This window comes from Aeromonas mytilicola subsp. aquatica, assembly GCF_044336385.1.
Lineage (GTDB): Bacteria > Pseudomonadota > Gammaproteobacteria > Enterobacterales > Aeromonadaceae > Aeromonas > Aeromonas rivipollensis.
On sequence record NZ_CP172298.1, the window covers coordinates 2,566,731 to 2,624,401 of the forward strand.

The following is a 57,671-nucleotide window of genomic DNA, read 5'->3' on the forward strand; positions in this document are numbered from 1 at the left end:
ACGACTGGAGTAACGGAGCAGTAGTGACCTCGATATGGAAATCGCACCTGTTTCGAAAATGGGCTAACTTTAGTCGGGAGAATATTGCTCTCCAAATGATTAGCTAACTGCTGGCACCAGATATCAAGTTGCTGTTGCGTCAACCCTAACCCTGTCAACGCCTGCTCCCATACCATACTCCTTGCTACTAGCTGTAATACCAGGTTAGTACTGACCCCTTGATATCGAAACGAAGTGCTGTACAGCTTGGCCAGGTTTATATCGGAACTATCGTGGGCCCACCCCATTTTCATGGGTAAACCCGCGCTGGTGATGACACCAGGGAAAAGTGGTGGTGAATCAATTATGAGCCGTTGACCACTGACCCGAGCATCAGGATATTTCAGATTGTGAGTATGTAACCAGCGAACCGTCTTCAGGCAATTCGCCATGTGGCTCTCGTCGCCCAAAAGCAGTCTGGCATGACTTTCGTCACAGAGGCTTTCAACCCTATCCCGTTTGAGCGTCAGATTCAGCAGCACAACCAATGCCACCCCTTCGAGCCCATCAACATCCATATCCGCGGAATAGGGAGCAAAATGGCGTCTTAACTGCCTATCACGCTCGCCATGATCCACGATGCCCAATAGCTTTTGGAGATGCATTATCGTCACCGTGCAGGCAGATAGGTTGAAGTATCATCGTGATGGGACTGCATACGTGCCAGACGTAACTCGATCACATGCCGTAAGTGAAACACTCCCCGATGAGGCGATACCGGATTTCGGCTAGTCGGTTTGAACGCCAACGGCAAAAATCCGTCATGGTGTAATCGACGCACCTGCTCAACAGATGTAGATAACAATACCGCGGTGTCTAACAATGAAAGCAGGATATCGCCTACGTTTGTGATTCTGCTTTTAGGGTGGTGTTTGACCAAGTCAGTCAAAAACCCAATCAAGCTTCGTAAAATGAAATTTTGCTCCGTATTGCGCATAGGAATCTGACGGCAATCAGCCAGCACGCTTCCGAATACATTCACAAAATCCGTATGATTCAGCGGCTTGGTCTGCCTCAAGAGCGCGTCATCCACCATCTGCTGTAACTCCTGCCAGAAAGCGTCAGGCCATGCCGCAAAGTACCCAATAGCCTTTTCTAGCCCCCTATCGCTACACAATGGCCCATGATCACTGAGGAAGCGTTTCTGGTACCAAAGCAGTACGCCAAAACGTGCACTAAGGGACTCTGCGGCTAACAGCGGATTTGACGATTCGAAAGCACAGCCATAGGCCAATGCCGACAATTGTATTTCATCGGGAAGAGCCGGAACCGTTGATGCGGTACGTAGATCAAAGCCGCACAGGCAATGGTCGATTGACTCGCTGGTCATGTAATCCAGAAACACACCACAGGCCGGGCACTTATCAATTAGTCTCCCGCCATGACGATGGCACGCTATGTAGGGTTTAAAATGCCAACATTGGCGTACATACACTGACTCGAGTAGACAGGCTGGGCAACAAGGGATCTGTCGGGTACGGATAAAACGGAACGGGATTTCGATGCCCGCCCGGTGCACAGCCTTTTGATCATGACCAAAGCTGATGGCTGAGTGCGTGAGCGCCAAATGGAACAACCCAAATGGAGGCCCATCCGTCAATCTATCAGCCAGCTGCAAGGCTCTGACCCGCAAACCACTGGAGCGACTCGCATGGAAGATGTTGAGCCTGGATAGCTCGAGCGGAAAAGCACCTGCTGCTGCATGATCTGTTGTGTAAAGCCAGTTCTTTATTGAGCCACTGAAGATGCTATAGCGCTCAAACCCGTTCTCTTGGGACAAGCGTAAAACAAAGCTCTCCAACGACTCATCAACGAACGGTTCAGGTCGAACAAGAAGATGCATTTAGCCCCCAAAAAACTAAATATTACTTAGTTTTAAGGTTTAGCATAGATCCACTGAATTGCCATCGGAGCAGGTACATTTTTAGATCAGCTGGACACTCTGGCTCTGATGCGACATTCAGTCAACTCGACCAAAGCGCTCAGGATCTACAGGCTCATAATCATCAGCAAACATATTGATTTGCCGATGGGGCTGGCGCAAGTTAGCAAGGGCTTCAAAGAAGCAGCTCTCGCAGAGTTCCACTTGATATCTCTCCTCATCATGCCGGGAACCCTATCCCCAGTTGGTAGATAAAGTGGCATAGTTCATCTGCTCAGCCATCATCGAGCTATCTCCACAGACATCGCAGCGCACATCTACAACTTGCTCTGTTGGAACCACTGCTTTCACCTGCATGTGCGCGTGTTATATCCATAGAATCGATTGATGGGCGGAGACATGCCCTAAAACGATGAGGACGAGTCACTCCGCAGAATCTCGTGATTCCGCATGTTTGGGGATGGACAGCTGCTGAAGCAACTCTCGTTGTTTCTCTTCAGAAAGCTTTGCCATCATGCAGATCAGTTCCGCAAGCAGTTCATTATCACAGTAGAAGTAGGCCACCGGATAACCCAACTCCTGAGCAATGCGTTGCATGGTCTGGTAGTCAGGGGCATGCTTCCCTTTCTCGTACTGGTTCATCCTAGCGCTAGCTGTACTCTGTTCCATACCTAATCGCATCCCCAACTGCTGTTGAGTCAGACCCGTAGCCTTTCTTGCGGCTTTGAGTCTGATGGGTAATGGGTTTGTCATGGGGGTCTCTGCTAGCTGAAGGTCAGGTAGCTAAGATTTTCTTAGTCTTATACGAATAAGTGTACTAAGCAATACTTAGTTTTAGCATTCCAGGAAGAAAAAATCACGTTATCGCTTTTTTAATAACTGGCTGATGGGGAGCTTGTCGGTAAATTGTAGAGGGATCAGCACCTCATCTTTTCCCGTAGCATCGATCTCATAGCGCGAATATTGCTTCACCTCGCTCGCCAGAATTTTGTCGATGGGTTGTAGAAAAGGGTTAACCTGGTCGGGATAAAACAGCGCAAAAGCAACGGCGATATGTTCATGCTGAAGCGTTTCGGAATGAGCGGCCAGCGCCTGTTTAACCGATTCATTGAGCAGGTTCTTAAGTTCACGAACTCTGCCCTTACAAGAAGAAAATAGCGCGAAAATCGTATGTTTGGCTTCTAGCTTGGGTTGTGTTGAAAAGGGCATCCTTTTGGCCAGCCCCATGACAAATCGGACAAAACTCTCAGTATCATCCGAGAGTTTGAAGTATGGAATAGTTCTTCTCACCATTAGCCTCGATGCCCACTGCGGCTCTTCGGCTATTTTTTCAGCCCATGGCATACCAACTAGCACAATCGGTATTTTGGCGGTTTCACTGATATATTTGAGCCGATTGGCAATCTGATTGCGTTTCTCACGAGTCTTGTTTTCCATTAATTCCTGAAATTCATCGATAATGATCAACTCGGTTTCACATCGTTTCAGGCACTTAATGAGAGCATCGGTCAGGCTTTCAGCGGAACTTCTGTGCAAACGGTATTCACTCCCCCATTGACCCAAGTCCTTGAGTAATTCAACCATGGTTGATTCGAGTGTCGGCTTACTCGGGATCCGGCTGACCAATATCGATTTTCGAACAAAGCCATGGTTACTTTGCTCTGGATACTGAGCCATATAATGGCGTATAAGGGAAGACTTTCCGGAGCCGGTATCACCGGTCAACAACATGCAAATTGGTTCACCATGAAACTGCTTGTCATAACGAAGGCGGTCGAAATCATCTTTAATGGTGCGAATCAGCGGCGTCTCGACATAGCAGTCGATAAAGGATTTGAGGTTATCGATATCCGTGCTGGATAGCTCCATCAGTAGGGCTCCAGATTAGAGGTGAAACTGTCCCAATCGTCTTCATGATTTGTAATGGGTGAATCATTTATTACTAATTCATCTTGTTGTTGAACATAAGGAAAAGCATTCGAGTAAGAGGTCTCTACAGACTGACTGCCCAAACCTTGGAATTTAGCTATTCTATTAAGAGCCTTGATTTTGTTGCGACTTGCATTTCTCACATAATCAAATTCTTGTTCGATCCGCTCATTTAAATACAGCCTAACTTTTGCCAAACCAATAACATCAATTTTACCTCCAATATAATCATGATGTACTTTGATACTAATTAGGTGAGATTCAAGGCTTAACCCCTGTGTTTCGCCAGTCGGATCAACACAAGGTACTCGAATTAACTTTCCGACATCATCAATCAAGACATAAACATATGATATATCTTGAGGGTTAAGTTTAACAAGAACCTTACGCCTACCTTTAGTTTTTGCTGGATAATGCATTCGATGAAAAGCCAACTCATTTGAGTCATACCTAAGGTGATTTTTATAAACACCTCCTTTTCTGTGAGTGGTCCAGAAGCTCATTCCTAATTTGATGTTAAATTCTTCAAGGTCCTCTCCAAGGATTTGTGGCGGCGGGAGTTTATTACAGCCATGCTCCCAAGATAGAATTGGTATATAGCGTTGCCTGCTGTCTGCATCTTGATGGTAAATGTCAACTATCCAATAATGAAACAACTTTAAAAATACTGAGAATCGCATTCCCGCCTCTTTATACGAATCATAGTCACCTTTATCGAATATGTTAGAAAAAGTTTTCCCCGGGATAGAAGAGAGAAAATCACTGTTTAGTATCCCAAAAAATCTTTCAATTAGTGGTTTCAACCATGGCTTTCGCACAGGATTGTATTGAATATTAATGTTGGCGTCTTTGCATGCATGTTCGAGGCTAACACTCCAAAACTCCACCCCGTTATCAACAACTAAAGTATGTGGCTTGCCGCAACATGGCCATTCATGTTGTATGCCAGGATATTTATTTGAAATATAATCTTTTGGGTGAATTGTATTAAGCAATGCGTTCCGAACTGACTCATAGCTCGGTTGTCTAAAATTAATATTGAATCCTACAATGCAATGACTGTATGCATCGAGTAGCGCAGTTATACTTGGACGGCCAATTGGGACCAGTAATTCATCGTGTAAAAGTACAATATCCAGTGTTGTGTGATCAACTTGAACGCGCTCCATTACATATAACGGTGGAAGATATGCTCCATATGAATTGAATTCAACATCAGATTTATATTTTCCATCTCTTGCACTCACGTACTTGTAAATATCGGATTGCAGCACTCTCTTGCAAAATGACTTGTATGATAGCAGTTTAATCTGTGATGATACATCATTGGAGAAATTCACTACGCTAACTTTGTTTTTGTAATTTTTATATGCTTTCGAAATGGTAGGCTTTTTCTTGTCAAGAAAGCTAGATATGGCCTCTTTAACGAAAACTTCATCTCTACTATCAAGGCGCTTCGAACGATTTCCCTTTCCTTTTTCTTTAGGAATTAGAGCTATTAACTTTCTTCCTTGTAGACAGTATCGTTGCCGCCAATGAACAATTGTACGCCAATTTGGCAAAGGTCTTTCCAATTGCTTAGATGCATCGTCCATCAATGCATTCATGTTGTTTTGTGTCCAACCTGCAGAAAGGTGATGCTCGAACCACTCGATATACGACAATCGTCGTAAGGCTTCTTTGCGGAGATCACTTGAATTGCTTTCAAATACAACATCGAAAGCAATCGGTAAAGGTACAGCTTCGCCTTCATAAGGCATTTCGAGTTGAGAAAACTCATCCTCAAATGGAGCATCATCAAGATTAATTTTCTGAGCACACATTATTCTGTCCACACAATTGTATTAGCGCCAAAGGCCTGTGAGGTCAGATCACTTTTGATGAGTCCCATGGCGATAAGCGTCAATATTGATGCGAAAACAGCTCCATGCGTAGCCTTGCTAGAATCACATAAACTGGATAATTGAATTCGACCATATTCACGAACCGCTCTAAGAAGCATCGTATGAAGGGGAGTGAAACTCTGAAAACCGGAATAGCGATGCAATAGCTTTAGATTTCCCAGTATCGGGTTAATCCGGATCTGCCTTTCTGTTATGAGTTTTAATGGCGAAGAAAGTACAAGGGCTTTTTGCTGCTTGAAAGGAAAGCGATTAAGAAAATCAGGGTCTGAGACTTTATCGCATGGCTTGACCTCAATAAAGCCAGCATTGCCGTGATGATCTACGACGCGAAAATCCGGGGTATAAGGGCATGCACGCCCTTCAAATTCGTAATAGTAGCCTAACGGTTGCGTTTCGAATTCTTTGACAGTCGAGGAGTATTCAAGATGAAAACAGGTATCGAACTCTAAGGATGACTCCACCGTGAAGACGGTGTTCATCTTAGCGCTAACGAACTTGAAGAGGTTTTTGACGCGGGAGTGCTTAAGATGCCGACGGTACATAACACACCAACTTGTCGTTGCTTTTCTACAAGGTGTAGGCTATGTCAGCTTATGGTGCAAATTTTGTCAGCTTATGGGTTAAATTTGTCAGCTTATGGGTTAAACGACAACAGAATTGCAGAAACAGGTGGTGGCCCCACCAGCTTGCTTATTCCACTATAAGACCGAACCTAGCACCTTCAACATGAATATTAAACATCGCAACACACTGAAAATCAATGATATTTTTAATTATCTCACTGAAACTAAAATAATTAAAAACTAATTGTTTGTATCACCTTGTGTATCAGTTAAGGGGCTGGAAAATGCCCAACCCCCCTCCGCATCTAATTATCACCATCACTTTGGGAAAGTACTGAGCCAGCAAGCGACTTTGTCGTGTCACTGTACTTGTCACTTAGCAACACCTTTGCAGCGACACTTTCCATCTCCAGACTGGTCTGCTTGCCTGTGCTTGACTGAGCAAGAACAGACCCTGCCAACTCCTTCTGTATTTGGGATGCGTTAGGATCTCTCAGAATCTTTGCAGCTTCCGATGCAAGCTCTGATGACGTTTGCTTCTTATTAGCCATACTTAAATCCTCAAAAATGCCTGATTAATCACTACATATTGTGCAAATTAATCGCACAACACACAATATATAGATCAAGGATGCGAATGGCAAACGTTTTACTATGCAGTTTAATTTTTAGGGGAAAATCCAACCAACTTGCCCTCTAGCCCTTACCAGATGCGGCTTGAGCCAGATTTTGATAATTACTGTATAAAAACACAGTGTTAGACAAAATCAGCTTTTCACCCTTTTACAAGTTTCACACGTTACAAAATCACCCCCTCATAGAGCTGATCTAAAAAATAGTTGAAAGAATCACGAATAATTTAGTGTAATCTTATGCAAGAGCCAATGTTGTTGCGAATGACAACAATATGTCTGTTGTTTTGGTAAGAGATAACGAGAGAAGAAAGGAAAGCTGCTTGGATGGTAGTGGCTCACTAGGACACTAACGGTATCTGGTGTCACACTACAACCAACAAACACCAATAGATACAGATAGTTGAAGACGATTCAGTGGCACACAGCATTCAACAACCATATTGAACAATGCAGACCGCCCTAGCTAACCCCACAAAAGCGCCCTGTTCTACTCGTATGTGAATAACTCGCCATGCTGTGGATAAACCGCCATTGATGCATAAATAGCGCCTGATATTACGCATTTTGTTTGTACATTAAGAAAGCGGAGGATTTGAGTGCTTGATCGATTTCTTGTTTCAACAAGACGAATTGATATTCGTGTTTCTGATGGGAATTGATAGTGAGGAATTATTAAAATCTTTTTTGGAGGGGGTTGGGGGAACAACACTAGCCTATGAGCATTATTTATCAAGACTTGAGCCATTTTGGTTACTAATACTTAAATACAATTAAATAACATTTAATGTCGCTTAATAAAAGACTAAGGCCACTGCTATAGTGGCCTTAGGGTTAATTACATGAAGCTAAGAGATTTACTTTTCGCAATAACATTAGCGTTATATGCCTGCAATTCAGGTATAAGTGACATAATAAGTGTGTTTTTGGGGAAATCTTTATTAAATTTGTGAAGGTTTAGATTGAAAACTGGTTTGTATTCTGAATTATAGATTATCTTTGATGATAGCTGCAATTGAATTTCATTCATATATGCTACTGTTTCTACATTAAGCTTTTTACTGTCATCATTGACTGTTTTATTTTTATCCTCAACAATCTCCTTGATTCTATCTTTAACTAAACCCACAATTTCTTCTGTTGAGCCTTCTACCTCAAATATGTTATCCCCACCTGATATAACAGCAAACCTGACTAATGTACTTTCTGCGTTAACCTGTCCGAGCCTTACAAATCCATCTGTAGTACCAACTACATTGGTGTTTTGTATCAATGAATATATATCCTTAGCGCTAAAGATTATTGATGAAATTACAATACATCCACCTATAAAATGACTTGAACGCATAACTCCCCCGTTTGAATGGTATCAACGTCATCTTACCAAATAGGATATCCTCGTCAATAAAAAGAAAAAGACCACCCCATTTCTGAGGTAGCCTTTAATATTTATTTAATGCGGTATCTTAGCTGGCCTCTTGTTAACTTCAAGAGCTTACAGAAGGCCGATAGGTTAATGAAATCTTTCCACACATTTTCATTTGTGGTTTTGGTGATAGTCTGCCATTGACCATCAACCATTTGCTCTACAGTAATTCTAATATTCATATAGGACACCTTGAGTTATTGTTATTATTGTGTGATCTAAAGCAGCCATCACTAAAATTTAATGTTCAAATAGAAAATCGAGGAAGCATCTAATTAATAATAATAATGGACAGATAAGGAAGCCCATATTCATTTCAAATATTAAAAACAAAATACCGCCAATGACCATGGAAAATCCGATAATCAAAAAGATCCAAGCAATGGGATCAAATGATTTCAGGAAGACCCTTTATTAGGCTGAGTTAGTAGACTTAACTACAATGTTGGGTAGATGGTTTACTGCAATAACTCCCATCTCCCCCACTACCTCATAGTTAGCCCACTTGGGGTCTTTTAGCTGATATTGGAAGTAACGTTGACCACCTTTCATGGCCATATCGCCGTGACGGGAAGCTGGGCCACCAAAATGCTTAAAGACTCCAGCGCCTTTCTTCATCTTAGGGAAGAAATAAGCATCATTAGAACTAATACCGTGAAGGGGATCAGTGCTCATGATGAAGAGAATACCGTTATAATCAAAGTATTGGACACCTGGCAGAATCTCATAGAAGTTATGGATGATATTCTCAGGTTCATAAGGCTTAACGAATGTGAATGCTTCACGAACTTTAGCATTTGATTTAACGGCCTTGAAGTATTGAGAACCACAGACACAAACAATCTTGTCCATCATCCGCACCTTGTCACCAAGTGCAGTTTTGATTTTAATATGAACATCATCCGTCGCGCCGTCAACATCGGTAGCAGCACTAGACCATTCAATATTTTGTGTTTGTTGATTCAGGCCAAATTCAACTTGTAGATCAATAACTGGTTCTTGAGTATATGGGGCATTCTGAATTCCACGGAATAGAGCATCAGCAAAATATTTCTCGATGGTATCCTCAAAAGATTCACGATGATTTACGAGATAATCAACAATGCAATCTTCCGCAATCATCGAGCGGTTTTCACCTGCAACCCGCTTACCTTGAAAGTCTGCTGGACTTACAGTATCCAACATAGTGAAATGTGGAACCTCAAATTGGTGCAAGCTAGCTTTGCTCTTTGAGCTGGATTTAAATTCAGAACCATATCGAGCAACAGAATCGAGACTAGATTGTTTGTTGGTTAGAAGGTAATCGAAGTTCACGCGACTTTGATCTACAGCCTCAAAATCAAACATCCCAAGACTATTCAGAAGGCGATTATAAACTGGTGCTTTTTCGAAGATATCAGAGAAATCAGAGACAATAAAATTGTTCACATCAGACATTTATTTTATTCCTTATTGTTATTATTATTTAGATTATACAAGGCGAACGAATTCATTTTGTGCCAGAAGTTCGAGGGCTTTAGTAATCCCTGCGGCTGATGCGCCGGTAATTTCGCTAGAAATCAGGTTCACTAGCTTATCAAACACGACCACATATTTAGACCCAGCTTTTACGGGGTCTGCTACAACAACACAGGCGGTTGAGGTGCCAGTAACTTTAGTCATAGTTGCGGGGTCGATTGCGTCGCCGCTGGTAAGGTCTACAGGAAGGCCCGCTGAGAAATTAAGAGTCTTAACGGCCCATACATCATCGACTGAATATTGCAGCACATCATGACGGCTGCGGGATTGAGTACCAAGTTTCATATTATTCCTTATTTATTATAATCAATTAGTGATTGGATGAAATTGTGTTCACCCGAGTCTCTGGCAAACATATAAAGATCGAGAAGAACGTGAGGGTCTGTAAGGGCTTTACAGAACTCATCAAACTCCGTGGCTACCTCTTCTGATTTCACCAGGTCAACAAGCCCAACATTGTTTGTAGATTTCAGCATCAAACTATTATGACGGTTATTAGCTGATGGATTGTCAGAGGAACAGATAGCAAGGTGCGGGGATTTTTTGGTCTCTTCTGCTTTCTTTTCAACATTAGTGGTAGGCTTAGGAGTACCATATTTATTTTCGATTGCCTCTTGGGCGATCTCATAGATTGATTTATTCATATTTAAACCCTATTAAATTTAAAATTGTATGTGTGTTAAACCCTTACAGGGAAAGGATTTAACCAGATATAATCTAATTAAATTGTTTATTTTTGATTAAAATATTAAAAATAAACCAGAAATGGTTGTTGTGAGATAAAACAAAGGGGCAGCTTGCTGAAGGCTGCCCCTATGGATCATTCTCATTTTGATTTCGGAGATCTTTGAGAATTGTAGGCCCTCCCCCTACTTGCGCGGTTCATTGCTGGAGACAATTACTAGGCGGTAAATATGAACGTCTTGAAACTCATCAATTCTTGTTTGCCTTGCTGAAGGGCATTTAAACAATAATAAAAGGAATTTCTTTAAATACTCTTTTATTTAAAAGCATTTAAAGAAATAGGCATGAAAAATCAACAAACCATGCCTTATTATTAAGAAGTAAAAGAGGAGTGCAATGAAACCAAAGCAAAAAACAAGAGGACTAAAGTAAGAATCTTGTCGTCGAGGGGAAATAAATTAAACTTGTTTTTTCTTAACTCTTCATATTGTTATATTATAACACATTTTGACTAAAAAATCAATAGGCACAGCCATATTTTGATTAAGAATATATCAAAAGAGATATTATTTAATATATGTTTTAATATCCGCTGGCAATCATATTAATTTGTTTGGTTTCGTAATTATCGATCTTGAAATCTACCAGATCGCTGAAGCCTTTGTGGTTAACCTGGGCATCTACACTTAACGAGAGTGTCCCTGCAAAATTAGATGCTATGGGTTGGGGATTAACGTTCCAGCGTTGAACTAAGTTTTCATTGAATGTAGGCACTTCAAATCCTAGGTTGAATTTCCTGCGCATTTCCCCCTCTGCGAGGCGGCCTGCCTCTTGACCATCGTACCCACTATTTAACCAGTGTCTTTCCCTTTCAACATAGTATTGACCTTTAGCATCTGGTGACGAACTAACAAGATCTGGGAACATAGCCTTTAGTTTAGTTGCAACAGTTTTTATAATGAAAGCGAGGTCTTGAAGTCCAGATTTAAAATCATTAAACCATGACCTAATATCTTCGGCGGTCAATGACTTAAGCCATGCAGTTAAATCTTTCAGAGCACCATCAGCAAGTTCACCTGTAACCTTGTAAAGATTCCCGAAGACTTCACCAATTTGTTTGGCATTGTTCTCTAAGAACATCCCCCAACGATTAAGCAGTCTTGATGTATAAGCCATTGCCTCTTTAAATCCACTACTTTCAAAGATACGATAGATAGCAATGCTCAACTGATTTGAAGCACGTGAATCATTTGCCATTGAGCTACTTTTATAGAGACTGGACATATTTGCATACTTTGATTCATTAGCACTTAAAAACTTGAACCAAGTTTCTTTTAATGAATATTTGCCATTTGTCAAACCCCCAAGGAAATCCTTCTGAGAGACTTTCATTGTTTCTTTGACGTATTGCAACAAATCAGCCCGTAGTTGCGGAGCCCAGGCGAATGCTTCCTTGAACGAATCCAGAGTGCCTTGGTCAAGGGCTTGTGTTAATTGTTGCTGGAACCCTTCCGCCCTCTCCCCACCAATGCCATAGGATTGCATGGCATTCTGTGTTTGCTGGAATCGTTTGATTGCATCATCAACGCTGACACCAAGGGGCCGCATCAGGGCCACAAACTCGACTAAGTTATTGCCCAGTTGCAACAGTGGCGACCCGTTCTTGTCTGCCATTGTTCTAATCGTATTGGATAGCTCACCAGCACGGTCCCCAAAGGTATTTTGAAGTTGAATTAAGAGTGCCTCGAACTGCTGGCCCTGATCTTTCACCTTGTTGTAACCCTGATGCGCTGCATATCCTGCGGCACCGACAATTCCTACACCTGTTGCAGCTAGGCCAACACCAGTCGAAGCCACTCCACGAATACCAGATCCCACACGACCCGTGATGGATGAGATCTTATTGTGTTTAGAGGCTTGTTGATTCAGGTTTCGATATAGCTTCGTGAGTTGCCCAATTTGAGCACTTCTTTCCTTGAAGCTCGTATTGCCCTTTAGAAAATCAGAATTGATGCGCTGTAGCTGTGCCCTAATATCCTTGTTGTTGTTTAGAGTATCTTTGAATCTAATGTTGTCGGCTCTAAGGGTCTGCTTTCGCATTCGCTGTTGCCGGATCTCAGCTCGGGTTGTCGCTTTAATCGATTGCCCTTGCCCTTTCGCGACCCGCTTACCTGCTTGCATGGCCTTATCATACTGCGAAGTAACCTTTCCCCACATGCCCGCCATTCTTTTAATGCGCTGTACTGATTTTTTATAATTTGACTCGTGAATTTTGAAATCAATAATATTTGTGATTTTTGAAATTACAATTTCTGATGCCATTATCCCTCTTAAAATTTTATCGTATGAAGTTCATTTATTACAATCTGTGATTGACCTAGTAGGCTTGCATTACCGCACAACAACCGGAACATAGACGATCTCAACCACAACTTCCGTTCCTTGTAATCGGTCAGAGCCATAAAATGGCTATATATTCTGTCATATATTTCGTCTCTATTTGTGAATCTCATAGATTTCTGAAACCAAGAATGGCAAAGCTGAACCATACTAGTGAATTCAGGGCTCTCCATTTCTAGTTGTCGCATGGTCTTCTTTTCTGTAATCATAAGTTAATCCTGCAGGGCTAGAGTTGATGTGTTTATTTGTGAATGATAAACCTTGATAAAATGGCCCTAATTTGATTTGCAAGGAATGAGCAATAGGGTAGCCTACCTCTTGCCTCAACTATTGAAATTTGATGCGTTTTAGGGCCTTAATTACGTGATTTTAATTTATATTAAATAGCTTGCCAGTCTTACGACTTCTGCGATCTTGAAGATTCACACACTGAGGGACAAAAAAGCAGTATTCTGGAGAATAAACTTTAAGAAGATTGGCTTCGTGATCTTTGTCTAATTGGTAGAGACTATAGTGCTCTGAATTGGGGGCATTATCCCACCACCAAGCAAGGAAGGTGCCGAAGCTGTGCCACTCTTCGCAAACTGAACAATTATATCTTTCTTTATGCTTGTCATAATATGCACGGGACAACATATTCCGCCAAGTGCGGAAGGCGGGGTGATATACGTGCTCCCCTTCTATAATTATCTCTGTTGGAAATTCTACATCTAGAATTCCTTTCCCGAAGAATTTTTTATGTATCCGGTTCTTGAATGTGTACTTTTGTTTCGTACCGATCTTTGTTTCGAAAATGTAGGCTTGATGTTTCGAAGGGAGATTTTTAAAATATTCTAAAGTTAGTTCTTTCCGATAGTTCATTATTCCTCTATTATTGATTCTAGTTGGTTTAATATTTAAATTAATGGTTATTCAAAGACTAACTTTCTGCATTCAGTTGCCATCTCTGCCATGTTGTTCTGATCAAACATCGTTGCAAGTGTCAAAATGAAATGATCACGTTGCTTTTGTGCATAGATCACATCATCAAGGAATTCCAAGATCTCATATTTATCATCTTGTTTGATTTCACTATGACTAATCATGCCGCCAAGATGTGTTAGTTGCTCAGTTGTAATGCTCATTGTTTTTTGTTCCTCTTTTTTGAGTTGTTGATTTTATTTGATTTATTATTTAAGAAATACCAAACACGTTTTGATCTTGAACTCATATTCACCACCTCATTAGTTTTAATTGTTTACGATTCCAACTGATAAGCATCAGCACCAATACCAAACGTTCGCCTTCATTGTTATTCACAGAGCCTCCCCAAATCAGAATGGTATGCAGTTGTCACAGTCGTGATTCCTGCAATCCCAACCACCAGAATTATCCCTGTAGCATTGTGAGCAGCGGCGGCCATCATCATGCTTGCTGTGGTGTTTAGGTGCGGATCGTTTGTTGCTTTGATGCTCTTCAAAAAGCTTATCGTGTGATATTCCACAACTATCTAAAAAGTCATCAAAAGGATCGAAAATCTGTTGCTGTTGTTTTGGTGGTTTTATCTTTGGTTGCCCTGGTGCTTTAGGCTCTAGCTTCGCTTCAACCGGCTCTGATGCCTTTGATGTTATGTTGTCAGTCTTAGGAGTAATATTTTTAATGGTATTGAGATTGTTTGGCCTCTTTGTCTGTTCACGTTGAGGGCCGTTGGCTTGGGCTTCTTCAATTGTGTAAGCGTGATATAAATTGCTTTCGCCTTTGCGGTTGGTTACTTTTAGCAACCCCATTGCTTCAAGGTCTTTACTGTAGTTCTTCACAGACCCAACACTGATACCCAAATCATCCGCTAAGGTTTGGTGGGCTTTCCAACACTGATTGCCTTGGATCCTAAATGTAATTATATGATTGTAAAAATATTTAAGAGCGGGTGTGAAGGTAACACCATTCACATGCTTTGTTTTTTCTACGCTAGTTAGTTGCTGTGAGAAGGTTGGTTCATTATTGTTGTTGTTCGCTTTGGTCATTATGTCTCCATTCGATTGGACTTGAATTTTGTTGCTCTGATGCTTCTTTGATGGACTTACGGATAAAACCAGCGATTGATAGATCGCCACGATTTCGATCAATAAATTCAATCATTTTTTGATTTAATGTGATTGTGACATTCATTATGTCATTCCCCTTTAGTTTCATATTGGAATTGTTTTTTCGGTCTCATTGCTTCAAGTGCTACACACGCTTGATCCCAGAGTTCGAACCCCTCAGGGGTACGGCTTGTGGCTCTTTCTTGTCTGGCACGTTGAATCGCCCTAGCCAATGTGTATTTTTTCAGATATGCGGTGATAATGTGATGAACAGATCGATACATAAAGCCCCTTTGTTATTTTTTGTATAAATAAAAATCTGCCGTTCTGATTACTCAGAAAGCATAATGTTTAATATTTTGGAGGTGGTCGGTTAGACCAGAGAATAAAGCAAGAATTTAATTTAATATTTCACTTTATAATATATAGTATATCACAAAAAACTTAAAAAATCAAGAGTCTCCTTAAAAAATAAGCTACTGAGGATAGCATAAGTAAATATTAAACATCAAATTAAGTCATATTAGACAATATAATCCACAAGATCCCAGCCACCCTGTGGGTATGTATAGGCCGCACGCTAACCATTCAAAATTGGTGCGATTTATGGTGGTTATATTGGAGTTTTTAGACAACAAACAACACATGTAACACAACACACAATATCTATATTTGTTTCTCTGTTTTTCATAAGTCTTAATGAAATGAACACGAAGATATTATTTTATCTGAGTTATATTGTTCATTGAATTCTAGACTTCCACAACAACACAGTTTATTTTGTGTTGGCAGTGCTAACCAAGACAAGAAGCGTTAGCGGATTGGCTTTGGTTTATGTTCTTGTATACATAAATAAATTAGACATAACACTATATATAAATATTTCGTGTTTGTCTTTAAACCACAACAAGGAATGAACATTAGTGAATGTATTGTTAGTGGTTATTATTTAGTTGTCTATATAAATAGATAACAACCAATAACACTCCATTTCATTCTGTGTTTTGGTTTAAGGGCGACCACAAGCGTAGCGGTTGGCGACATTGGATGTTGAGCATAAGCGACAACAGATAATGGTGAGCCCATAAGATTTAGTAACTTGATTTATTATTGGATATATTATTGATATAGTTGTAGCTAAACGCTTGTCTATCCCCTAGCTATACGTTTAGCTAGGTAGTTAGCTAAGCGCTTGTCTAGGTTCAAAGGCGACCCTTCAAGATCGCCATTAATCGTTAAATATGAACTTTCACAGTTAGTCTAGTTTACACATAGCTATTGAATTTCCATTGCTGTAAGGCGAATATATTTTTAGTTTCCATTCGCCATTAAAATAAATTCCATTTTGCTTAGCTAGTTCGACTGTACCGGCACACAATTTTCTGGCTTCAGAACTAGACATATCCAGCGTAGCTTTTACCGTGCTTTCTCCACCATCGACTTCACACTCTTGGCTCAATACTCCTGTACTATCCAAGGCTGCACAGAGATTAAATGCAGAATCAACAGTGTCCGCATTGACTGACAATGCAGCCAATCCAAAAACAAAAAAAAACTACCTTTTTAATCATATTACCCGCCTTCCATGTGAATTTAATATAATTAAAACCTGCCAAACAAGTACTGCAATAAAATTATTCTGAAGTGTATATTATTTTTCTGTTTGATTGATTGCTATCTAAATAATAATCAATCCTTAATACATCAGGTGCTTGTATCTTTATCGCCTTATGGTAGGCATCAACCGTTGACCCAAATGTACCTGGAATGCCGAAGCTTCTATGACTCTGTGAGATCACAGATGGGTTAGGCCTGACCCAACCCATTGCGTCAAAAATGCTGTCATAAATATCAGTATTATCTATATACCAATAGGGTTCAGTGATATGTTTATTAGGTTCTTCACCGTTATAATGTATTGTGATTGTTACTTGTGACATAACGCTCCCTAAACTTCTATTTCAAAATAAGGAGTTACAATGTATAAGCCCTTGATGCTCCGCTCCATCATGTAATTTTTATTTTTTTCAATTTCTACATTTATAAATGCAGATTGCAGTCTAGACATTATATCATCTTTATAAAGATCTAAATTATTGATGAATGATGACTTGAGAGCGAATTTATAATTATCAGATTTAAAATAACAGCAGTCAGTGTTTGTGTTGGTAACATCAAAACTTTCTTTGAATTTGTCTGTTAAAAATGCTTCTACCACTTCAATATCTTGAATCGACATAACCACCTCTTTAGTTGTGTACTCCCCTCTGCTCAGCATTAAACAGAAGGAGCCCCGAAGGACTCCAGTAGATTATTAGAGAGAAAAACGATTGTCAAAGTCCGGGGTAAATATATTTTTTATCTGTATAAACAAAGAGTTAGATTAAATGTTTTTAATACTTATAAAAATTATTCCCTGTCTGTATTTATGTACTTTGCACATTTCTTTTTAGGCTTGTGTGTTCTGGTGATGATATCGCCGCGCGCATTCTCATAAGTACATATCGTTTGATTGTTGATAACCTCTTGTTTTATAAGCTTGTATTGAGAGTATGCAGAACCATAGACCAATGACGATATCGTGAGAGATAACATGATTAGAATTTGTGATTTCATAGTGCTACCTCCAAAGCCTCTTTGAGCTTGTCCAAGGGGACATCCCCACCATAGCGATCAAAGGTTATAGATTGGTTGGTGTGCCCCAAGATCGCCGCTGCATATTGCAAGGGAATGCCCGCAGCCTTGAGCAACGAGCCTACCGTGTGGCGTAAGGAATGGAAGTCCTTTTCAACTGGTCTGTTGCGGCTGAACCACTGCCCGAACAGATGGGAATAGCAGTGATTGCGATAGGGTAGCTCTTTGAACAATCTGCCCCCTCGCCTGCTGGCTACAAAGTCCAGGAATCCACCGTCTAACAACTTGCTATGAATGGGGACAAGCCGTTGGCTTGCTTCTGTCTTGAGACTCTGGTCATCACGTGTCGCCCTGATATTGAAGCACCAGACCCCGTTAACCTTTTGGATATCGTCGCTGTAGAGCTGACAGGCTTCATTGGAGCGCAAGCCATGGTATCGCCCTATCAGGGCAATCCACATGCGCCATGGCTCCTGTGCCTTGGTCCACATATCAAACTGCTTAAGCTCTGCATCTGTGTAGCCAGAACGGGCGTTAACCTCTTTGACTCTCTTGAGCTTCAAGCCCTTGAATATGTCTGTGGTCTGTTCGGTGTGATCAGCCAGCCAACTAAACAACAAACTCAATTTCTGAATGTACTTGTTTATCGTGGTCGGAGACTTGCCGGAACCCAACAACCATGTTTTGAACACGACAGCATCGGCCTTGGTGTAATCAGACAGAACCCGATCACCAATGTGGTTAACAAATGTGCTGATGTAGTTTTGTTGGTTTGCAGTCTCTTTGGGTGCCCAACTCAACTGCTTTTCAACAATGTAAGACTTTGACCAATCAGACAGCTTGCGGCTCTGTTGTGGATCTTTAGAGGCAGCCGGTTTTGCAGGTTGTTCCTCAAGTATCGGCAATGCCGAGTGAATATTGTTTACCCACTCAGTGGCACCGGCCTGGGCTTCTTGGTCAAGTTGGATTTGATTGTGTTCGGAAGGTATAGGGGGCTCGGCCCCAACGGGGCTAGGGATGTGTCCATGAGCTACAGGCGTAGCGATATCGGGCGCAACAGAACGAGCCTCAAGGCTCATAGTGCTGTTGTGCTCACTGGTATCAAGGCCAGTATCAAAATGAATTTGAAGTGCTAAGAGCTGGGCTTTCGCCTTGTCTCTTGTTTTGAGGGATTTGCGGAGGGTCTGACGACGACCATTACACATGGTCACTCGTTGGTAGTAATAAATCCCGTTTCTATTCAGTAAGTACATGGCACCCCCTATGAGGATTGTGTGCCAGTTTGTGTGACAGTGATACACAAACAGCTTGCCTTCAACAAGCTAAGTTACTGATCTTAAACATGAATTGCAGAAACAGGTGGTGGCCCCACCAGCCACATCCCGGCACTCGAGTCCCCCGCCTTGGCTGCTACCTTCCGGTCCTGACCAGGTTGACGAGTTATCAATGCGAGAGGACCAATGGGACCACCGGCGAGGAGAATAGGCAAACTGGCCTGCCAATGCAATGGCTTTCTGCCAGGAGACGAACCGTTCGCCTTATTTTTCAACAATCTGCCGAATGGATCAGCTAAACAGCATGAATTTGGCCCCCACCACCAGCATCAGCAGGGCGAACGCCTGCTTGAGCCGCTTGGGAGAGAGGCGATGGGCCAGCTTGGCGCCGACGCGGGCAAACTGGGTGCTGGTGAGCACTATACCAAGCAGGGCCGGCAGATAGATGTAGCCGACACTCCACTCGGGCAGATCGGCGTGACCCCAGCCTGCATAGAGGTAGCTCAGGCTGCCCGCCAGGGCGATGGGCATGCTACAGGCGGCGGAGGCCGCCACGGCGTTGCGCATGGGCACCGAGTTCCAGCTGAGGTAAGGCACCGTCATGGAGCCACCCCCTATGCCAAACAGCGCCGAGAGCCAGCCGATGACGGTGCCCGCGATGCCGGTGCCGACCGGCCCTGGCATCTGGCGTTCCGCCTTGGGCTTGAGGTTCAGCCCCATCTGCAGGGCCATGGTCCAGGCGAAGCAGCCGATGATGATGTTGAGGGTGCTGGCGCTGAGCTGGCTGGCGGTCAGGCCACCGAGCCAGGCGCCGATGAACATGCCCGCCCCCAGGCGTCGGATCATCACCCAGTCGACGGCCCCCGCCTCCTGATGTGCCCGCAGGGAACTGAAGCCGGTGAAGATCATGGTTGGCAGGGAGGTACCAAGCGCGAGGTGGGTAATGATCTCCGGGGCCACCCCCTGGGCATGAAAGCTGAGTACCAGCACAGGCACTATGATGAGCCCGCCGCCGATCCCGAACAGTCCCGCCAGCATGCCCGCGAAGGCCCCCAACACCAGATAACCCACAAACAGCATAAAAATTCCTTATATAGCTAAATGGCGGTCAAGTTGACCGCCATTGCCCATAAAAAAAGAGATGGCGTCATGCCATCTCTTTATTGTGCCGATTAATGCAGGGGAATGGTACCGTCCATCACCTTGTAGAAGGCCAGCACGGCGCAACCGAGCAGGGCCGCCGTCATCCCGCGCTCCAGCCGGTTGAGGCTGCGCAGGCCATGGTGCTGGCGCGCCTTCCAGTAGATGAAGATGCCGGGGCTGTAGAGCAGCGCCACCAGCAGCAGGTACTCCACCCCGGCGGCATAGACCAGCCAGCAGCCGTAGACGGTGGCCACCAGGGCCAGCAGCAGATCACGCTTGCGCTGATGGGGCTGGTGCTCGTAGGTGGTGCCTTGCAGCGCCAGCTTGAGGCCATAGGCGCCGGAGAAGACGTAAGGCACCAGGGCCGCCGAGGTGGCGATGTTGACCAACGCCAGATAGGTGCTGCTCTGGAAGTAGATGATGATGAGGAAGGCTTGCACCAGACAGGTGGAGCACCAGAGCGACACCTGGGGCGAGCCGTTCTTGTTCTCCTTGGCAAACCAGGCCGGGAAGACCCCTGTCTTGCCCGCTATGTAGGGTACTTCCGCCGCCAGCACAGTCCAGCTCAGCAGGGCCCCCATCACCGAGATCACCAGGCCTATGTTGATGAGCCAGGCGCCCCAGGGGCCAACCACGGCTTCCAGTATCATGGCGGTGGAGGGATTCTTGAGGGCCGCCAGCTGCGGCTGGTTCATGACGCCGAGGGAGAACAGGGTCACCATGACGTAGAGCGCCAGGGCGCCGAGCAGCGCCAGCACGGTGGCACGGCCCACGTCCTTGCGATGACGGGCACGGGCGGAGACCACCACGGCCCCCTCTATGCCGATGAAGACCCAGAGCGTCACCTTCATGGTGGACTTGACCTGATCCATCACCGAACCCAGCTCGGTGTTGCCCTGCCCCCAGATGTCCAGGGTGAAGGTCTCCATGTTGAAGGCGAGCAGGACGGCGACGCAGAAGACGATGAGGGGCACCATCTTGGCGATGGTAGTGACTATGTTCACCAGAGCCGCCACCTGGATGCCGCGCAGCACCAGGGCGTGCACCGACCAGATAAGGAGGGAGGCGAGGGTGATGGCGACCGGGGTGTTGCCGTCGCCGAAGATGACATTGTCCGGCGTGTCGAAGAAGTAGCTCAGGGCGCTGAACACCACTATGGCGTAGGAGACGTTGGCCAGCAGCTGGCAGAGCCAGTAGCCCCAGGCGGCGTTGAAGCCGACGAAATCACCGAAACCGGCCTTGGCGTAACTGAAGATGCCCCCATCGAGATCCGGGCGACGCATGGAGAGGTTCTGGTAGACCAGGGCGAGGCAGATCATGCCGATCCCGGTGATGGCCCAGCCCAGGGCGACGGCCCCGGCGCTGGCGTGCGCTGCGATGTTTTGTGGCAGACTGAAGACCCCGGCACCGACCATGGAGCCGATCACCAGCGAAATGAGGGCGCCGAGCCCTAGTTTCTTGTCCATCTCAAACCTGTTTTATTAAGCGGCGGCTGAGCATCCGTATTCATACAGCGCGCGACATGGGAGGGGCGATAAATCCGTACCCCGTGAAAAAGGCGGCAACTATATTGCATGACTATTCCGACCGCAATCCTTCGCAGTGCCAATCATGCACCGCCTTGACCGCGCGCAATTCTACAGCACTCACTCACCCGGCCTGTGAGCTGGTTCAAATTCAGAAAGACCCGTTGATCTTTCACGTTTTTCCATGATGTCAGCCCTGTTTTTCGAAGAAGCCCTGCATGCCCATGCAGCGGGCCTCCCTGGGCGTCAGGCAGGTCTTTGGGTATAAACGGCCATAAAAATGCCCCTGTGCCAGTGGCAAGGGGCATGGGCGGATCGCCGCCGGGGTTAGAGTCGCAGACCACCGTCGAGGTCTATGATACGCCCGGACAGGTAGTCGTTGGCGAGGATGAATTGCACCGTCTGGGCCAGTTGCTCCCCCTGCCCCAGGGCGCCGACCGGAATGGCCTGCTGCATCCGGGCCATGGCCTCCGGCTTCATGGCCGCCGTCATGTCGGTGGCAAAGACACCGGGGGCTATGCCCATCACCCGGATGCCGTGGCGGGCCAGCTCCCGCCCCCAGGTCACCACCAGGGAGGCGACCCCCGCCTTGCTGGCGGCATAGTTGCTCTGGCCTATATTGCCGGCACGGGCGATGGAGGAGATGTTGATGATGACGCCCCCCTGCCCCCCTTTCGCCATCAGCGCCGCCCCCTCGCGGCCGCAGAGGAAGGTGCCGGTGAGGTTGACGTCGATGACGGCCTGCCACTGGGCCAGGCTCATCTTCTCCACCAGCGCCCCCTCTTTGACCTTGATGAGCATGCCGTCCCGCAATATGCCGGCGCAGTTGACCAGCCCATGCAAGGCACCGAGCTGCTCCTCCATGGCGGCAAAGGTCGCCTCCACCTCGGGCTCGTCCGCCACGTTGCAGACGAACAGGGCGCAGCGACCATCCCGGCTGCGCACCTCGGCCTCGGTCACCTCCAGATCGGCGCGGTTGACGTCGACCAGGGCCAATATGGCCCCCTGACTGGCCAGACGCAGGGCGATGGCGCGACCGAGCCCCCGTCCCGCCCCCGTGATGGCGATGACTTTATCTGTGATATCCATAAATGCTCCTTTTTGCCTGGACCCGGATGACGGGAAAGAATGAATGGCAGGCTCCCGCATCACATCGCGCCGGGCTCGTCCTGGGGTTTATCCAGATAGAGTTCGAGAATGCTGGAAAAATCCCGTGCGCCCTGCCCGTTCGCAGCGTGCAAGTTGAAGAGAGTGGTGAGAGGCCAGCGTTCTCACTTCTCACCCTGAGCTTTGCCGAGATACAACGCCAGGATACTGGAGAAATCCTTGCTCTCCTGACCCTGGCTTGCGTGCAGGTTAAAGAGGTTGCGGGCCAGCGCCCCCATGGGCACGGCGCTGTGGGCGTGCTCGGCCAGCGCCATGGCGAGCCCCAAGTCTTTGACCATCAGCCGGGTCATAAAGCCCCCCTCATAGTTGCGGGATGCGGGGGCATTCTCCATCACCCCGGGCCAGGGGTTGTAGCGCTCCAGGCTCCAGTTGTTGCCCGAGCTCTTGCCCATGATGATGGAGAGCACGCCCGGATCCAGCCCCTCCTTGACCCCGAGCACCAGGGCTTCTGCGGTGCCCGCCATGTGGATGGCGAGCAGCATGTTGTTGCACATCTTGGCGATCTGCCCCGCCCCGAGCGCCCCGGCATGGAACAGGTTCTGCCCCATGCTGGCCAGGATGGGTTTGGCCGCCTCGAAATCGGCGCTCTCGCCACCGACGATAAAGGTGAGGGTGCCCGCCGCGGCGCCAGCCACCCCGCCGGAGACGGGGGCATCGAGAAAACGAATGCCCCGCGTCTTCGCCGCAGCCCCCACAGCGCGGGCCGAGGCCACGTCTATGGTGGAGCAGTCGATCACCAGGGCCCCTGCCGGCAAGGCCCCCAGCAGATCCTGGCCGCCCCCCTCCGACAGCCAGAGCCCGCGCACATGATCCCCGGCCGGCAACATGCTGATGGCCAGATCGCAGCAGGTGACCGCCTCCCGGGCATCCCCGGCGACGATACAACCGGCCTTGATGGCCCGCTCCAGGCTCTCGGGCACCAGATCAAAGACCTGCACTGCATGGCCCGCCCTGGCAAGGTTCGCGGCCATGGGCCCTCCCATGTTGCCGAGCCCGATAAATCCAATCCTTGTCATTCTTTGCTCCTTGCTCCGTTCGTTATCCGGCAGCTCGGCCGGCGCGCCCTTGGCAGCGCTAGGCCAGGGGGTTGGTCCCCTCGGGCCAGCGATAGAAATCCTCAAGCCAGTCAACGCCGTGCCGGGGCGGCTGCCAGCGGGGTGATTTGTCCTTGTCGATGAGCAGGGCCCGCACCCCTTCCACGAAATCCCCCTTGAGCACGCAGTTGACCGAGAGCGCCAGCTCGTCGGCAAACACCTCGGCCAGTGACTGGCGGCGCGCCGTCCAGTACTGGCGCCAGAGGATGGCGCGGCTGATGGGGCTGCCGGTACGGCAGGTGTCGCGGGCCCGGGCCAGGTCGGGTGCGTCCAGCTCGGCCCTGTCCAACCTGTCCAGCACCCCTTGCAGGGTGCGTCCGGCCAGCAAGGCATGGATCCTGGCCTGATGGGGCAGGATCACCGGGGCCGGCAACTGCTCGCCAGCCTCGGCGTGCAGCCCGCCCAGCAGCCTATCTATCTGCTCGCGTGGATCGCCCTGGTCGGCCCAGTCGAGGGCGGCGAGCCGCGCCGGCAGCTCGGCCCGCTCACGGCTCGCCATGGCGTGATCCGCGAGCCCCAGCCCCAGGGCGTCCGCCCCGTTGAAGCGGGCACCTGTGAGGCCAAGCCAGAGCCCGAGTCGCCCGGGCATACGGCTCAAGAACCAGCTGGCCCCCACGTCCGGGTAGAGGCCGATCGTCACCTCCGGCATGGCGAACAGGCTCTTCTCGGTCACCACCCTAAAATCGGCGCCGGCAAAGAGGCCGATACCGCCCCCCATGCAGATGCCGTCCGCCACGCAGACGAGCGGCTTGCTGTAGCTGTGGATATGGTGATCCAGCCGGTATTCCTGCTCAAAAAAGTCGCGGGCATAGGCAAAGAGTACCTGCTCGCTCTCCTCCTGCTGGCGGTAATAGAAGGAGCGAATGTCGCCACCGGCGCAGAATGCCTTTTCTCCGGCCCCCTGCAACAGCACGCAGACCACGGCCGGGTCCTGCTCCCACGCCGTGAGCGCCCCTTGCAGGCGCTGGATCATCGGCAGGCTCAGGGCGTTGAGGGAGGCGGGGCTGTCCAGGGTCAGGATGCCGATGAAGTGCCCGTCCGCCGTGGGATGGGTTGCCAGGCGCACGGGTTCAGTCATGGGACTCTCCCGCACTCTTGTCATAACGCCAGCGCGGGGCACGCTTCTCGAGGAAGGCCGCCACCCCCTCGCGCTGGTTGGCATCGTCAAACAGGGCGAGGAACAGGCTGCGCTCCAGGGGCAGGGCCGCATCCCTGTGGCCGCTGCGCCCCTGATTGATGAGCTGCTTGCAGGCGCGCAGGGCACTGGGGCTCTGGCGCTCCACCCGCTGGGCCATCTGCTGCGCCGCCGTCCAGGCGTGCCCTTCGGTCACCACCTCCTCCACCAGCCCCATCTCGTAGGCCAGGGTGGCGCTCACCTTCTCGCCGCAGAGGATCATCCGCTTGGCCCAGCCCGGCCCCACCAGCTCGGTGAGCCGCTGGGTGCCGCCGGCGCAGGGCAGCAAGCCCACCGAGGCCTCAGGCAACCCCAGCAGCGCCTGCTGCTCGGCGATGCGAATGTCACAGGCCAGCGCCACCTCCAATCCGCCCCCCATGGCAAAGCCATTGATGGCGGCTATGCTCACCCCGTGGAAGCGGGCCAGCGCCTCGAAGGCGCGGCCAAAGGCCTCTGCCACTTCGCGGGCGTGCTCCACATTGCCGTCGGCAAACATCTTGAGATCGGCGCCGGCGCAGAAGAACTTGTCCCCCGCCCCGCGGATCACCAGGGCCACCACGTCGGGGCGGCTGTCGAGCTCCACCATCATCTGCAAGAAGGCCTGCAGGCTGGCCAGAGTCCAGGTGTTGGCAGGCGGGTGGTCGAGCGTGATGTAGGCCACGTGACCGTGATATTCGAGCCTGATCCTTGTCATTGCACTGTCCTTGTCATTAAACCTGCCGCCATGATGACAGGGTTGAATGGAGCCGAAATTCGGCTGGCTCACAAAGCCTGACGACGGCGCGGCGCCTGTCAGCCATCCCCCGGCAGAAGTAGGAAAACGGGCAGCCACCGCCCTCTACTCCAGCGACAAACCGGGATCCCCCAGCAGGCGGCGGGCGATGATGAGCCGCATCACTTCGTTGGTGCCTTCCAGAATGCGGTGCACCCTGGTGTCGCGCAGGTAGCGCTCCAGCGGGTACTCGCGGATATAACCATAGCCACCAAAGAGTTGCAGGGCCTCATCGCAGACGCGATAACCCACGTCTGTGGCAAAACGCTTGGCCATGGCGCACCAGGCGCTCTTGTCCGGGCTGCCGCTGTCGAGCTTGGCGGCGGCCTGGCGCACCAGCAGGCGGGCGGCGGCGAGTTCGGTGGCCATGTCGGCGAGGCGGAACTGGACGCTCTGGAATTCGCTGATCGGGTGTCCAAATTGCTGGCGCTGCTGCACATGGGCCAGGGCGTCATCCAGCGCCTGCTGGGCTGTTCCCAGCGAGCAGCTGGCGATGTTGATGCGCCCCCCATCGAGCGCCTGCATGGCAAACCTGAACCCTTCACCCTCCTCCCCCAGCCGGTAGCGGGCGGGAATGCGCACGGCGCTGAAATTCACCTCCCGGGTCGGCTGGCTGTTCCAGCCCATCTTCTCCTCCGCCTTGCCGTAGCTCACACCCGGCGTATCGGCGGGCACCATAAAGGCAGATATCCCCTTGGCCCCCTCGCCCCCGGTGCGGGCCATCACCACCAGCACCTGAGTGCTGCCCGCCCCCGAGATGAAGACCTTGCTGCCGTCGATAAGATAGGTCTCGCCATCCCGTACCGCACGGGTCTTGAGGGCGGCGGCGTCCGATCCCGCCCCCGCCTCGGTGAGGCAGTAAGAGCCCAGCAGCTCGCCGCTGGCCAGCCTCGGCACCCACTCTGCCGCCACCTCGGCCGGCAGCCAGCTACCCAGCATCCAGCTCACCATGTTGTGGATGGTCAGGTAGGCCGTGGTGGAGGTGCAGCCCATGGCCAGGCGCTCGAAGATGAGGCTGGCGTCGAGCCGGCTCAAGCCCAGGCCGTCATATTGCTCCGGGGTGTAGAGGCCGCATAACCCCATCGCCGCCGCCTGCTTGATGGTGGGGATGGGGAATTCGTGCTCCCTGTCCCAGCGCGCGGCGTGGGGCTTGAGCGCCAGATCGGCGAAGGCACCGGCCGAGTCGACACAGGCCCGTTGGGATTCGGTCAGGGTAAAATCCATCTTGTTCGCTTCCTCGTTATCTCGATTGCTTGTCGCAGATCCACCGTTCACCACAGGGGGATAGCCATGGTGGGCGTCGGCGGGAGTGCCGTCGACCCATCAGCCATTGCTCACCGCAGGTGGATGGTCATGTTGGGGCCGGTCGGTATGTCCTCGTCGAACCAGCGCTCGGTCACCGTCTTGGTCTCGGTGTAGAAACGCACCGCCTGCTTGCCATAGGCGTGCAGATCCCCGTAGAAGGAGCCACGCCAGCCGGTGAAGGAGAAGAAGGGCAGCGGCACCGGAATCGGCACGTTGATCCCCACCTGACCCACCGCCACCTCATGGCGGAACTTGCGGGCCGCGGCGCCGCAACCGGTGAAGATGGAGGTGCCGTTGCCATAGGGGTTGTCGTTGATGAGGGCGAGCGCCTCGTCCAGGCTCTCCACCTCCAGGCAGGCGAGCACGGGGCCAAAGATCTCCTCCTTATAGATGCGCATCTCGGGCGTCACGCCGCGAAACAGGGTCGGCCCCACCCAGTTGCCCACCGGGTAACCGGGCACGTCGCAAAAACGCCCGTCCAGCAGACACTGGGCCCCCTCGGCCATGCCTGCTTCAATCAGCCCCTCGACTCGTACCTTGGCTTCAGGGCTGATAAGGGGGCCATAGGCGGCCTCTGAATCGTGCCAGACACCCGGCTTGACCCTGGCAAACTCGGCGGCGAGATCCGGGATCCAGTCGCGGGCGCTGCCCACGAAGACCGCCACGCTGATGGCCATGCAGCGCTGACCGGCGGCGCCCACCCCGGCCCCCACCAAGTTGCTCAGCACCTGCGCCTTGTTGGCATCCGGCATGATCACCATGTGATTTTTGGCACCGACGAAGCACTGGGCGCGCTTGAGGTGGTCGGTGGCGGTGCGATAGACATGAGCCCCGACCCGGGCAGAACCCACGAAGCTCACCGCCTTCACGTCCGGGTGGGCGAGCAGCGCATCCACCTGCTCGGCGCCGCCGTGCACCACGCTGAGGATGCCCGCTGGCGCCCCCGCCTCGGTGAACAGCTCGGCCAGCCGCATGGGGGTAAGCGGATCCTGCTCGGAAGGTTTCAGCACGAAGCCGTTGCCGCAGGCCACCGCCAGGGGGAACATCCAGAGCGGTATCATGGCCGGGAAGTTGAACGGCGTGATGCCGACGCAGACCCCCAGCGGCTGCACCCAGGAGTGGCCATCCACCCGGCGCGCCACGTTGCCCATGGTCTCCCCCAGAGTCTGACTGGCGACGCCGCAGGCCTGCTCCACCACCTCGATGCCGCGCCACACATCTCCCCTGGCGTCCGCCAGATTCTTGCCCGTCTCCTGGGCCAGCAGGGTCGCCAGCTCGTCGTGATGGGCTTTGAGCAGATGCTGGTAGTTGAACATGACCCGGGCCCGCTCGGGGGCCGGCACCTCCCGCCACATCAGGTAGGCGTCGTGAGCGCGGCGCACCGCAAGCTCCACCTCGGCCGGGGTGGCTCTCGGCACCCGCGCCAGCAGGCTCTGATCCGCCGGGTTGGTCACCTCGATCCACTGCTCGCTCGCGGAAGGGTACGCCTCGCCGCCAATATAGAGCGGCAGATCCCCGTACTGGGTGTGGTGTTGGCTCATGCCGCACTCTCCTTGGCTGCCCGGTGGCTGGCACTGTGCCAGAGTCCTTCAGGCAGACCGGCAGACCGGATGCACTCGCTGATCATCTTGCTCACTCCTTGCGTTTGCCCGCTCGGGGCTATGCCCCTTGCAGTCGGCACTCAACGAATTTACCTTAGACTAACAACTCATTTACGCTTACGCTAACGTAAACTTAAATCACGAATGGACTGACCAGTTTTCCCTCCGTTTCGGAGGCGCGAGACTGGTGAGCACCAGAGACCAAGGAGAGCAAGGATGCATGCCCTGATGGATGAAACCCTCCGCGCCCTGACCGAGCAGGTCGAGGCCTTCTGCCAGAAAATGATCGCCCCGCGCGCCGCCGAGATTGACCAGAGCAACGCCTTCCCGCGCGACCTCTGGCCAAAGATGGGTGAGCTCGGGCTGCACGGCATCACTGTGGCGGAAGAGTATGAGGGGGTGGATCTGGGTTATCTGGCCCATGTGCTGGTGATGGAGCAGGTGAGCCGTGCCAGCGCCTCGGTCGGCCTCTCCTACGGCGCCCACTCCAACCTCTGCATCAACCAGATCCACCGCCACGGCACCCCTGATCAGAAGGCGCGCTATCTGCCCGATCTGGTCAGCGGAAAACACGTGGGGGCACTGGCCATGAGCGAACCGGGGGCCGGCTCCGACGTGGTCAGCATGCGGCTCACCGCGGTGCGCGAAGGGGATCACTATGTGCTGAACGGCAACAAGATGTGGATCACCAATGGTCCGGACGCGGACACCTTCGTCATCTATGCCAAGACGGATGCCAATGCCGGGGCCAAGGGGATCTCCGCCTTTATCGTCGAGGCGGGCACCCCGGGTTTCACCACGGCCCAGAAGCTCGACAAGCTCGGCATGCGCGGCTCCAGCACCTGCGAGCTGGTGTTCGACAACTGCCCCGTGCCGGCAGAGAACCTGCTCGGCGCCCTGCACGGCGGGGCCCGGGTACTGATGAGCGGGCTGGATTACGAGCGGGTGGTGCTGGCCGCCGGCCCCCTTGGCATCATGCAGGCCTGCATGGACGTGGTGCTCCCCTATGTGCGTGAACGCAAGCAGTTCGGCCAGGCCATAGGGGATTTCCAGCTGGTGCAGGGCAAGCTCGCCGACATGTATACCCGGCTCGCCAGCAGTCGCGCCCTGGTCTATTCGGTGGCGAGCGATTGCGATCTGGGCCATACCAGCCGCAAGGATTGCGCCGCCGCCATCCTCTTTGCCGCCGAGAATGCCACCCAGATGGCGCTGGATGCCATCCAGTTGCTCGGCGGTAATGGCTATATCAACGAATACCCCACAGGCCGCCTGCTGCGGGACGCCAAGCTCTACGAGATTGGCGCCGGCACCTCGGAAATTCGCCGCTGGCTCATCGGCCGTGAGCTGATGGGAGATAACGCATGATGCTTCTCCCTTTGTCACCTGCCATCGGCAACAACAACCAGATGGGAGAGAACCCATGAGCCAGATCCACTCCCGCCTGGATACCACGAGCGCCGACTTTGCCGCCAATCGGGAGGCCATGCAGGCCCTGGTGGCCGATCTCAACGCCCGTCTCGCCGAGATAGCCCAGGGCGGCGGGGCGGCCAACAACGCCCGCCATCAGGGCCGTGGCAAGCTGCTGCCCCGCGAGCGCATCAATCAGTTGCTGGACTCGGGCTCCCCCTTCCTCGAGCTCTCGGCCCTGGCTGCCTGGCAGGTCTATGAGGAACCCGTGCCCGCCGCCGGCATCATCACCGGGCTCGGCCAGATTGCGGGCCGGCTCTGCCTGCTGGTGGTGAACGACGCCACCGTCAAGGGGGGCACCTACTACCCGCTCACGGTGAAAAAGCACCTGCGGGCCCAAGCCATCGCCGAGCGGCTGCGCCTCCCCTGCCTCTATCTGGTGGATTCCGGCGGTGCCTTCCTCCCCATGCAGGACGAGGTGTTCCCCGACCGGGAGCATTTTGGCCGCATCTTCTACAACCAGGCCCGCATGTCGGCCCAGAATATCCCCCAGCTCGCCGTGGTGATGGGGCTGTGCACAGCCGGGGGCGCCTATGTGCCCGCCATGGCGGATGAGTCCATCATGGTCAGGGAACAGGCCACCATCTTCCTGGCGGGCCCGCCCCTGGTCAAAGCCGCCACCGGCGAGGAGATCAGCGCCGAGGCCCTGGGGGGGGCCCTGGTGCACTGCGCCCACTCCGGGGTGGCCGACCACCTGGCCGAGGACGATGCCCATGCCCTGGCCATAGCACGCACTCTGGTTGGCAATCTTGGGGATCCCACCTCGCAATCGAGAGATTTTCCGGTGTTGGGCTTCGCAAGCTCAGCACCAAGCTACGATGAGCCCCTCTACCCCATAGAGGAGCTCTACGGCCTGGTGGGCACCAGCCTCAAGCGCCCCTATGACGCCCGGGAGCTCATCGCCCGCCTGGTGGATGGCTCTGTGTTCGACGAATTCAAGGCCCTGTTCGGCACCACACTCGTCACCGGGTTCTCCCGCATCCAGGGCATGCCGGTGGGGATACTCGCCAACAACGGCGTGCTCCACAGCGACAGCGCCCAGAAAGGCGCCCACTTCATCCAGCTGTGCAACAGGCGCGCCATTCCCCTGCTGTTTTTGCAAAACATCACCGGCTTTATGGTGGGAAGACAGGCCGAGCGGGAGGGGATCGCCAAACACGGCGCCAAGCTGGTCACCGCCGTCGCCTGCAGCCGGGTGCCCAAAATAACCCTGCTCGTCGGGGGCAGCTTTGGCGCCGGCAACTACGGCATGTGCGGCCGCGCCTATGAGCCCGATTTTCTGTTCAGCTGGCCCAACAGTCGCATCTCCGTCATGGGGGGCGAGCAAGCTGCCAACGTGCTGGTGCAGGTGCGCCGGGACAAGCTGGCGGCCGACGGCAAGACCCTGGGGGAGCAGGAGGCGGACGCCATCCGCGCCCCCGTCATCGCGCAATATGAACGCCAGGGGCACCCCTACTACGCCAGCGCAAGGCTCTGGGATGACGGCGTCATCGATCCCGCCCAGAGCCGCACCGTGCTGGCCCTGGCGCTGGCCGCCTGCCAGGGGGCCAAGCCCGGGCCCGAGCAATACGGCATCTTCAGGATGTAAGGAGTTCGACATGTCCGATCCACTGTGCAATGACCCCCTGGCTGGCTGTCGGCTTGAGCGCCACGGTCCGCTGGTTGAGCTGGTGCTGGCGCGCCCCGCCCGCCACAACGCCCTCGATGCCGATCTGATGCAGGAGCTGCTCGATTGCCTGGATGATCTGGCCCATCGCCACGGCCAGCCACTGGCCGAACGCCCCCATGTCCTGCTGCTGCGGGCAGAGGGCAGGCATTTTTGCGCCGGTGCCGATCTCAACTGGATGCGCAATCAGCTCCATAGCGACTTCGATCCCAGCTCGTTTGAAAAAAACCGGGAGGATGCCCGGGTGCTGGCCAGGCTGATGCAAGCCCTGGACGAGCTGCCCTTCCCCACCGTGGCCCTGGTGCAGGGGGCGGCCTATGGCGGAGCACTCGGCCTGCTCTGTGCCTGTGACATAGTGCTGGCCAGCGACGACGCCCGCTTCTGCCTCTCAGAAGTGAGCCTGGGGCTGGTGCCTGCGGTGATCAGCCCCTATGTGGTGCGCACCATGGGGATGCGCCAGGCCCGCCGCTACATGCTGAGCGCCGAGCCCTTCGATGCCATCACCGCCTGCCGCCTCAACGTGGCACACCGGCTCTGTGCGCCGGAGAAGCTGCTCTCTGAGGGGCGGGCTTTAGGCATGCGTCTGTGCCGCAACGGCCCCCAGGCGATGAAGGAGACCAAGCGGCTGCTGGCCGCCATCGAGCACCAGCCCGGTCATCAACACGAAGAGATAACCGTCGAGACCATAGCCCGGGTGCGGGTCGGACTCGAAGCCCAGGAGGGGATGCAGGCCTTCTTCGACAAGCGCCCCCCCAACTGGCGCCCCCGTTTCAAGGATGAGACATGACTCAATACCGGCCCATCAAGCGCCCTCTTGTTGCCAACCACGGCGAGGATAACCGGGGGACGGATCAACGCCTTGCCCCCCTCGATCTCTTCATGAACGAGTGTGCCTTTATTCACCAGGAGCAGACATGACAGATCAGGCTCCCATCAAGCGCCTGCTGATCGCCAATAGGGGCGAGATAGCCGTGCGCATCATCCGGACCGCCCGCCGCCTCGGCATTCACACCATAGCCCTCTACTCGGACGCCGACGCCCGCGCCATGCATGTGCGGGAAGCGGACGAGGCCTGGCACCTGGGGCCTGCCCCCGCGCGGGAGAGCTACCTCGATGCCGCCAAGGTGCTGACAATTGCCCGCGAGGCCGGGGCCGATGCCGTGCACCCCGGCTACGGTTTTCTGTCGGAGAACAGCGACTTTGCCAGCGCCTGTGCACAACAGGGACTGCGCTTTATCGGCCCGAGCGGCGCCGCCATCCTCGCCATGGGGGACAAATCCGGCGCCAAGGCGTTGATGCAGGCGGCCGGCGTTCCCGTGCTGCCCGGCTATCACGGCGCGGATCAGACGCCGGCCCTGTTGCGTGATCAGGCGCACCAGGTCGGCTTCCCCCTCCTTATCAAGGCCGCCAGCGGCGGCGGCGGCAAGGGAATGCGCCGGGTCGAGCAGATAGACGAGTTTGACGCAGCCCTGGCGGCGGTGAAACGGGAAGCCCTGGCCGCCTTCGGGGATGACAACGTGCTGCTTGAGCGCTATCTCGCCCGCGCCCGTCACGTGGAGGTGCAGGTCTTCGCCGATACCCTCGGCAACGCCATCTACCTGGGGGACAGGGACTGCTCCTTGCAGCGCCGCCACCAGAAGGTAATCGAAGAGGCCCCCGCCCCCAACATAGCCCCGGCGCTTCGCCGCGCCATGGGCGAGGCCGCCGTGGCCGCCGCCAGGGCCATCGACTATGTGGGGGCCGGTACCATCGAATTTCTGCTGTGCGGGGAGGCGTTCTTCTTCATGGAGATGAACACCCGGCTGCAGGTGGAGCACCCTGTCACCGAGGCCGTCACCGGCCAGGATCTGGTGGCCTGGCAGCTGGCAGTCGCCGAGGGCAAGCCGCTGCCGCTCACCCAGGAGGAAGTGGTGCTGCGCGGCCATGCCGTGGAGGCGCGCCTCTACGCCGAGGACGTAGGCGCAGGCTTCTTGCCCGCCAGCGGCCCCATCCACTGGCTGCACTGGCCACAGGGGGTGCGCATCGACACCGGGGTCGCCGCCGGCGATGAGGTGAGCCCCTATTACGATCCCATGATCGCCAAGCTGGTCGCCCACGGCCAGAGCCGCGCCGAGGCCTTTGCCAGGCTGGCCGATGCCCTGGCGGCCCTGAGTCTCGGCCCCCTGGTGCACAACGGCCCGCTGCTGCTGCGCCTGTGTGAGGATCCGGACGTGCTGGCCATGGCGCACCACACCCAGTGGCCCATTCCCACCGAACCCTTGGGCACCCCGGACCTCGCCTGGCCGTTGGCCACCCTCTGGCTCGCCAGTCGCACCGGTCCCTCCCCCTGGCAGCAAGCCCCCGGTTTTCGGCTGGGCGAGAGCCGCAGCCTGACGGCGGCGGTGCGGATCGGCGAGGAGGCCCGGGTGCTGACCCTGGCCGAGCGCGCCGGTCGGCTCACCTGGCAGGGGGAAACCTACCCCTACGAGCTGGGCACTGATCATATCCGCCTGCAGCGGGCGGGCCGCTGGGTGCGCTGCCCCGTCACCCCGGCGGCAGAGGCCGCCTTAGTGCTGCAACTGGATGGCAGGCGCATTCCCTTCGCCGCCGATGATCAACGCCATAGGCCACATCATGATCACGAAACAGCCCAGGGCGCCCTGGCCCCCATGCACGGCATTGTGGTGGCGCTGCTGGTCGAGGTCGGGCAATCCGTCAGCAAGGGGCAACCCCTGCTGGTGCTGGAGGCGATGAAGATGGAACATGTCTTGAAAGCAGACAAGGAGGGGGTGATCACCGCCCTCTGCTGCCGCCAGGGGGAGCAGGTGAGTCAGGGTGCCGTCCTGGTGCACTTTGCCGACCCGAGCGCAGAGAAGGCTCAGGGAGGTGCAGCATGAGCCAGGAGCATGGCACGCCCGTCGACAGGGTCAGTCTGGTGGAGGTGGGACCGCGGGATGGGCTGCAGAACGAACCCCGCCTGTTGTCGCTGGCGCAGCGGCTTCTGCTTATCAACCGCCTCGCCGAGAGCGGCCTGCAACGGATCGAGGTGGGGGCCTTCGTCTCCCCGAAGCGAGTGCCGCAGATGGCAGACTCCGCCGAACTTTTTGAGGCCCTGCCCCGCAAGGGAGCGACCCGTTACGGCGCCCTGGTGCCCAATTTGCAAGGTCTGCAGGCCGCGATCCAGGCCAGGGTCGACGAGATTGGCCTCTTCACCGCCTGCTCAGACGGCTTCACCCGCGCCAATATCGGCATCGGCGTCGAAGAGTCACTGATCCGCTTCGCCCCGCTGGTGGCGGAAGCGCGCCGCCTCGGCATCAAGGTGCGGGGATACCTTTCCACCGTCATCGCCTGCCCCTATGACGGTCCGACCCGCCCGAAACGGGTCGCCGCCCTGGCCGAGCGGCTGCTGGATCTCGGCTGTCACGAGATCTCCCTTGGCGACACCATAGGGATAGGCACCCCGGGCACTGTGGTGCCCATGCTAGATGCTGTGCTGCACGAAGTCCCGGCCGGCCGGCTCGCGGTGCACTTTCACGATACCTATGGCCAGGGGCTCGCCAACCTGCTGCCGGCGCTCGAGCGCGGCATCCGCACCATAGACTGCTCTGTGGCGGGGCTGGGTGGCTGCCCCTATGCCCCCGGCGCCTCCGGCAACGTCGCCTCGGAAGAGGTGGTTTACCTGCTGCACGGCCTTGGCATGAGCACAGGAGTGAACCTCGACAAGCTGGCCGCCACCGGCCAGTGGGTGAGCGAGCAGCTCGGCCGCCCCAACGGCTCCCGGGTCGGGCAGGCGCTCCATGCCAGGGCCAGACAGCAGCAGCCAGGACTCGATGAGATAGCACAAGGAGAGTGCCATGCCCCCTGAAAACGCCCCCGCCTGGAAGAGCGGCAGCATGTCGTCATGTCAGGAGGTAACCCCATGCAGGATCAGGCCATGAGAGCCGGCAGCTTCTGCGGCAAGGAGAGAACCTACAGCATCTCCGAGCTGGCTCAGGAGTTCGACATCACCCCGCGCACCATCCGCTACTACGAGGACGAGGGGCTGATCACCCCGGCCCGGGAGGGGCAGACCCGCATCTACAGCCACAAGGACAGGATCCGCCTGAAATTGACCCTGCGTGGCAAGCGGCTCGGCTTCAGCCTGGCGGAGATCCGCGAGCTGTTCGACATGTATGACACCGACCGCTCGAGCCGGATGCAGCTGCACTCCATGATCCAGCTCATAGAGGCGCGGCGCCACTCCCTGCGCCAGCAGCTCGAAGATATCCAGATGGTGATGGCCGAGCTGGATGCCGCCGAGCAGCGCTGCATCCATTCCCTGAGCGGCTTGAAGACAGACGCGGATTGACGGGTTCTGGGGGCCGCTCGCCCCGAAGTATGTCATGGCACAGATGGGGCCAGGGGGCTGGCAGGCGACCCTGGCCCTGACAAGGCTCGTCTGCTTCAAGGCCTGATTCACCGGGCACCGCTGACCTGCCCGCAGCCCATCCGAGTGGGTGTGAAAGGCTGCCGCCTGCTCAATCTCCCATCCATCCCGAACAAAAAGGCAGGGCCCCACCCTGGTGCGGGAGGCCTAGCCTTGCTCAATAATTCGGCTAACCCGGACAGAGCAAGGCGCAGCCCGAGAGCCATACCATGATCGAACGGCGATTAATTGCTACCATGTGCGCATCAAATGGAGACCATCATGCTCAAGCCTCTGCCCGCTCGCCTGTTGCGTTACGCCCTCTATCTCTGCGCCGGTCTGCTCATCTGCGTCACCATCTTGCTCTGGCAGGCCCCCAACCTCATCCAGCGCCACCTGCCGGGCTGGCTCGCCACCCATTATGGTCTGCAGCTCACCCTGGGGAAGATAGAGGTCGGGCTGCGTTCCCCCTCCCTCACCCTGGGGCCCAGCGCCCTGCTCGATGAGCAGCAACATCCCCTGGTGTCGTTCGACGGGTTGCGGCTCATACCCAGACTAAAGGAGAGCTGGCGCCAGAGGGCCCTGGTGCTGGAGGAGCTGACCCTGACCGCCCCCAGGGTGGATCTGGTGCGCCTGGCGGACAACAAGGGAGAGGTTAGTTTCAACCTGACCGAGGCACTCGCCCCCCTGCTCTCGCCAGTGCAAGACCAGACGCCACCGACTGCCACCGAGCCCGTCGTGATAAGCATCGGCAAGCTGGCCCTGGTCCAGGGGCAATTTCACTACCGGGATAGCCGCAAGCAGCGCAGCCCGGGCTGGGTACCGCCCCTGACGCTCGGCAAGATCGCCCTGCAACTGCCCGATTTTTCCAGCGCGCCGACGGCCCTCAACCCCTATCGGCTGAGTGCGACCCTCAATGAGAAGAGCCCCCTCAAGGCCGACGGTGAATTCAACATCATGACGGGGGCCGGCAAGGGGCAGCTCAGCCTCGGCAAGCTGTCCCTCGCCCCCTTGGCCCCGCTTTGGGCCCCCTATGTCAAGGCCACACTGGCCAAGGGAGAGGCCAGCGCCGAGCTGGCGTACCGGCTCACGTCAGGCAAGCAGGGGCTGGCATGGCAGATCTCCAAGGGCAGGCTGACCCTGGCCAACTGGCAGCTCAATAGAAACAAGGGAAGCGAATTCGCCCGCTTCAACCAGCTGGCCCTGACCGGGATCCGGGTCGATGGCAACAAGCAGTCCCTCGAGGTTGGGGCCCTCACCCTCAAGGCACCCGCCGTCACCGCCGTGCTCGATGAGAAGCAGCAACTGGACCTGGCCGCGCTGCTGATCTCGCCGCCCAGCACCAAAGCGGCGGCCAAACAGCCGAAAGCGAGCAAGCCTTGGCGCTGGCAGCTCAAGCAGGCCCGCATCAGCCAGGGGGCGCTCAAGCTGACCGAGTTCAGCAGCGGCAAGCCCCTGCTGCGGGATCTCTCGGGGTTGGAGCTCACTCTGGGGCCCCTCGGCAGCCAACCCGGCCAGAGCAGCCCTCTCACCCTGAAGGGCACCCTGCATCCCCAGGCGACTGTGGCCTTTGATGGCACCCTGGACCTCAGCCCCTTAGCCCTGAACGGCACCCTCAAGCAACAGGGCCTGCCGCTCACCCTGGCCCAGCCCTATCTGCAGGATCTGCTGCGCATCAGCGTGCGGGATGGCCAGCTTGCCAGCCACACCAAACTGGCCCTGACCACGGATGACAAGGGGGTCTTCAGCAAGCTGGACGTCAGCGGTGGGCTCGACATCGAGGGGCTCGACGTGCTGGATCGGGCCGACAACCAGCGACTGCTGCAGATAGACAAGCTGCAACTGAGCGGCCTGCACTATGACGGCATCAGCCAGCAGCTGAAGATAGCCGACATACTGCTGAACAAACCCTTCGCCCGCATCGAGATAAGCGAAACTGGGGTCACCAACGTCCAGCAGTTGCTGCTGCCGCAACCGGCCAGCAAGCAGAGCGCCCCCGCACCGCACATCCTCATCGACCAGGTCCGCACCACCCAGGGCAACCTGCGATTTGCCGATCGCAGCCTGAGCCCGGAATTCGTGGTAGACATCGCCTCCCTCGCGGGCCAGAGCCGCCACATCACCAATATTCCGGGGCAGCGCTCCGAGCTCGACTTCAACGGCAAGGTGGACAGATATGCCCCCGTCACCATAAGGGGCGGCGCCAACCTGCTGATCGCCGATCCCGTGCTCGACGTCGCCGTGGCCTTCAACAATCTGGAGCTCACCACCTTCACCCCCTACTCCAGCACCTATGCCGGCTACGCCATCGACAAGGGGCAGCTCTCCATGAAGCTCAACTACAAGCTGCAGGGCAACCGGCTGGAGGGGGACAACGACATCACCATCAAGAAGCTGCAGCTCGGCGAGAAGGTCAAGAGCGAGCAGGCCAAGGATCTGCCTCTGGGTCTTGCCATCGCCCTGCTGAGCGACGCCAGCGGCGTCATCAAGATGAACCTCAAGGTGAAGGGCAACCTGGATCAGCCGGATTTCAGCCTGGGCAACATCTTCTGGGACGTGCTCGGCAACACCCTCGGCAAGGCCATCACCTCCCCCTTCTCCCTGCTGGCCTCCCTGACCGGCGGCACCAAGGATCTCGATGAGCTCCCCTTCCTGCCAGGCGATCCCACCCTCACCCCGACCCAGCAGAGCAAGCTGACCACCCTGGCCCAGGCACTGAAAGACAGACCCAGGCTCAGCATGAACATCCGCGGCAAGGTCAACTTCAACCAGGAGCGCCCCCTATTGCAGCGCCAGAAGCTGGAGCGGGTGCTGGCCAAGATCACCGGCAGCCCGGTGGATCTCGCCCTGCTGGAGCAGGACCCCGCCCTGCAGAGTGCCCTGGCCGAGGCCTATGAGGCCAAGTTCAGCGAAAACCTCGGCACCCTGGCCGATCGCCTGACGCTCCCGGCGCAGAGCCCGGCTCTGCGCGCCCAGGCAGTGATCCTGTTGCGGGACCAGCAGCTGATCACCGCCAAGTCCCTGCGCAACCTCGCCATGCGCCGAGCCCAGAACACCAAGGAGTATCTGGTGGATACCCAGGGCATCACGCCGGATCGCCTGTTTGTGCTCGACAGCCAGGTCAAGGAGACCGACAAGGAAGCCAAGGTGGTCCTCACCCTGGATAATTGAGCCGCTGTGATGGCCCGGCGAAGGGGGATCTTCCCCCTTCTGGCTCGCCCTCTCTGATCACCGCTTAGCTCTTATCTTTACCATCCACTCGCCCTTAGCCTTGCGCCATTCCTCCCCAGTGAAGAGGCTGACAAGCCGGCACCTGTCCACCCCATGGGAAGATGGGCAAACCCTGCGCACCACACCGGCCTCCTCCCTGGCGGTGGGCAGACAGCCTCTGTGTGCCCGCGCCCTCCCCTCAAGCTGATGGCGAGAAATACGCGGACCTTCCTTCTTGTCCCGCGCCTCCTGAAGGAGATTTGTCGGCTTCGCTGGCCGGATCCCTGTGTCGGGACCAGCAGCGCCACACTCTCCTCTATCCAGCCTCTGTCCGGTCCCAAGTACGCCCCTGCCTGGCGTAGGGACCAGTAACGCAACTCCGGCCTCAACCCTGCCCCAGGGACGTATTTCCTGCGAAACAGGGCGCTGGCAACAGCATGCAGCGGAAGGCTCGGGGTCATCAAAGGGGGTTGAACAACCATTGTCTGATGGCATATGAGATGAATTTTCCACCCGGGCATCCCTTGCTCAAGGGCGAGGCGGTACCCACAACCCGGTCATAGCAGCAGAGGTGTATTTTGTTGCCCGCTTTCATTTCGGGAGCCAAGCACACAAAAAAGCAACATTGAAAACGTTATCCATTCACCTGTCGTCTACCTGAATGGCACGAATGGTTGGTCACTTAAAATTTCGTGTCATTTTTTTACCATTTAGCCCCCTCACCCCCTTGCTCGGGACCAAGAGCCTGCCTAAAATCGCGCGTCTTTTATCAACCCCCACCTCTATTTTTTGGAGAACGCCACGTGAGCGAAAAATTGGCCAACCCTGCCCCTCTGGGTCTGATGGGTTTCGGTATGACCACCATTCTGCTGAACATCCATAACGCAGGTTTCTTCCCCATCAGCGCCATGATCCTGGCCATGGGCCTGTGCTATGGCGGTCTGGCCCAGATCATCGCCGGTATCATGGAGTTCAAGCGTGGCAACACCTTCGGTGTCACCGCCTTCATCTCCTACGGCACCTTCTGGTGGAGCCTGGTGTTCCTGCTGGTGATGCCGACCATGGGTCTGGCCGAAGCCACTCCCCACGCCTACATGGGCTGGTACCTGCTGATGTGGGGCATGTTCACCCTCTTCATGCTGGTTGGCACCGTCAACTTCCCGCGCGTGAAGCAGTTCGTGTTCGCCTCCCTGACAGTGCTGTTCTTCCTGCTGGCCGCCCGTGATTTCACCGGCAGCACCCTGATCGGCACCATCGCCGGTTTCGAAGGCATCATCTGCGGCGCCAGCGCCATCTACCTGGCCATGGCCACCGTGATCAACGAGCAGTTCGGCCGCACTGTGCTGCCGATTGGCGATCACAAGAAAGCCGCCGCCGTGTCGCTCAAGGCTGCCGCATAATCTGCCGCGCCCTGGCGCTCGCGCCCATACAAAAGGCACCCTCGGGTGCCTTTTGTTTTTCTGTCGCCGGGACGCCGGTCAGCTGTGCTCTTCGGCATCCCCCGCCAGCAATCGGGTGGCAGGGAAGCGGGCGGCAGGCTGCTGACCATAGAAGCGGGCGAGCTGCTCGTAGACGGCGGGATAGACGGTCCGCAGGCGCAGGGGCTCGGTGAAGAAGCTCTCGCTGCACACCGCGAAAAACTCGGCGGGGTGGGTGGCGGCATAGGGATCTATCTGCGTCACCTCTCCCCTGGCCAGCTCTGCATTCATCTCATCGAACGCGCTCTGCAGCGCCTGGGTCCATTGCCGCTGATCCATGCCGCTCGGGAGCGGTGGCCCCCCGTCGGCATCCCCCCCCAGCATGTCGAGCTTGTGCGCCAGCTCGTGGATCACCAGGTTGAAGCCATCCCAGTCCCCATCCTGCTGCAACTCGCTCCAGGCCAGCACCAGGGGCCCCTGAGGCCAGGATTCGCCGGCGTTCTCCTCCTCCCACTCGCTCACCAGCCCGAACTCGTCCTGCACCTCCTGACGGCGGGTAACGGGCTCGGGGATGATGATCACCTCGTGAAAGCCGCGATACCACTCCAACCCCAGATGCAGTATGGGCAGCACCGCCTGCAGGGCCAGCACTCCCTGCTGACGGGGGCTGAGCTCGACCCCGAGCTGGGTCAGCGTCTTGCGGGAGAGGAAGTGGCGGGCCAGTTCAATCAGCTGCTGCTCTTCATCGCGGGAAAAGCCCTGCAAGATGGGCACGGCCGCCAGGGCCTGCTGCCACTCCAGCGCCTGCGGGGCATGACGCTCCCCGGGGGATGCAAGACCGAATACCGCTTTCAACCTGGACCAGAACACACAGACTCCTCATGCCACATCAGAATAATTTCACGAACCGTTTCGGCCGCTCGCCATACCCTTGCGCCAAGTAGAAGCGGTGAGCACCCTCGCGCTTTAGGCTGCTGGAGAGCTCCAGCTGACTGCAACCCGAGGCCAGCGCCCGCGCCTCGGCCTCCGCCAGCAGCTGGGCGCCAATGCCGCCGCTCCTTGCACCTTCATCGATAACCAGCGCCGAGATCAGGCCCCAGGCTGGTGCAAGGTGCATGGGTTGCAGCCGATGCCAGATCAGCACCCCCACCATGTCCCCATGACGCTCTGCCACCAGCACCTCCCGAGCGGGATCCGGCTCGGCCAGCCGCTCGTCCACCTCCTCACCCGGGGTGGGATAACCCAGCTGTGCGAACAGCGCCGACAACAGGGCGCCATCCCCCCGCTCGGCGAGACGAATGGTGCAGTTATCTTCTCTCATTGTCACTCCTGGCCTCCTATTTGCACTATGCCCTGCGGGCCCCTGGATCTGGAAAAGATGCACCTGATGGGTAAGTTCCGAATCTTGTCCAGTTCCACGCACCATTTGTTAATGTCAATTCACAAATTAACAAAGTGACAACACTTTTCACTAGGAAGGGCCGATACAAACCGATATGTTAAATCCCGCGGACTAACCAGTCGAAAGTCCCGCACAATACTGAGTGGCCCCCTTGGTCACCGCATATTTCAATGTTAAGGGAGCGAGGCATAGACCTCGCCAAGACAGCGCAACAAAGGAGTTGTTGTACATGAATGAGATCGTCAATGCCATCAATGGCGTGATTTGGAGCCCAGCGCTCATCTATCTGTGTCTGGGGGTGGGCCTCTACTTCTCCCTGCGCAGCCGTTTCCTGCAACTGCGCCACATGAAAGAGATGGTGCGCCTGATGTTTGATGGCAAGAGCACGGATGCGGGTGTCTCCTCCTTCCAGGCGCTGGCCATGACCCTGGCCGGTCGGGTCGGTACCGGCAACATCGCCGGCGTCGCCACCGCCATCACCTTCGGGGGCCCGGGCGCCCTGTTCTGGATGTGGATGGTCGCCTTCCTCGGCGCCAGCTCCGCCTTCGTGGAGTCCACTCTGGGTCAGGTCTACAAGGAGAAGATCAACGGTGAATACCGCGGCGGCCCGGCCTTCTACATCGAGAAAGGGCTCGGCATGAAGTGGTACGCCTGGACCTTCGCCATCGCCACCATCTTCGCCTGCGGCGTGTTGCTGCCAGGGGTGCAAGCGAATTCCATCGGCTCCAGCCTGCAGACCGCCTTTGACATCGATCCGAACGTCACCGCCGCCGGTCTGGCGCTGCTGCTCGGCTTCATCATCTTCGGCGGCGTCAAACGCATCGCCAGCTTCGCCAGTACTGTGGTGCCCTTCATGGCGCTGGGTTACATCATCGTCGCCTGCGTCATCATCGCCCTCAACATCGGCCAGCTGCCAGGCGTCATCCTGCTGATCTGGAAGAGCGCCTTCGGGATGGAAGCCGGTTTCGGTGCCATCCTGGGTCTGGCCATCATGTGGGGCGTCAAACGCGGCGTCTACTCCAACGAAGCGGCTCAGGGCACAGGCCCGCACGCCTCCTCCGCCGCCGCCGTGAGCCACCCGGCCAAACAGGGCCTGGTGCAGGCGTTCTCCGTCTACATCGACACCCTGTTCGTCTGCTCAGCCACCGGCTTTATGCTGCTGATCACCGGCCTGTACAACGTACAGGGACCGGACGGCGCGGCCATCTATACCGGCATCGCCGGCATCGCGGCCGGCCCCGGCTATGTGCAGACCGCCATGGAGAGCATGATGCCCGGCTTTGGCAACTACTTCGTCGCCATCGCCCTGTTCTTCTTCGCGTTCACCACCATAGTGGCCTACTACTACATCGCCGAAACCAACATCGCCTTTATCAACCGCAAGATCAACCGCCCCTGGCTCACCTTCCTGCTGAAGCTGGCTCTGATGGCCTCCACCGTCTACGGCACCGTCAAGACCGCCGATCTGGCCTGGGGTCTGGGTGACATCGGGGTCGGCCTGATGGCCTGGCTCAACATCGGTGCCATACTGCTGCTGCAAAAGCCCGCCTTCGCCTGCCTGAAGGACTATGAGGCCCAGAAGGCCCTGGGGCTGGATCCCGTGTTCCACCCGGAGAAACTCGGCATCAAGAACGCCGACTACTGGACGGGTCGCCGCTCCGAGCAAAACCTGGAGCAAGAGCAATCCGGTCATCCGTTCGAGCCGGACCGCCAGTCCACCTGAACCATTGACCCATAAACAGATAAAAAAATGGCAGCTTAGGCTGCCATTTTTATTTGTGCTCTCTTGAGAGTGAGCGCCGGTTCAGAGCGCGTTGCGGCGGGGTCCGAACGGCAGCCGCCAGCGAAACAGGCTGTTGAGGGTCGCCCGCCACTGGTTGGGGCGCCCCAAGATCTGCTTTTGCAGCCGGGTCTCTTCCTTCAGCATCACCTCATCGCTGCGGGCCCAGGCCTGATGGTAGAGCTGCTTGATCCCCGCCAGCGCATCCGGCGACTTGGTGATCAGGGTCCTGGCGAACTCCCGCGCCGCGTCGAGGGGATCCTCGCAGACCCGGCTCACCAGCCCGAGCGCCCTGGCCTCCAGGGCATCCAGCTCGCGGCCGCTCATGGCCAGCTCCATGGCGGTGTCCACCCCCATCAGATTGCGCAGGGTGACGCTGCCACTCATGTCGGGGATGATGCCCCACTTGATCTCCATCACCGAGAAGCGGCAATCCGGGGTGCTGAAACGAAAATCGGCCCCGAGCGCTATCTGCAGGCCGCCGCCGAAACAGACCCCCTGGGTCACGGCGATCACCGGCACCGGCAACTGGTGCCAACCATAGGCGACCCGCTGGGCCAGGTTGGTCGCCTCATCCGCCTCACGTCTCAATATGTCCAGGGCAGCCACCGGCTGCCTCAGCATGGATTTCACATCCAGCCCGGCGCAGAACGCCCGCCCCTCGCCGTGCAGGATCACAGCCCGCAGCCCCTTGTGGCGCGCAAGCTGGTTCAGCGTCTCGTCGATGGCGCCGAACATGGCCCTGTCCAGCGCATTGAGCTTGTCCCCCCGGGTCAGCATCACCTCGGCGATGCCGTCCCGGATCTCGCACCTGATCCTTGGCTTGTCCATTTCCTTCCTCTTCCTTGTGCCGACACTGGTCATACCACAACGTTACCAGAGTGTTATCGGCAGGTACAGGGAGGCCAGCCCGGCTCTGCGACTAAAGTCGGCTGGCCCCGCCCTGGCCCCTTTGCCAGACTGGCCCCATGCCCACAGGCCGAGAATTGTCATGTCACTTCTGTTCGATTTTTCCCGCCCCCCCTTTGACTGCCTGGGTGAAGCGGCCCGTGAACGGCTCGGCCAGCGCCTCAGCATCTGCTACTTTCGCGCCGGCCAGACGGTGCAACAGCCGGGGGATGAGCCCCCCGGCCTCTACCTCGTCATCAAGGGCGCGGTGGAGGAGTCGGCACCCCACCAGCCCTTCGGCGACTATGGCGTGGGGGACATGTTCGATGTGCGCGCCCAGTTCGACGGCCGCTGTCGCCATCGTTTCAGCGCCCTGGAGGACACCCTCTGCCAGCTGATCCCCCGCGACACCTTCCAGGGGTTGTGCGACGCGCACCCCGCCTTCGCACACTATTTCACCGCCACCCTGGCCGAGCGTCAGCGAGAGCAGGAGCGCCGCGGCCAGCTCGGGCAACAGAACCTGGCGGAATTCATCCTGACCCGCATCGACCCAGGCCACCTGCAGCCGCCCCTGCAGCTGGACAGCCAGACCAGTCTGCTGGCCGCCAGCGAAGCCATGGCCAGCCGGGGCACAGATTGTCTGCTCTATCCCGCCGCTGACGGCAGCCTGAGCCTCGCCACCCGCAAGACCCTGCTCCATGCCCTGACCCTCAAGGGACTGCCCCTGACGGCGCCGCTGGCGGTGCTGACCCCGGCGCCGCTGATCGGCCTGGCGCAAGGCAGCTATCTGTTCGACGCCCTGCTGCTGATGACCCGCCACCGCATCAAGCGGCTGGTCATCTGGCAGGGGCAGGAGGTGGCGGGGATACTGCACCTGGCCCAGGTGCTGGGACTCTTCTCCGCCCACTCCCATGTGCTGACCCTGCGCATCGCCCGGGCAGACAGCCAGGCGGCCCTGGAGGCGGTAGCCAGGGAGCAGCAGCAACTCATTCGCACCCTGTTTGCCCAGGGGATCCATACCCTGTTTCTGATGAAGCTCATCGCCACCATCAACGAGCAGTTGATCGCCAAGGCCTTCGCCCTGGTGATCCCCCCCGAGGTACAGGAGCAGGTGTGCCTGCTGATGCTGGGCTCGGAGGGGCGCGGTGAGCAGATCCAGAAGACCGATCAGGACAACGCCCTGATCCTGCCGGATGGCCTGCATTGGCCAGATCGGCAAGCCGATCTGGCCGCCTTCAGCGCCCTGCTCGCCCGGCTCGGCTATCCCCCCTGCCCGGGGAAGGTGATGGTCAGCAATCCGGAGTGGGTCAAGGGTGCCCGCCAGTGGCAGGACGAGATAGAACAGGCATGCGTGCGCGCCAGCGAGGCCGACCTGCTGTGGCTCGCCACCCTGGCCGATGCCCAGGCCATCATGGGGGATCGCCCCCTGCTCGCCCCCCTCGCCCGCCACCTGAGAGAGCGCCTGGCCGACAGGCCGGATCTGCTGGCGGAGATGGCCCGGGCGGCGGTCGCCTTTCACACCCCCCTCACCCTCTTTGGCCGGCTGGAGCAGGCCCCCGAGGGGCTGGATCTCAAACGTGGCGGCCTCTTCCCCCTGGTGCACGGCCTGCGGGTGCTGGCCCTGGAGGCAGGAGTGCTGGAGACCTCGACCCTGGGGCGGATCGACGCCCTGGTGGCCGCGGGACGCCTCAGCCCCGACTATGGCGCCAACCTGGCGGAAGCCTTCCGGCTCTTCATCCGCTTGCGGCTGCGCAGCCAGCTCAAGGATGGCGACAGCCGGGTACAGGTCGCCGAACTCGCCCACGGTGAGCGGGATCTGCTGCGTCATGCCCTGCATCAGGTGAAGAAGTTCCAGCAGTGGCTCACCTTGCACTTTCGTCTTAGGCAATAGGCATGTGGCGCCACTGGCGACGTCGTTGGCTGGGTCGGGGTTTTTGGGACGGGGAGTTTGCCCCGCTCTTTGCGACGCCCCCAAAGGAGGAGTGGGTGGCACTGGATTTCGAGACCACCAGCCTGGATCCCGCCAAGGCGGAGATCGTCTCCATCGGGGCTGTGCGCATCCAGGGCAACCGGGTGTTGACCGGCGAGGCCCTCACCATCAGGGTGCAGCCACCGGCCAGCCTGAGCGCGCACTCCGTGGTGATCCACGGCCTGCGCCATCAGGATCTGCAACAGGGCATGGCGCTGGAGGCCGCGCTGCGCCTGCTGCTGGCCTTCATCGGGCCCCGCGAACTGGTGGGCTACCACATCGCCTATGATCTGCGGATCCTCAATCTGGCCTGCCAGCGGCACTGGGGGCTGCGCCTGCCCCAGCGTGGCATAGAGGTGAGCCGGCTCTATCACGATCAGCTCTTTCGGCGCTATCCCGACGCCGTCATCGACCTGCATCTGGCCGCCATCTGCCAGCATCTGGGGCTGCCGCCCCTGCCCCTTCACGACGCCCTGAGTGACGCCACCACCGCCGCCCTCATCTTCCTGCGCCTGCATCAGGGCGGCCCCCTGGCTTATCCCAAAGTCTAATTGTCCGAAAATAACATTTGCTTCACATTTTGATTACATGAGCAGCCCCCTGCTCGGTAGGGACACCCTTCAATCACAGCTGACACAACCGTCACGGAGAACTGCAATGGAACAGCAACGTTATCTGAGGATCCAGCAAGATCCCAACTTCCAGGAGCTGGTCAGCAAACGCCAGCGTTTCGCCTGGACCCTCTCCATCCTGATGCTGGGGCTCTACCTGGCGTTCATCCTGCTCATCGCCTTCGCCCCGGGCTGGCTCGGCACCCCGCTCAGCGAAGGCTCCAGCATCACCCGCGGCATCCCGGTTGGCGTGGGCCTCATCGTCTCCTCCTTCGTGCTGACCGGCATCTATGTGCTGCGGGCCAACGGCGAATTTGACGAGCTGAACCAGAAGATCCTCAAGGGAGTGCAATCATGAAAGGCAAGTCTCTGCTGCTGCTCACCGGCCTGGTCTCCACTCCCTTGCTGGCGGCCGATGCGCTGACCGGCGAGGTGCAACGCCAGCCCCTCAACATCTCGGCCATAGTGATGTTCGTGGCCTTCGTGGCCGCCACCCTGTTCATCACCTACTGGGCCTCCAAGCGCAACCGCTCGGCCTCCGACTACTATGCGGCCGGCGGTCGCATCACCGGCTTCCAGAACGGTCTGGCCATCGCCGGTGACTACATGTCCGCCGCCTCCTTCCTCGGCATCTCCGCCCTGGTATACACCTCGGGCTATGACGGCCTCATCTACTCCATCGGCTTCCTGGTGGGCTGGCCCATCATACTGTTCCTGATCGCAGAGCGGCTGCGCAACCTCGGCAAGTACACCTTCGCCGACGTGGCCTCCTATCGCCTCAAACAAACCTCGGTACGCAGCCTCTCCGCCAGCGGCTCCCTGGTGGTAGTGGCCCTCTACCTCATCGCCCAGATGGTGGGTGCCGGCAAGCTCATCGAGCTGCTGTTCGGCCTGCAATACCATGTGGCCGTGGTGCTGGTCGGCATACTGATGGTGCTCTACGTGCTGTTCGGCGGTATGCTGGCCACCACCTGGGTCCAGATCATCAAGGCGGTCATGCTGCTCTCCGGCGCCTCCTTCATGGCCATCATGGTGATGAAGTCCGTCAACTTCGACATCGGCGCCCTGTTCAGTGAAGCGGTCAAGGTCCATGCCAATGGCGCCGCCATCATGAGCCCGGGTGGCCTGGTGGCCGACCCCATCTCCGCCATCTCCTTAGGGCTGGCCCTGATGTTCGGCACCGCCGGTCTGCCCCACATCCTGATGCGTTTCTTCACCGTGAGCGACGCCAAGGAAGCCCGTAAATCTGTGTTCTATGCCACCGGCTTCATCGGCTACTTCTACATCCTGACCTTCATCATCGGCTTCGGTGCCATCCTGCTGGTCAGCACCAACCCGGACTTCAAGGACGCCACCGGCGCCCTGCTGGGAGGCACTAACATGGCGGCCGTCCATCTGGCCGACGCCGTGGGTGGCAGCCTGTTCCTCGGCTTCATCTCCGCCGTGGCCTTCGCCACCATACTCGCTGTGGTCGCCGGGCTGACCCTGGCGGGTGCCTCTGCGGTCTCCCACGACCTCTATGCCTGCGTCATCAAGGAAGGCAAGGCCAACGAAGCCGACGAGCTGCGCGTCTCCAAGATGACTACGCTAGTGCTGGGTGTGGTCGCCATCGGTCTGGGCATACTGTTCGAGAAGCAGAACATCGCCTTCATGGTGGGCCTGGCCTTCTCCATCGCGGCAAGCTGCAACTTCCCGGTGCTCTTCCTCTCCATGTTCTGGTCCCGCCTCACCACTCGCGGCGCCGTCTACGGTGGCTGGCTGGGCCTAATCAGCGCCGTGACCCTGATGATCCTGGGCCCGACCGTGTGGGTGAAGGTGCTGGGCCATGCCCAGGCCATCTTCCCCTACGAGTACCCGGCGCTCTTCTCCATGGGGTTGGCCTTCGTCGGGATCTGGTTCTTCTCGGTCACCGACAAGTCCCAGAACGCCAGCGAGGAACACCAGAAGTTCTTCCCGCAATTCGTCCGCTCCCAGACCGGGCTCGGTGCCTCCGGCGCCTCCGCCCACTAAGGTTGTCTGACCGCCCCAAAGCCGGCCCTGTGCCGGCTTTTCTTATTCCGGACCTCCCCTCTCGCCTCCCCCTTCCCGCCCTCCCGGCAAGTGGCGGCTTTCTCGCCAGCTGGCCCCCGGTGCAATGGGCCCCGATCACAGTTCTTGCTAAAACTTTCGGGGGATCTGTGCCATAATGCGCGCCATTTGACAGACAACCTGGGACATCTCCTTTGTTAAGCAGCAACAACATCACCATGCAGTTCGGCGCCAAGCCGCTGTTTGAGAACATCAGCGTCAAGTTTGGCGGCGGCAACCGCTACGGCCTCATAGGCGCAAACGGCTGTGGCAAGTCCACCTTCATGAAGATCCTCGGCGGCGATCTGGAGCCCACTGGCGGTAATGTGAGCCTGGACGTCAACGAGCGCATCGGTAAGTTGCGCCAGGATCAGTTCGCCTACGAAGAGATGCGCGTGCTGGACGTGGTCATGATGGGCCATAGCGAGCTGTGGGCCGCCATCGCCGAGCGCGATGCCATCTATGCCAACCTCGACGCCACCGACGACGACTACATGAAGGCCGCCGAGCTGGAAGGCCTGGTCGCCGAGTATGACGGTTACACCGCCGAGGCCCGTGCCGGCGAGCTGCTGCTGGGTGCCGGCATCCCCATCGAGCTGCACAACGGCCCCATGAGCGAAGTGGCCCCGGGCTGGAAACTGCGGGTGCTGCTGGCACAAGCGCTGTTCTCCAACCCCGACATCCTGCTGCTGGACGAGCCGACCAACAACCTGGACATCAACACCATTCGCTGGCTGGAGCAGGTGCTCAACGATCGTGAAAGCACCATGATCATCATCTCTCACGACCGTCACTTCCTGAACTCCGTCTGCACCCACATGGCGGATCTGGACTACGGCGAGCTGCGCGTCTACCCGGGCAACTACGACGAGTACATGACGGCGGCCACCCAGGCCCGCGAGCGTCTGATCTCCGACAACGCCAAGAAGAAGGCCCAGATTGCCGACCTGCAATCCTTCGTCTCCCGATTCAGTGCCAACGCCTCCAAGTCGAGCCAGGCCACCTCCCGCCTCAAGCAGATCGACAAGATCAAGATTGAGGAAGTGAAGGTCTCCAGCCGTCAGAACCCCTTCATCCGCTTCGAGCAGGATAAGAAGCTGTACCGCAACATCCTGGAAGTGGAAGGGGTGTCCAAAGGCTATGGTGAGGCGCCGCTGTTCAAGGGCCTCAGCATGATGCTGGAAGTGGGCGAGAAGGTCGCCATCCTGGGTACCAACGGCATAGGTAAATCCACCCTGATCAAGACCCTCATGGGCGAGCTGGCACCGGACAGCGGCACCATCAAGTGGTCCGAGAACGCCCAGATCGGCTACTACGCCCAGGATCACGCCGACGATTTCGACAGCGATCTCAACGTGTTCGACTGGATGGCCCAGTGGAAACAGGCCAACGAAGACGAGCAGGCGGTACGCTCTGTGCTGGGTCGTCTGCTGTTCACCCAGGACGACATCAAGAAGCCGGTCAAGGTACTCTCCGGTGGCGAACAGGGTCGCATGCTGTTCGGCAAGCTGATGATGCAGCGTCCCAACATCCTGATCATGGATGAGCCGACCAACCACCTGGACATGGAATCCATCGAATCCTTGAACTTGGCGTTGGAGATGTACCAAGGCACCCTGATCTTCGTCTCTCACGACCGTGAGTTCGTGTCGTCCCTGGCGACCCGCATCATGGAACTGACCGAGAACGGTATCCGCGACTTCGGCGGTACCTACGAGGATTACCTGCGCAGCCAAGGCGTGGTGTAACCCCCCGGGTTTTCCATCATGAAACCGGCGCCAATGGCGCCGGTTTTTTTATGCCTCCAAGCCCCCCTCTGCGAGCGGCTCCCACTGCGAGAGAAGGGCTGAGGATGGGGACCAGAGTGAGGCGCGTTGTTATGCCCTATCCGGCTTATCCCCTGCCAGGATAGGCAGCACAAGCCCGTGCCAGTCCCCTTCCCTCTTCAGCCCGCCCGCGCTTGCCGAGCGAAGCATTGTCGGGACATAAAAAAACGGCTCCATCAAGGAGCCGTTTTCAGTTGAGGGCGAGGGTCGATTACTCGACGGTCGCCTCCACGTCGGTGAAGTACTCAATCTTGGCCGCTTTGCGCAGCTCGTCGATCAGCGACTTGTAGTCTGCCTGGGCCTTGCCCTGACCGAGCTGGCCTTGCAGCAGGCTCACCATCTGGGACGGCTCCTTGGTCACGTTGACCTTGTCCAGCGCCACCACCACGCGATCGCCATTGGCTTCGGCCACCAGCTCGACGCTCGGCTTGCCGTCCTTCGGATGGGGCATGCGGAACGCCTGGGCCAGCAGGTTCTGATCCATCTCCTGGGCGAAGCGGGAGACACCCTTGTGGCTCTCCACCTTCAGCCCGAGGGCAGTCAGATCGGCCTGGATGTCCTCGCCGGCGTGCAGCTTGTCGAGCAGGCCCTGGGCCTTGCCACGGGCTACTTCGCTGGCCTTCTCATGCTTGATGGCCGCAATCACCTGGTCTTTCACCTCCGCCAGCGGCTTGGCCGCCTTCGGCTGGTGACCCATGATGTGCAGCACCAGCGCCTTGCCATCGGCGAGCTCGATCACGTCGGAGTTGGTGTTGTCATCGCGCAGCTGTTCGGAGAACGCCACCGCAAGCACCTTGGGATCATTGAGGGGCGCCTGGGCATCGGCCTGGCTGAAGTAATCAGACGAGACCACCTTCATACCCATGGTTTCGGCGGTCAAGTCCAGCGAATCCGGGTTCTCGAAGCTGCTGTCGGCCATCTTCTGCTGCTCGGCGAAGAACAGCTCCTTGGCCTTGTCCGCTTGCAGACGGGTGATGGTTTCGCTCATCACATCCACGAACGGCTTGGTCTTGGCAGGCTCGACGGCCAGCAGCTTGATGATGTGGAAACCGAACGGGCTCTTCACCACAGCGGAGAGATCCCCCGCCTTGGCCAGCGCAAAGGCAGCCTGCTCGAAGGCCGGATCCATCACCCCTTTCTCGAACCAGTCCAGTTCGCCGCCCTTCTTGGCGGAGAAGGTGTCGCTGGAGTTGGCTTTGGCCAGGGTAGCAAAGTCTTCACCGCCCTTGACCTTGGCCAGCAGCTCGTCGGCCTGCTTCTGGGCCGCCTTCTCGTCCTTGCCGAAGGGGATCAGGATGTGTGCCACACGGCGACGCTCGGCACGCTGGAACAGGTCCTGGTGCTGATCGTAGTAATCCTGGGCATCCTGCTCGGTCACCTTGATGTTCTTGCCAAGGTTGGCGGCATCGAGCAACAGGTAGTCGACCTTGACCTTCTCGTCGTTCATGAAGCGGCCGCTATTGGCCTTGTAGAACTGATCCACCTCGGCGTCGCTCACCTCGACCTCACCCATGTAGGCGGAGGCAGCCAGGCGCACCAGGCGCAGGTCCCGGGTCTGGTTGTAGAGCTTGTCGAGCTGCTCGGCCTCGCCCTTGAGGGCGAACTCGGAGCCCAGCAGGGCGCCCATCAGTTGCTGGCGCACCATGTCCTGGCGCAGGGAGTCGCGGAACATCTCGGGGGTCATGCCGGCACGGCGGATCAGCTGCAGGTAACGATCGTTGTTGAACTTGCCGTCCTCGGCAAACTCCGGCATCTCCACGATGGCCTGCTTGATCTGCTCGTCACTGACCCGCAGGCCGAGCTGACGGGCCTTGTCATCGATCAGCGCCTGATCGATCAGCCTGTCCAGCACGCCGCGGCGGAACTGTTTCATGTAATCAGGGTTGGCGGCCAGCTGGTTGAAGGCCTCACCCATTTGGGATTCCATGCGGGCCCGCTCGTTGCGATAGGCATTCTCCAGTGCAGGGGCACTGATGTCATTGCCGTTGACGGTAGCGGGGGCGGTACGTGCCGGGCCATTGAGGTAGCTGCCTACACCGGCCAAGGCAAAGGAGAGGATGATCAGGCCCAAGATAACCTTGGCTACCTTGCCCTGCGCCCCTTCGCGTAGTTTATCCAACATCATGTTTGTACTTATGCTCCCGAACTCGATGGGCATGAATAATGAAAAGGCGCACCGATTGCGATGCGCCTTGGTCAATCAGTATGAGGGAGAGCCCTCTCACTTGTCTGGTCAGCGACCAAGGTCGGAGCCGATGAAAATCAGCGCCCGGCTTAGTTGACCGCGTCTTTCAGGGCCTTGCCGGCTTTGAAGGCAGGAACTTTACCGGCAGCGATTTCGATGGTCGCACCAGTTTGCGGGTTACGGCCAGAACGAGCGGCACGCTCGCGCACGGCGAAAGTCCCGAAGCCAACCAGAGCAACCTGGTCACCCTCTTTCAGGGCTTCGCCCACGGCGTCAATGAAAGCATCCAGCGCACGGCCAGCGGCAGCTTTGGAGATATCAGCACCGTCTGCAATCTTGTCAATCAGTTGAGATTTATTCACTCTTATATTCCCCTTTTATCGAACATCGCTGCGGCACTGATTTCCCTGGCCACAACAAGTGGAGGTTTTATAACAAGCCTCCTGATCAGTTGCAAGTGACAATCTGGCGCAAACCCGCGCCACATCACGCATTGCGACTCATCATGAGTACCCGATCGGTGGTCAAGGCTACTTCCGTTATCCGGCGCATGCAAGCCTTAACCACCCCCCGAATGCGCCAAATTTGCGGCGCATCAACATTTACACGACAGAAACGCGTTCGAAACCCTGCGGATTGTCCTGCAACGCCAGTGCAAGCACCTCATCAATCCAGCGAACCGGATAAATTTCAAGGTCTTGTTTGACATTGTCCGGGATCTCCTCGAGATCTCGTTCGTTCTCTTTCGGGATAAGCACCCGCTTGATGCCGCCACGGTGAGCCGCCAGCAGTTTTTCCTTGAGACCGCCGATGGGCAGCACTTCGCCGCGCAGGGTGATCTCCCCCGTCATGGCCACGTCGGCACGCACCGGGTTGCCGGTGAGGCTGGAGACCAGGGCGGTACACATGGCGATACCGGCGCTCGGGCCGTCTTTCGGGGTCGCCCCTTCCGGCACGTGCACGTGGATGTCGCGCTTCTCGTAGAAGTCGGCGTTGATGCGCAGCTTCTCGGCACGGGCCCGCACCACCGTCATGGCGGCCTGGATAGACTCCTGCATCACATCACCGAGGGAACCGGTGTAAGTGAGCTTGCCCTTGCCCGGCACGTTGGTGGTCTCGATGGTGAGCAGATCGCCCCCCACTTCGGTCCACGCCAACCCGCACACCTGGCCTACCTGGTTCTGATCGGTGGCCTTGCCGTAATCGAAACGCTGTACCCCGAGGAACTCCTTGAGGTTCTCCTGATTGACCTGAACATGCTTGATGCTCTTGTCCAGCAGGATGCGTTTGACCGCCTTGCGACAGATCTTGGAGATCTCGCGCTCCAGGCTACGCACCCCCGCCTCGCGGGTGTAGTAGCGGATGACGCCGACCAGAGCAGAATCCTCGATGGTGATCTCGGACTCTTTCAGACCGTTGCGCTGGATCTGCTTGGCCAGCAGATGCTGCTTGGCGATGTTGAGCTTCTCGTCCTCGGTGTAACCGGACAGACGGATCACTTCCATCCGGTCCAGCAAGGGACCCGGGATGTTCATGGAGTTGGAGGTGGCCACGAACATCACGTCTGACAGGTCATAATCCACTTCCAGATAGTGATCGTTGAAGCTGCTGTTCTGTTCGGGATCCAGCACTTCCAGCAGGGCGGACGCGGGATCGCCGCGCATGTCCGAGCTCATCTTGTCGATTTCGTCGAGCAGGAACAGCGGGTTCTTCACGCCGACTTTCGCCATCTTCTGGATGAGCTTGCCGGGCATGGAGCCGATATAGGTGCGGCGGTGACCGCGGATCTCAGCCTCGTCACGCACGCCACCGAGCGCCATGCGCACGTACTTGCGACCGGTCGCCTTGGCGATGGACTGACCCAGCGAGGTCTTGCCCACACCGGGAGGCCCGACCAGACAGAGGATGGGGCCCTTGAGCTTGTTCACCCGTGCCTGTACCGCCAGGTACTCGAGGATGCGATCCTTGACCTTGTCCAGGCCATAGTGATCCGAATCCAGCACCTCTTGTGCCTTGGCGAGATCTTTCTTGACCTTGGAGCGGGCCTTCCACGGCACCTGCACCATCCAGTCCACATAGCTGCGCACTACTGTGGCTTCGGCGGACATGGGGGACATCATCTTCAGCTTGGCAAGCTCGGCCAGGGCCTTCTCACGGGCATCGTCCGGCATCCCCGCCTCGTCAATCTTGCGATTGAGGGCTTCGAATTCGTCCGGGCTGTCTTCCAGCTCACCCAGCTCTTTCTGGATGGCCTTCATCTGCTCGTTGAGATAGTACTCCCGCTGGCTCTTCTCCATCTGCTTCTTGACCCGGGAGCGGATGCGCTTCTCGACCTGCAAGAGGTCGATCTCCGACTCCATCATGGCCATCAGAAACTCGATGCGCTCGGACACAGAGGCGATTTCCAGCACCTTCTGCTTGTCTTCGAGCTTGAGCGGCATGTGGGCAGCCATGGTGTCAGCCAGGCGCGCCGCATCGTCGATCGCCGAGATCGAGGTCAGCACCTCGGGCGGGATCTTCTTGTTGAGCTTGATGTAGCCTTCAAACTGGCCGATGGCGGAGCGCACCAGCACATCCTGATCCTTCTCCTCGATGGGGGCAGACGCTATGTACTGCGCCTCACCGACGAAGAAGTCCTTGTCATCGATCATCCGCTCAAGACGGGCACGCTGGCCCCCTTCCACCAGCACCTTGACGGTGCCGTCAGGCAGCTTGAGCATCTGCAAAATGTTGGCCACTGTCCCGACGGAGAAGATCTCCTCCACCGTCGGCTCGTCAGTTGACGCATCCTTCTGGGCCACCAGCAGGACTTTCTTGTCCTGCTCCATGGCCGCTTCCAGACAGCGAATGGATTTTTCCCGCCCCACAAAGAGTGGAATGACCATGTGGGGGTAAACCACCACGTCACGAAGAGGCAGGACGGGAATCTCGATGCGTTCTGAACGCTCTAGGTTCATATATGTCCTCTCGGCTTGTTATACCGTTGGCAAAGCGCTTGGCTGAGTATATGGGGGCGCAAAGATGAGATTCAATCGCCTTGGCCGTAAAAAGCATGAAAGGGGCAAAATGCCCCTTTATGTGATTAAAAATCAGTCAGTTACTCTGACGCTGCGGCCTGTGTCTCGGGATTGTCGTAGATCATCAGGGGCGCGGAGTCCCCCTTGATCACCGTCTCGTCGATCACCACCTTGCTGACCCCTTCCAGGGAGGGCAGGTCATACATGGTGTCGAGCAACACGGCTTCGACTATGGATCTCAGACCACGAGCACCGGTCTTGCGCTCCATCGCCTTGCGCGCAATGGCGTTCAGGGCGTCGTCACGGAACTCCAGCTCCACCTCTTCCAGGGCAAACAACGCGGCGTACTGTTTGGTCAGCGCGTTCTTCGGCTCTTTCAGGATCTGGATGAGGGCAGCCTCGTCCAGCTCGGTGAGGGTTGCCACTACCGGCAGACGACCGATGAACTCGGGGATCAGACCATATTTGATCAGATCTTCCGGCTCTACCTTGGCGAAGTTCTCGCTCAGGGTCGCCTTGGCATTCTTGGATTTGACGTCAGCGCCAAAGCCTATGCCGGTCCCCTTGACGGAACGCTGCTCGATCACCTTGTCCAGGCCGGCGAAGGCGCCGCCACAGATGAAGAGGATCTTGGAAGTATCAACCTGCAGGAACTCCTGCTGCGGATGCTTGCGGCCCCCTTGCGGCGGCACTGAGGCGATGGTGCCCTCGATCAGCTTCAGCAGTGCCTGCTGCACCCCTTCCCCGGAAACATCGCGGGTGATGGAGGGGTTGTCCGACTTGCGGGAGATCTTGTCGATCTCGTCGATGTAGACGATGCCGCGCTGGGCCTTCTCCACGTCGTAGTCGCACTTTTGCAGCAACTTCTGGATGATGTTCTCCACGTCCTCGCCCACATAACCGGCTTCGGTCAGGGTGGTGGCATCGGCCATGGTGAAGGGCACATCCAGCAGACGGGCGAGCGTCTCGGCCAGCAGGGTCTTGCCGCTGCCGGTCGGGCCAATCAGCAGGATGTTGGACTTGCCAAGCTCCACACCACCGGACTCGCTGC

Annotated in this window: 49 protein-coding genes and 1 other RNA gene (1 of these 50 only partly in view); 15 read left to right on the top strand and 35 right to left on the bottom strand. The window is 56.2% G+C overall.

Going from position 1 to position 57,671, the window contains the following annotated elements:
• Nucleotides 1-649: 649 nt before the first annotated feature.
• The 28 genes from ACFWHB_RS11820 to ACFWHB_RS11955 form a co-directional block, all read right to left on the bottom strand.
• The gene (locus ACFWHB_RS11820; protein WP_395948462.1) at nt 650-1,882 is read right to left on the bottom strand and encodes a TniQ family protein; all 1,233 of its coding nucleotides are present in this window, start codon (nt 1,880-1,882) and stop codon (nt 650-652) included.
• A 462-nt stretch (nt 1,883-2,344) separates the two neighbouring features.
• Nucleotides 2,345-2,674, bottom strand: coding sequence for a helix-turn-helix domain-containing protein (locus ACFWHB_RS11825; protein ID WP_395948463.1), 330 nt, complete (start codon nt 2,672-2,674; stop codon nt 2,345-2,347).
• A 108-nt stretch (nt 2,675-2,782) separates the two neighbouring features.
• Nucleotides 2,783-3,790 carry a TniB family NTP-binding protein gene (locus ACFWHB_RS11830; protein WP_395948464.1) on the bottom strand — a complete coding sequence of 336 codons (1,008 nt, stop codon included), beginning with the start codon at nt 3,788-3,790 and terminating at the stop codon, nt 2,783-2,785.
• On the bottom strand, nt 3,790-5,673 hold the full coding sequence (locus ACFWHB_RS11835) for a hypothetical protein (protein ID WP_395948465.1): 1,884 nt from the start codon (nt 5,671-5,673) through the stop codon (nt 3,790-3,792). Before ACFWHB_RS11835 ends, ACFWHB_RS11830 begins: the two co-directional genes overlap by 1 nt.
• Complete coding sequence (locus ACFWHB_RS11840) at nt 5,673-6,233, bottom strand: Tn7 transposase TnsA N-terminal domain-containing protein (RefSeq protein ID WP_395948466.1); 561 nt, start codon at nt 6,231-6,233, stop codon at nt 5,673-5,675. Before ACFWHB_RS11840 ends, ACFWHB_RS11835 begins: the two co-directional genes overlap by 1 nt.
• A gap of 389 nt (nt 6,234-6,622) precedes the next feature.
• Nucleotides 6,623-6,868, bottom strand: a complete 246-nt coding sequence (locus ACFWHB_RS11845) for a hypothetical protein (RefSeq protein ID WP_395948467.1) — start codon at nt 6,866-6,868, stop codon at nt 6,623-6,625.
• A 919-nt stretch (nt 6,869-7,787) separates the two neighbouring features.
• On the bottom strand, nt 7,788-8,297 hold the full coding sequence (locus tag ACFWHB_RS11850; protein WP_395948468.1) for a hypothetical protein: 510 nt from the start codon (nt 8,295-8,297) through the stop codon (nt 7,788-7,790).
• 492 nt (nt 8,298-8,789) lie between these two features.
• Complete coding sequence (locus tag ACFWHB_RS11855; RefSeq protein ID WP_395948469.1) at nt 8,790-9,812, bottom strand: major capsid protein; 1,023 nt, start codon at nt 9,810-9,812, stop codon at nt 8,790-8,792.
• A gap of 33 nt (nt 9,813-9,845) precedes the next feature.
• Entirely contained in the window at nt 9,846-10,178 is a 333-nt protein-coding gene (locus tag ACFWHB_RS11860) for a hypothetical protein (RefSeq protein WP_395948470.1), read from the bottom strand.
• Nucleotides 10,179-10,186: 8 nt separating this feature from the next.
• On the bottom strand, nt 10,187-10,537 hold the full coding sequence (locus ACFWHB_RS11865) for a hypothetical protein (RefSeq protein ID WP_395948471.1): 351 nt from the start codon (nt 10,535-10,537) through the stop codon (nt 10,187-10,189).
• A gap of 622 nt (nt 10,538-11,159) precedes the next feature.
• Nucleotides 11,160-12,899, bottom strand: a complete 1,740-nt coding sequence (locus ACFWHB_RS11870) for a hypothetical protein (RefSeq protein WP_395948472.1) — start codon at nt 12,897-12,899, stop codon at nt 11,160-11,162.
• 447 nt (nt 12,900-13,346) lie between these two features.
• Nucleotides 13,347-13,838, bottom strand: coding sequence for a hypothetical protein (locus tag ACFWHB_RS11875; RefSeq protein ID WP_395948473.1), 492 nt, complete (start codon nt 13,836-13,838; stop codon nt 13,347-13,349).
• A gap of 47 nt (nt 13,839-13,885) precedes the next feature.
• Nucleotides 13,886-14,101 carry a hypothetical protein gene (locus tag ACFWHB_RS11880; RefSeq protein WP_395948474.1) on the bottom strand — a complete coding sequence of 72 codons (216 nt, stop codon included), beginning with the start codon at nt 14,099-14,101 and terminating at the stop codon, nt 13,886-13,888.
• Nucleotides 14,102-14,290: 189 nt separating this feature from the next.
• Nucleotides 14,291-14,980, bottom strand: a complete 690-nt coding sequence (locus ACFWHB_RS11885) for a hypothetical protein (RefSeq protein ID WP_395948475.1) — start codon at nt 14,978-14,980, stop codon at nt 14,291-14,293.
• Nucleotides 14,955-15,125 carry a hypothetical protein gene (locus ACFWHB_RS11890; protein ID WP_395948476.1) on the bottom strand — a complete coding sequence of 57 codons (171 nt, stop codon included), beginning with the start codon at nt 15,123-15,125 and terminating at the stop codon, nt 14,955-14,957. The genes ACFWHB_RS11885 and ACFWHB_RS11890 overlap by 26 nt, the downstream gene beginning before the upstream one ends.
• Nucleotides 15,126-16,295: 1,170 nt before the next feature.
• Complete coding sequence (locus ACFWHB_RS11895; RefSeq protein WP_395948477.1) at nt 16,296-16,568, bottom strand: hypothetical protein; 273 nt, start codon at nt 16,566-16,568, stop codon at nt 16,296-16,298.
• 106 nt (nt 16,569-16,674) lie between these two features.
• On the bottom strand, nt 16,675-16,980 hold the full coding sequence (locus ACFWHB_RS11900) for a hypothetical protein (protein WP_395948478.1): 306 nt from the start codon (nt 16,978-16,980) through the stop codon (nt 16,675-16,677).
• Between the two features lie 8 nt (nt 16,981-16,988).
• The gene (locus ACFWHB_RS11905; RefSeq protein WP_395948479.1) at nt 16,989-17,279 is read right to left on the bottom strand and encodes a hypothetical protein; all 291 of its coding nucleotides are present in this window, start codon (nt 17,277-17,279) and stop codon (nt 16,989-16,991) included.
• Between the two features lie 373 nt (nt 17,280-17,652).
• Nucleotides 17,653-18,927, bottom strand: coding sequence for a tyrosine-type recombinase/integrase (locus ACFWHB_RS11910; RefSeq protein WP_395948480.1), 1,275 nt, complete (start codon nt 18,925-18,927; stop codon nt 17,653-17,655).
• A gap of 113 nt (nt 18,928-19,040) precedes the next feature.
• Nucleotides 19,041-19,137, bottom strand: an RNA gene (gene ffs / locus ACFWHB_RS11915) — signal recognition particle sRNA small type.
• A 102-nt stretch (nt 19,138-19,239) separates the two neighbouring features.
• Nucleotides 19,240-20,028, bottom strand: coding sequence for a sulfite exporter TauE/SafE family protein (locus ACFWHB_RS11920; RefSeq protein ID WP_111912060.1), 789 nt, complete (start codon nt 20,026-20,028; stop codon nt 19,240-19,242).
• Between the two features lie 92 nt (nt 20,029-20,120).
• Nucleotides 20,121-21,557: an arginine-ornithine antiporter gene (gene arcD, locus ACFWHB_RS11925; protein ID WP_042650365.1), complete on the bottom strand. Its 1,437-nt coding sequence runs from the start codon at nt 21,555-21,557 to the stop codon at nt 20,121-20,123.
• A gap of 387 nt (nt 21,558-21,944) precedes the next feature.
• The gene (locus ACFWHB_RS11930) at nt 21,945-22,706 is read right to left on the bottom strand and encodes an SDR family oxidoreductase (RefSeq protein WP_163148214.1); all 762 of its coding nucleotides are present in this window, start codon (nt 22,704-22,706) and stop codon (nt 21,945-21,947) included.
• A gap of 182 nt (nt 22,707-22,888) precedes the next feature.
• Nucleotides 22,889-23,800: a 3-hydroxyisobutyrate dehydrogenase gene (gene mmsB / locus ACFWHB_RS11935; RefSeq protein WP_395948481.1), complete on the bottom strand. Its 912-nt coding sequence runs from the start codon at nt 23,798-23,800 to the stop codon at nt 22,889-22,891.
• 58 nt (nt 23,801-23,858) lie between these two features.
• Entirely contained in the window at nt 23,859-24,956 is a 1,098-nt protein-coding gene (locus tag ACFWHB_RS11940) for an enoyl-CoA hydratase/isomerase family protein (protein ID WP_395948482.1), read from the bottom strand.
• Complete coding sequence (locus ACFWHB_RS11945) at nt 24,949-25,746, bottom strand: enoyl-CoA hydratase (protein WP_262110055.1); 798 nt, start codon at nt 25,744-25,746, stop codon at nt 24,949-24,951. The genes ACFWHB_RS11940 and ACFWHB_RS11945 overlap by 8 nt, the downstream gene beginning before the upstream one ends.
• A gap of 144 nt (nt 25,747-25,890) precedes the next feature.
• On the bottom strand, nt 25,891-27,048 hold the full coding sequence (locus ACFWHB_RS11950; protein ID WP_395948483.1) for an acyl-CoA dehydrogenase family protein: 1,158 nt from the start codon (nt 27,046-27,048) through the stop codon (nt 25,891-25,893).
• Nucleotides 27,049-27,158: 110 nt separating this feature from the next.
• On the bottom strand, nt 27,159-28,670 hold the full coding sequence (locus tag ACFWHB_RS11955; RefSeq protein WP_395948484.1) for a CoA-acylating methylmalonate-semialdehyde dehydrogenase: 1,512 nt from the start codon (nt 28,668-28,670) through the stop codon (nt 27,159-27,161).
• Nucleotides 28,671-28,946: 276 nt separating this feature from the next.
• Between ACFWHB_RS11955 and ACFWHB_RS11960 the strand changes: the two genes are divergently transcribed.
• From ACFWHB_RS11960 to ACFWHB_RS12000, 9 genes are all read left to right on the top strand, one after another.
• Nucleotides 28,947-30,095 (top strand): isovaleryl-CoA dehydrogenase, encoded by a 1,149-nt coding sequence (locus ACFWHB_RS11960; RefSeq protein WP_395948485.1) that lies wholly within the window; start codon nt 28,947-28,949, stop codon nt 30,093-30,095.
• A gap of 55 nt (nt 30,096-30,150) precedes the next feature.
• Complete coding sequence (locus tag ACFWHB_RS11965; protein WP_395948486.1) at nt 30,151-31,785, top strand: carboxyl transferase domain-containing protein; 1,635 nt, start codon at nt 30,151-30,153, stop codon at nt 31,783-31,785.
• A gap of 10 nt (nt 31,786-31,795) precedes the next feature.
• Nucleotides 31,796-32,650 (top strand): enoyl-CoA hydratase-related protein, encoded by an 855-nt coding sequence (locus ACFWHB_RS11970; protein WP_395948487.1) that lies wholly within the window; start codon nt 31,796-31,798, stop codon nt 32,648-32,650.
• Complete coding sequence (locus ACFWHB_RS11975; protein WP_395948488.1) at nt 32,647-32,781, top strand: hypothetical protein; 135 nt, start codon at nt 32,647-32,649, stop codon at nt 32,779-32,781. The genes ACFWHB_RS11970 and ACFWHB_RS11975 overlap by 4 nt, the downstream gene beginning before the upstream one ends.
• Nucleotides 32,778-34,739, top strand: a complete 1,962-nt coding sequence (locus ACFWHB_RS11980) for an ATP-binding protein (RefSeq protein ID WP_395948489.1) — start codon at nt 32,778-32,780, stop codon at nt 34,737-34,739. Before ACFWHB_RS11975 ends, ACFWHB_RS11980 begins: the two co-directional genes overlap by 4 nt.
• Complete coding sequence (locus ACFWHB_RS11985) at nt 34,736-35,707, top strand: hydroxymethylglutaryl-CoA lyase (protein ID WP_395948490.1); 972 nt, start codon at nt 34,736-34,738, stop codon at nt 35,705-35,707. The genes ACFWHB_RS11980 and ACFWHB_RS11985 overlap by 4 nt, the downstream gene beginning before the upstream one ends.
• A 69-nt stretch (nt 35,708-35,776) precedes the next feature.
• Entirely contained in the window at nt 35,777-36,190 is a 414-nt protein-coding gene (locus ACFWHB_RS11990; protein ID WP_111912089.1) for a MerR family transcriptional regulator, read from the top strand.
• A gap of 327 nt (nt 36,191-36,517) precedes the next feature.
• Entirely contained in the window at nt 36,518-39,418 is a 2,901-nt protein-coding gene (locus tag ACFWHB_RS11995; protein ID WP_395948491.1) for a DUF748 domain-containing protein, read from the top strand.
• Nucleotides 39,419-40,260: 842 nt separating this feature from the next.
• Entirely contained in the window at nt 40,261-40,857 is a 597-nt protein-coding gene (locus ACFWHB_RS12000) for an acetate uptake transporter (protein ID WP_163136871.1), read from the top strand.
• A gap of 78 nt (nt 40,858-40,935) precedes the next feature.
• Here ACFWHB_RS12000 and ACFWHB_RS12005 read toward each other — a convergent pair whose 3' ends face one another.
• Together ACFWHB_RS12005 and ACFWHB_RS12010 are read right to left on the bottom strand one after the other, a co-directional pair.
• Nucleotides 40,936-41,745 (bottom strand): zinc-dependent peptidase, encoded by an 810-nt coding sequence (locus ACFWHB_RS12005; protein WP_395948492.1) that lies wholly within the window; start codon nt 41,743-41,745, stop codon nt 40,936-40,938.
• A 19-nt stretch (nt 41,746-41,764) separates the two neighbouring features.
• Nucleotides 41,765-42,196: a GNAT family N-acetyltransferase gene (locus tag ACFWHB_RS12010; protein WP_395948493.1), complete on the bottom strand. Its 432-nt coding sequence runs from the start codon at nt 42,194-42,196 to the stop codon at nt 41,765-41,767.
• Between the two features lie 310 nt (nt 42,197-42,506).
• Between ACFWHB_RS12010 and ACFWHB_RS12015 the strand changes: the two genes are divergently transcribed.
• A complete protein-coding gene (locus tag ACFWHB_RS12015) occupies nt 42,507-44,000 on the top strand; it encodes an alanine/glycine:cation symporter family protein (protein WP_042653678.1) in 1,494 nt (497 codons plus the stop codon).
• 81 nt (nt 44,001-44,081) lie between these two features.
• Here the strand turns inward: ACFWHB_RS12015 and ACFWHB_RS12020 are convergent, their stop codons facing one another.
• Nucleotides 44,082-44,888, bottom strand: coding sequence for a crotonase/enoyl-CoA hydratase family protein (locus tag ACFWHB_RS12020; protein ID WP_395948494.1), 807 nt, complete (start codon nt 44,886-44,888; stop codon nt 44,082-44,084).
• Between the two features lie 160 nt (nt 44,889-45,048).
• Here ACFWHB_RS12020 and ACFWHB_RS12025 point away from each other — a divergent pair, with 160 nt between their 5' ends.
• The 5 genes from ACFWHB_RS12025 to ACFWHB_RS12045 all read left to right on the top strand — a co-directional run bounded on the left by ACFWHB_RS12025 (nt 45,049) and on the right by ACFWHB_RS12045 (nt 51,340).
• Nucleotides 45,049-46,836 (top strand): putative nucleotidyltransferase substrate binding domain-containing protein, encoded by a 1,788-nt coding sequence (locus ACFWHB_RS12025; protein ID WP_395948495.1) that lies wholly within the window; start codon nt 45,049-45,051, stop codon nt 46,834-46,836.
• Between the two features lie 2 nt (nt 46,837-46,838).
• Nucleotides 46,839-47,465: a 3'-5' exonuclease gene (locus ACFWHB_RS12030; protein ID WP_395948496.1), complete on the top strand. Its 627-nt coding sequence runs from the start codon at nt 46,839-46,841 to the stop codon at nt 47,463-47,465.
• Nucleotides 47,466-47,571: 106 nt separating this feature from the next.
• Nucleotides 47,572-47,883 carry a DUF485 domain-containing protein gene (locus ACFWHB_RS12035; RefSeq protein WP_005324119.1) on the top strand — a complete coding sequence of 104 codons (312 nt, stop codon included), beginning with the start codon at nt 47,572-47,574 and terminating at the stop codon, nt 47,881-47,883.
• Complete coding sequence (locus ACFWHB_RS12040) at nt 47,880-49,535, top strand: cation acetate symporter (protein WP_106886929.1); 1,656 nt, start codon at nt 47,880-47,882, stop codon at nt 49,533-49,535. The genes ACFWHB_RS12035 and ACFWHB_RS12040 overlap by 4 nt, the downstream gene beginning before the upstream one ends.
• Nucleotides 49,536-49,747: 212 nt before the next feature.
• Complete coding sequence (locus tag ACFWHB_RS12045) at nt 49,748-51,340, top strand: ABC-F family ATPase (RefSeq protein ID WP_395948497.1); 1,593 nt, start codon at nt 49,748-49,750, stop codon at nt 51,338-51,340.
• 289 nt (nt 51,341-51,629) lie between these two features.
• Here ACFWHB_RS12045 and ppiD read toward each other — a convergent pair whose 3' ends face one another.
• From ppiD to clpX, 4 genes are all read right to left on the bottom strand, one after another.
• Complete coding sequence (gene ppiD, locus ACFWHB_RS12050) at nt 51,630-53,543, bottom strand: peptidylprolyl isomerase (protein WP_171276063.1); 1,914 nt, start codon at nt 53,541-53,543, stop codon at nt 51,630-51,632.
• Nucleotides 53,544-53,692: 149 nt separating this feature from the next.
• Nucleotides 53,693-53,965: a nucleoid-associated protein HU-beta gene (hupB, locus tag ACFWHB_RS12055; RefSeq protein WP_005315375.1), complete on the bottom strand. Its 273-nt coding sequence runs from the start codon at nt 53,963-53,965 to the stop codon at nt 53,693-53,695.
• Between the two features lie 240 nt (nt 53,966-54,205).
• Nucleotides 54,206-56,560: an endopeptidase La gene (gene lon, locus ACFWHB_RS12060; protein WP_043130769.1), complete on the bottom strand. Its 2,355-nt coding sequence runs from the start codon at nt 56,558-56,560 to the stop codon at nt 54,206-54,208.
• Nucleotides 56,561-56,700: 140 nt separating this feature from the next.
• On the bottom strand, nt 56,701-57,671 hold the 3' portion of the coding sequence (gene clpX / locus ACFWHB_RS12065) for an ATP-dependent protease ATP-binding subunit ClpX (RefSeq protein ID WP_005324108.1). It continues 304 nt past the right edge of the window; the window shows 971 of its 1,275 coding nt (coding positions 305-1,275); its start codon lies beyond the right edge, outside the window — the gene reads right to left on this strand; it ends in the stop codon at nt 56,701-56,703.

Bases quoted from the DNA above. Each gene is read 5' to 3' on its own strand.
- ACFWHB_RS11830 (WP_395948464.1), bottom strand. From the start codon at position 3,790: ATGGAGCTATCCAGCACGGATATCGATAACCTCAAATCCTTTATCGAC.
- ACFWHB_RS11975 (WP_395948488.1), top strand. From the start codon at position 32,647: ATGACTCAATACCGGCCCATCAAGCGCCCTCTTGTTGCCAACCACGGC.
- ACFWHB_RS11920 (WP_111912060.1), bottom strand. From the start codon at position 20,028: ATGCTGTTTGTGGGTTATCTGGTGTTGGGGGCCTTCGCGGGCATGCTG.
- ACFWHB_RS11840 (WP_395948466.1), bottom strand. From the start codon at position 6,233: ATGAACACCGTCTTCACGGTGGAGTCATCCTTAGAGTTCGATACCTGT.
- ACFWHB_RS11945 (WP_262110055.1), bottom strand. From the start codon at position 25,746: ATGACAAGGATCAGGCTCGAATATCACGGTCACGTGGCCTACATCACG.
- ACFWHB_RS11985 (WP_395948490.1), top strand. From the start codon at position 34,736: ATGAGCCAGGAGCATGGCACGCCCGTCGACAGGGTCAGTCTGGTGGAG.
- ACFWHB_RS11960 (WP_395948485.1), top strand. From the start codon at position 28,947: ATGCATGCCCTGATGGATGAAACCCTCCGCGCCCTGACCGAGCAGGTC.
- ACFWHB_RS11955 (WP_395948484.1), bottom strand. From the start codon at position 28,670: ATGAGCCAACACCACACCCAGTACGGGGATCTGCCGCTCTATATTGGC.
- ACFWHB_RS11965 (WP_395948486.1), top strand. From the start codon at position 30,151: ATGAGCCAGATCCACTCCCGCCTGGATACCACGAGCGCCGACTTTGCC.
- ppiD (WP_171276063.1), bottom strand. From the start codon at position 53,543: ATGATGTTGGATAAACTACGCGAAGGGGCGCAGGGCAAGGTAGCCAAG.
- mmsB (WP_395948481.1), bottom strand. From the start codon at position 23,800: ATGACAAGGATTGGATTTATCGGGCTCGGCAACATGGGAGGGCCCATG.
- ACFWHB_RS11885 (WP_395948475.1), bottom strand. From the start codon at position 14,980: ATGACCAAAGCGAACAACAACAATAATGAACCAACCTTCTCACAGCAA.
- ACFWHB_RS12015 (WP_042653678.1), top strand. From the start codon at position 42,507: ATGAATGAGATCGTCAATGCCATCAATGGCGTGATTTGGAGCCCAGCG.
- ACFWHB_RS11875 (WP_395948473.1), bottom strand. From the start codon at position 13,838: ATGAACTATCGGAAAGAACTAACTTTAGAATATTTTAAAAATCTCCCT.
- ACFWHB_RS11835 (WP_395948465.1), bottom strand. From the start codon at position 5,673: ATGTGTGCTCAGAAAATTAATCTTGATGATGCTCCATTTGAGGATGAG.
- ACFWHB_RS11880 (WP_395948474.1), bottom strand. From the start codon at position 14,101: ATGAGCATTACAACTGAGCAACTAACACATCTTGGCGGCATGATTAGT.
- ACFWHB_RS12010 (WP_395948493.1), bottom strand. From the start codon at position 42,196: ATGAGAGAAGATAACTGCACCATTCGTCTCGCCGAGCGGGGGGATGGC.
- ACFWHB_RS12020 (WP_395948494.1), bottom strand. From the start codon at position 44,888: ATGGACAAGCCAAGGATCAGGTGCGAGATCCGGGACGGCATCGCCGAG.
- lon (WP_043130769.1), bottom strand. From the start codon at position 56,560: ATGAACCTAGAGCGTTCAGAACGCATCGAGATTCCCGTCCTGCCTCTT.
- ACFWHB_RS12025 (WP_395948495.1), top strand. From the start codon at position 45,049: ATGTCACTTCTGTTCGATTTTTCCCGCCCCCCCTTTGACTGCCTGGGT.
- ACFWHB_RS11890 (WP_395948476.1), bottom strand. From the start codon at position 15,125: ATGAATGTCACAATCACATTAAATCAAAAAATGATTGAATTTATTGAT.
- ACFWHB_RS11850 (WP_395948468.1), bottom strand. From the start codon at position 8,297: ATGCGTTCAAGTCATTTTATAGGTGGATGTATTGTAATTTCATCAATA.
- ACFWHB_RS11860 (WP_395948470.1), bottom strand. From the start codon at position 10,178: ATGAAACTTGGTACTCAATCCCGCAGCCGTCATGATGTGCTGCAATAT.
- ACFWHB_RS12030 (WP_395948496.1), top strand. From the start codon at position 46,839: ATGTGGCGCCACTGGCGACGTCGTTGGCTGGGTCGGGGTTTTTGGGAC.
- ACFWHB_RS11995 (WP_395948491.1), top strand. From the start codon at position 36,518: ATGGAGACCATCATGCTCAAGCCTCTGCCCGCTCGCCTGTTGCGTTAC.
- ACFWHB_RS11990 (WP_111912089.1), top strand. From the start codon at position 35,777: ATGAGAGCCGGCAGCTTCTGCGGCAAGGAGAGAACCTACAGCATCTCC.
- ACFWHB_RS11950 (WP_395948483.1), bottom strand. From the start codon at position 27,048: ATGGATTTTACCCTGACCGAATCCCAACGGGCCTGTGTCGACTCGGCC.
- ACFWHB_RS11825 (WP_395948463.1), bottom strand. From the start codon at position 2,674: ATGACAAACCCATTACCCATCAGACTCAAAGCCGCAAGAAAGGCTACG.
- ACFWHB_RS11865 (WP_395948471.1), bottom strand. From the start codon at position 10,537: ATGAATAAATCAATCTATGAGATCGCCCAAGAGGCAATCGAAAATAAA.
- ACFWHB_RS11900 (WP_395948478.1), bottom strand. From the start codon at position 16,980: ATGTCACAAGTAACAATCACAATACATTATAACGGTGAAGAACCTAAT.
- ACFWHB_RS11910 (WP_395948480.1), bottom strand. From the start codon at position 18,927: ATGTACTTACTGAATAGAAACGGGATTTATTACTACCAACGAGTGACC.
- ACFWHB_RS11940 (WP_395948482.1), bottom strand. From the start codon at position 24,956: ATGACTGAACCCGTGCGCCTGGCAACCCATCCCACGGCGGACGGGCAC.
- ACFWHB_RS11845 (WP_395948467.1), bottom strand. From the start codon at position 6,868: ATGGCTAATAAGAAGCAAACGTCATCAGAGCTTGCATCGGAAGCTGCA.
- ACFWHB_RS11820 (WP_395948462.1), bottom strand. From the start codon at position 1,882: ATGCATCTTCTTGTTCGACCTGAACCGTTCGTTGATGAGTCGTTGGAG.
- ACFWHB_RS11855 (WP_395948469.1), bottom strand. From the start codon at position 9,812: ATGTCTGATGTGAACAATTTTATTGTCTCTGATTTCTCTGATATCTTC.
- ACFWHB_RS11905 (WP_395948479.1), bottom strand. From the start codon at position 17,279: ATGTCGATTCAAGATATTGAAGTGGTAGAAGCATTTTTAACAGACAAA.
- ACFWHB_RS11980 (WP_395948489.1), top strand. From the start codon at position 32,778: ATGACAGATCAGGCTCCCATCAAGCGCCTGCTGATCGCCAATAGGGGC.
- ACFWHB_RS11930 (WP_163148214.1), bottom strand. From the start codon at position 22,706: ATGGATATCACAGATAAAGTCATCGCCATCACGGGGGCGGGACGGGGG.
- arcD (WP_042650365.1), bottom strand. From the start codon at position 21,557: ATGGACAAGAAACTAGGGCTCGGCGCCCTCATTTCGCTGGTGATCGGC.
- ACFWHB_RS12035 (WP_005324119.1), top strand. From the start codon at position 47,572: ATGGAACAGCAACGTTATCTGAGGATCCAGCAAGATCCCAACTTCCAG.
- ACFWHB_RS11970 (WP_395948487.1), top strand. From the start codon at position 31,796: ATGTCCGATCCACTGTGCAATGACCCCCTGGCTGGCTGTCGGCTTGAG.
- ACFWHB_RS12040 (WP_106886929.1), top strand. From the start codon at position 47,880: ATGAAAGGCAAGTCTCTGCTGCTGCTCACCGGCCTGGTCTCCACTCCC.
- ACFWHB_RS11870 (WP_395948472.1), bottom strand. From the start codon at position 12,899: ATGGCATCAGAAATTGTAATTTCAAAAATCACAAATATTATTGATTTC.